The sequence below is a fragment of the Nakamurella leprariae genome (assembly GCF_016918035.1).
Classification (GTDB): Bacteria; Actinomycetota; Actinomycetes; order Mycobacteriales; family Nakamurellaceae; genus Nakamurella; species Nakamurella leprariae.
In genome coordinates, this window is record NZ_JAERWK010000006.1 from 57,489 (window position 1) to 115,159 (window position 57,671).

51 protein-coding genes, 1 tRNA gene and 2 pseudogenes (2 of these 54 cut by a window edge) are annotated in these 57,671 nt (G+C 72.8%); 22 read left to right on the top strand and 32 right to left on the bottom strand.

Annotated features, from left to right (window positions below):
• The 3 genes from JL106_RS04355 to JL106_RS04365 all read left to right on the top strand — a co-directional run.
• Nucleotides 1-78: the 3' end of a DUF4032 domain-containing protein gene (locus JL106_RS04355; RefSeq protein WP_205259574.1), read on the top strand. The gene continues 1,218 nt to the left of window position 1, outside the view; the window shows 78 of its 1,296 coding nt (coding positions 1,219-1,296); its start codon lies beyond the left edge, outside the window; its stop codon occupies nt 76-78.
• Between the two features lie 97 nt (nt 79-175).
• Entirely contained in the window at nt 176-796 is a 621-nt protein-coding gene (locus JL106_RS04360) for an HdeD family acid-resistance protein (RefSeq protein ID WP_205259479.1), read from the top strand.
• Nucleotides 797-862: 66 nt separating this feature from the next.
• Nucleotides 863-935, top strand: a tRNA-Thr gene (locus JL106_RS04365).
• A 15-nt stretch (nt 936-950) separates the two neighbouring features.
• On the opposite strand, the gene JL106_RS04370 is transcribed toward JL106_RS04365, so the two are convergent.
• The 14 genes from JL106_RS04370 to JL106_RS04435 form a co-directional block, all read right to left on the bottom strand.
• Nucleotides 951-2,861, bottom strand: a complete 1,911-nt coding sequence (locus tag JL106_RS04370; protein WP_205259480.1) for a VanW family protein — start codon at nt 2,859-2,861, stop codon at nt 951-953.
• Between the two features lie 183 nt (nt 2,862-3,044).
• Nucleotides 3,045-3,614 (bottom strand): helix-turn-helix domain-containing protein, encoded by a 570-nt coding sequence (locus JL106_RS04375; RefSeq protein WP_205259481.1) that lies wholly within the window; start codon nt 3,612-3,614, stop codon nt 3,045-3,047.
• 346 nt (nt 3,615-3,960) lie between these two features.
• Nucleotides 3,961-6,291 carry a bifunctional alpha,alpha-trehalose-phosphate synthase (UDP-forming)/trehalose-phosphatase gene (locus JL106_RS04380; protein ID WP_205259482.1) on the bottom strand — a complete coding sequence of 777 codons (2,331 nt, stop codon included), beginning with the start codon at nt 6,289-6,291 and terminating at the stop codon, nt 3,961-3,963.
• A 74-nt stretch (nt 6,292-6,365) separates the two neighbouring features.
• Nucleotides 6,366-6,935, bottom strand: coding sequence for a peptide deformylase (locus JL106_RS04385; RefSeq protein ID WP_205259483.1), 570 nt, complete (start codon nt 6,933-6,935; stop codon nt 6,366-6,368).
• A 55-nt stretch (nt 6,936-6,990) separates the two neighbouring features.
• A complete protein-coding gene (locus JL106_RS04390) occupies nt 6,991-8,067 on the bottom strand; it encodes a LacI family DNA-binding transcriptional regulator (RefSeq protein WP_205259484.1) in 1,077 nt (358 codons plus the stop codon).
• Between the two features lie 17 nt (nt 8,068-8,084).
• On the bottom strand, nt 8,085-8,993 hold the full coding sequence (locus tag JL106_RS04395; RefSeq protein ID WP_205259485.1) for a metal ABC transporter permease: 909 nt from the start codon (nt 8,991-8,993) through the stop codon (nt 8,085-8,087).
• Between the two features lie 2 nt (nt 8,994-8,995).
• Nucleotides 8,996-9,925 carry a metal ABC transporter ATP-binding protein gene (locus JL106_RS04400; protein WP_205259575.1) on the bottom strand — a complete coding sequence of 310 codons (930 nt, stop codon included), beginning with the start codon at nt 9,923-9,925 and terminating at the stop codon, nt 8,996-8,998.
• Nucleotides 9,926-9,973: 48 nt separating this feature from the next.
• Nucleotides 9,974-10,951 carry a metal ABC transporter solute-binding protein, Zn/Mn family gene (locus JL106_RS04405; protein ID WP_205259486.1) on the bottom strand — a complete coding sequence of 326 codons (978 nt, stop codon included), beginning with the start codon at nt 10,949-10,951 and terminating at the stop codon, nt 9,974-9,976.
• A gap of 77 nt (nt 10,952-11,028) precedes the next feature.
• A complete protein-coding gene (gene rlmB / locus JL106_RS04410) occupies nt 11,029-12,030 on the bottom strand; it encodes a 23S rRNA (guanosine(2251)-2'-O)-methyltransferase RlmB (RefSeq protein WP_205259487.1) in 1,002 nt (333 codons plus the stop codon).
• Nucleotides 12,031-12,051: 21 nt separating this feature from the next.
• Nucleotides 12,052-12,924 (bottom strand): sugar phosphate isomerase/epimerase family protein, encoded by an 873-nt coding sequence (locus JL106_RS04415; protein ID WP_205259488.1) that lies wholly within the window; start codon nt 12,922-12,924, stop codon nt 12,052-12,054.
• Nucleotides 12,921-13,601, bottom strand: coding sequence for a response regulator transcription factor (locus JL106_RS04420; protein WP_205259489.1), 681 nt, complete (start codon nt 13,599-13,601; stop codon nt 12,921-12,923). The genes JL106_RS04415 and JL106_RS04420 overlap by 4 nt, the downstream gene beginning before the upstream one ends.
• Nucleotides 13,598-14,833 carry a sensor histidine kinase gene (locus JL106_RS04425; RefSeq protein WP_205259490.1) on the bottom strand — a complete coding sequence of 412 codons (1,236 nt, stop codon included), beginning with the start codon at nt 14,831-14,833 and terminating at the stop codon, nt 13,598-13,600. The genes JL106_RS04420 and JL106_RS04425 overlap by 4 nt, the downstream gene beginning before the upstream one ends.
• Before the next feature lie 221 nt (nt 14,834-15,054).
• Entirely contained in the window at nt 15,055-15,798 is a 744-nt protein-coding gene (locus JL106_RS04430) for a phosphoglyceromutase (RefSeq protein ID WP_205259491.1), read from the bottom strand.
• Nucleotides 15,799-15,879: 81 nt separating this feature from the next.
• Nucleotides 15,880-16,158 carry a GlsB/YeaQ/YmgE family stress response membrane protein gene (locus tag JL106_RS04435; RefSeq protein ID WP_205259492.1) on the bottom strand — a complete coding sequence of 93 codons (279 nt, stop codon included), beginning with the start codon at nt 16,156-16,158 and terminating at the stop codon, nt 15,880-15,882.
• Between the two features lie 339 nt (nt 16,159-16,497).
• On the opposite strand from JL106_RS04435, the gene JL106_RS04440 reads away from it, so the two are divergent.
• Entirely contained in the window at nt 16,498-18,591 is a 2,094-nt protein-coding gene (locus JL106_RS04440; protein ID WP_205259576.1) for a PhoX family protein, read from the top strand.
• A gap of 96 nt (nt 18,592-18,687) precedes the next feature.
• On the opposite strand, the gene JL106_RS04445 is transcribed toward JL106_RS04440, so the two are convergent.
• The 5 genes from JL106_RS04445 to JL106_RS04465 all read right to left on the bottom strand — a co-directional run bounded on the left by JL106_RS04445 (nt 18,688) and on the right by JL106_RS04465 (nt 24,962).
• Nucleotides 18,688-19,143 carry a hypothetical protein gene (locus tag JL106_RS04445; protein ID WP_205259493.1) on the bottom strand — a complete coding sequence of 152 codons (456 nt, stop codon included), beginning with the start codon at nt 19,141-19,143 and terminating at the stop codon, nt 18,688-18,690.
• A 75-nt stretch (nt 19,144-19,218) separates the two neighbouring features.
• Nucleotides 19,219-22,191 carry a C40 family peptidase gene (locus JL106_RS21930; RefSeq protein WP_328841303.1) on the bottom strand — a complete coding sequence of 991 codons (2,973 nt, stop codon included), beginning with the start codon at nt 22,189-22,191 and terminating at the stop codon, nt 19,219-19,221.
• Between the two features lie 326 nt (nt 22,192-22,517).
• Complete coding sequence (locus JL106_RS04455; protein ID WP_205259494.1) at nt 22,518-22,994, bottom strand: type III secretion system chaperone family protein; 477 nt, start codon at nt 22,992-22,994, stop codon at nt 22,518-22,520.
• Complete coding sequence (gene mshA / locus JL106_RS04460; protein WP_328841305.1) at nt 22,991-24,376, bottom strand: D-inositol-3-phosphate glycosyltransferase; 1,386 nt, start codon at nt 24,374-24,376, stop codon at nt 22,991-22,993. The genes JL106_RS04455 and mshA overlap by 4 nt, the downstream gene beginning before the upstream one ends.
• 136 nt (nt 24,377-24,512) lie before the next feature.
• Nucleotides 24,513-24,962 (bottom strand): MerR family transcriptional regulator, encoded by a 450-nt coding sequence (locus JL106_RS04465; RefSeq protein ID WP_205259496.1) that lies wholly within the window; start codon nt 24,960-24,962, stop codon nt 24,513-24,515.
• A gap of 52 nt (nt 24,963-25,014) precedes the next feature.
• Between JL106_RS04465 and JL106_RS04470 the strand changes: the two genes are divergently transcribed.
• On the top strand, nt 25,015-25,725 hold the full coding sequence (locus JL106_RS04470; RefSeq protein WP_205259497.1) for an SDR family oxidoreductase: 711 nt from the start codon (nt 25,015-25,017) through the stop codon (nt 25,723-25,725).
• Nucleotides 25,726-25,744: 19 nt separating this feature from the next.
• On the opposite strand, the gene JL106_RS04475 is transcribed toward JL106_RS04470, so the two are convergent.
• Nucleotides 25,745-26,956, bottom strand: coding sequence for a L,D-transpeptidase (locus JL106_RS04475; RefSeq protein WP_205259498.1), 1,212 nt, complete (start codon nt 26,954-26,956; stop codon nt 25,745-25,747).
• Between the two features lie 208 nt (nt 26,957-27,164).
• On the opposite strand from JL106_RS04475, the gene JL106_RS04480 reads away from it, so the two are divergent.
• Nucleotides 27,165-28,160 (top strand): MDR family oxidoreductase, encoded by a 996-nt coding sequence (locus tag JL106_RS04480; RefSeq protein ID WP_205259499.1) that lies wholly within the window; start codon nt 27,165-27,167, stop codon nt 28,158-28,160.
• Between the two features lies 1 nt (nt 28,161).
• On the opposite strand, the gene JL106_RS04485 is transcribed toward JL106_RS04480, so the two are convergent.
• Nucleotides 28,162-29,271, bottom strand: coding sequence for a UDP-N-acetylmuramate dehydrogenase (locus JL106_RS04485; protein WP_205259500.1), 1,110 nt, complete (start codon nt 29,269-29,271; stop codon nt 28,162-28,164).
• Nucleotides 29,272-29,386: 115 nt separating this feature from the next.
• Between JL106_RS04485 and JL106_RS04490 the strand changes: the two genes are divergently transcribed.
• The 4 genes from JL106_RS04490 (at nt 29,387) to JL106_RS04505 (ending at nt 33,507) form a co-directional block, all read left to right on the top strand.
• Complete coding sequence (locus JL106_RS04490; protein ID WP_205259501.1) at nt 29,387-29,875, top strand: DUF2505 domain-containing protein; 489 nt, start codon at nt 29,387-29,389, stop codon at nt 29,873-29,875.
• 106 nt (nt 29,876-29,981) lie between these two features.
• Nucleotides 29,982-30,899, top strand: a complete 918-nt coding sequence (locus JL106_RS04495) for a PAC2 family protein (protein ID WP_205259502.1) — start codon at nt 29,982-29,984, stop codon at nt 30,897-30,899.
• Nucleotides 30,900-30,940: 41 nt separating this feature from the next.
• Entirely contained in the window at nt 30,941-32,113 is a 1,173-nt protein-coding gene (locus JL106_RS04500; protein ID WP_328841308.1) for a potassium channel family protein, read from the top strand.
• Nucleotides 32,114-32,187: 74 nt separating this feature from the next.
• Nucleotides 32,188-33,507 carry an alpha-hydroxy acid oxidase gene (locus JL106_RS04505; protein WP_205259503.1) on the top strand — a complete coding sequence of 440 codons (1,320 nt, stop codon included), beginning with the start codon at nt 32,188-32,190 and terminating at the stop codon, nt 33,505-33,507.
• 27 nt (nt 33,508-33,534) lie between these two features.
• On the opposite strand, the gene JL106_RS04510 is transcribed toward JL106_RS04505, so the two are convergent.
• From JL106_RS04510 to JL106_RS04530, 5 genes and pseudogenes are all read right to left on the bottom strand, one after another.
• Nucleotides 33,535-34,914 (bottom strand): FAD-binding oxidoreductase, encoded by a 1,380-nt coding sequence (locus JL106_RS04510; RefSeq protein ID WP_407940096.1) that lies wholly within the window; start codon nt 34,912-34,914, stop codon nt 33,535-33,537.
• Between the two features lie 154 nt (nt 34,915-35,068).
• Nucleotides 35,069-35,461, bottom strand: a pseudogene (locus tag JL106_RS04515) (cation:dicarboxylate symporter family transporter); the annotation flags it as partial.
• 262 nt (nt 35,462-35,723) lie between these two features.
• The gene (locus JL106_RS04520) at nt 35,724-36,701 is read right to left on the bottom strand and encodes a cation diffusion facilitator family transporter (RefSeq protein ID WP_205259505.1); all 978 of its coding nucleotides are present in this window, start codon (nt 36,699-36,701) and stop codon (nt 35,724-35,726) included.
• Nucleotides 36,698-37,066, bottom strand: a complete 369-nt coding sequence (locus tag JL106_RS04525; RefSeq protein ID WP_205259506.1) for an ArsR/SmtB family transcription factor — start codon at nt 37,064-37,066, stop codon at nt 36,698-36,700. Before JL106_RS04525 ends, JL106_RS04520 begins: the two co-directional genes overlap by 4 nt.
• A gap of 164 nt (nt 37,067-37,230) precedes the next feature.
• Nucleotides 37,231-38,004 (bottom strand): sigma-70 family RNA polymerase sigma factor, encoded by a 774-nt coding sequence (locus tag JL106_RS04530; RefSeq protein WP_205259507.1) that lies wholly within the window; start codon nt 38,002-38,004, stop codon nt 37,231-37,233.
• Between the two features lie 468 nt (nt 38,005-38,472).
• On the opposite strand from JL106_RS04530, the gene JL106_RS04535 reads away from it, so the two are divergent.
• Nucleotides 38,473-39,855, top strand: a complete 1,383-nt coding sequence (locus JL106_RS04535; RefSeq protein ID WP_205259508.1) for a glycoside hydrolase family 1 protein — start codon at nt 38,473-38,475, stop codon at nt 39,853-39,855.
• 242 nt (nt 39,856-40,097) lie between these two features.
• On the opposite strand, the gene JL106_RS04540 is transcribed toward JL106_RS04535, so the two are convergent.
• Entirely contained in the window at nt 40,098-40,922 is an 825-nt protein-coding gene (locus tag JL106_RS04540; protein WP_205259509.1) for an inositol monophosphatase family protein, read from the bottom strand.
• A 145-nt stretch (nt 40,923-41,067) separates the two neighbouring features.
• Between JL106_RS04540 and JL106_RS22395 the strand changes: the two are divergent.
• Nucleotides 41,068-41,573 (top strand): annotated as a pseudogene (locus JL106_RS22395) (metallophosphoesterase family protein).
• Here the strand turns inward: JL106_RS22395 and JL106_RS21935 are convergent.
• The 4 genes from JL106_RS21935 to JL106_RS04565 form a co-directional block, all read right to left on the bottom strand.
• Nucleotides 41,563-42,714, bottom strand: coding sequence for a polysaccharide deacetylase family protein (locus JL106_RS21935; RefSeq protein ID WP_205259510.1), 1,152 nt, complete (start codon nt 42,712-42,714; stop codon nt 41,563-41,565). The pseudogene JL106_RS22395 and the gene JL106_RS21935 overlap by 11 nt on opposite strands.
• 626 nt (nt 42,715-43,340) lie before the next feature.
• Nucleotides 43,341-44,216 carry an MBL fold metallo-hydrolase gene (locus tag JL106_RS04555; protein ID WP_205259511.1) on the bottom strand — a complete coding sequence of 292 codons (876 nt, stop codon included), beginning with the start codon at nt 44,214-44,216 and terminating at the stop codon, nt 43,341-43,343.
• Between the two features lie 34 nt (nt 44,217-44,250).
• Nucleotides 44,251-45,210 (bottom strand): fumarylacetoacetate hydrolase family protein, encoded by a 960-nt coding sequence (locus JL106_RS04560; RefSeq protein ID WP_205259512.1) that lies wholly within the window; start codon nt 45,208-45,210, stop codon nt 44,251-44,253.
• The gene (locus tag JL106_RS04565; protein ID WP_205259513.1) at nt 45,210-46,460 is read right to left on the bottom strand and encodes an LLM class flavin-dependent oxidoreductase; all 1,251 of its coding nucleotides are present in this window, start codon (nt 46,458-46,460) and stop codon (nt 45,210-45,212) included. Before JL106_RS04565 ends, JL106_RS04560 begins: the two co-directional genes overlap by 1 nt.
• Nucleotides 46,461-46,693: 233 nt before the next feature.
• Between JL106_RS04565 and JL106_RS04570 the strand changes: the two genes are divergently transcribed.
• Complete coding sequence (locus JL106_RS04570; protein WP_205259514.1) at nt 46,694-47,665, top strand: AraC family transcriptional regulator; 972 nt, start codon at nt 46,694-46,696, stop codon at nt 47,663-47,665.
• Nucleotides 47,666-47,711: 46 nt separating this feature from the next.
• On the opposite strand, the gene JL106_RS04575 is transcribed toward JL106_RS04570, so the two are convergent.
• Complete coding sequence (locus JL106_RS04575) at nt 47,712-48,500, bottom strand: IclR family transcriptional regulator (RefSeq protein WP_205259515.1); 789 nt, start codon at nt 48,498-48,500, stop codon at nt 47,712-47,714.
• Between the two features lie 192 nt (nt 48,501-48,692).
• Here JL106_RS04575 and JL106_RS04580 point away from each other — a divergent pair, with 192 nt between their 5' ends.
• The 9 genes from JL106_RS04580 to JL106_RS04620 form a co-directional block, all read left to right on the top strand.
• A complete protein-coding gene (locus JL106_RS04580) occupies nt 48,693-49,325 on the top strand; it encodes a hypothetical protein (RefSeq protein WP_205259516.1) in 633 nt (210 codons plus the stop codon).
• A complete protein-coding gene (locus JL106_RS04585) occupies nt 49,322-50,890 on the top strand; it encodes an FGGY-family carbohydrate kinase (protein WP_205259517.1) in 1,569 nt (522 codons plus the stop codon). The genes JL106_RS04580 and JL106_RS04585 overlap by 4 nt, the downstream gene beginning before the upstream one ends.
• The gene (locus tag JL106_RS04590) at nt 50,887-51,801 is read left to right on the top strand and encodes a phosphotriesterase family protein (protein WP_205259518.1); all 915 of its coding nucleotides are present in this window, start codon (nt 50,887-50,889) and stop codon (nt 51,799-51,801) included. Before JL106_RS04585 ends, JL106_RS04590 begins: the two co-directional genes overlap by 4 nt.
• The gene (locus tag JL106_RS04595) at nt 51,798-52,463 is read left to right on the top strand and encodes an HAD family hydrolase (RefSeq protein ID WP_205259519.1); all 666 of its coding nucleotides are present in this window, start codon (nt 51,798-51,800) and stop codon (nt 52,461-52,463) included. Before JL106_RS04590 ends, JL106_RS04595 begins: the two co-directional genes overlap by 4 nt.
• 75 nt (nt 52,464-52,538) lie before the next feature.
• Nucleotides 52,539-54,011 (top strand): MFS transporter, encoded by a 1,473-nt coding sequence (locus JL106_RS04600; protein WP_205259520.1) that lies wholly within the window; start codon nt 52,539-52,541, stop codon nt 54,009-54,011.
• On the top strand, nt 54,008-54,826 hold the full coding sequence (locus JL106_RS04605; protein ID WP_205259521.1) for an SDR family NAD(P)-dependent oxidoreductase: 819 nt from the start codon (nt 54,008-54,010) through the stop codon (nt 54,824-54,826). Before JL106_RS04600 ends, JL106_RS04605 begins: the two co-directional genes overlap by 4 nt.
• Nucleotides 54,826-55,671 carry a transketolase gene (locus tag JL106_RS04610; protein WP_205259522.1) on the top strand — a complete coding sequence of 282 codons (846 nt, stop codon included), beginning with the start codon at nt 54,826-54,828 and terminating at the stop codon, nt 55,669-55,671. Before JL106_RS04605 ends, JL106_RS04610 begins: the two co-directional genes overlap by 1 nt.
• Entirely contained in the window at nt 55,664-56,653 is a 990-nt protein-coding gene (locus tag JL106_RS04615; protein ID WP_205259523.1) for a transketolase family protein, read from the top strand. Before JL106_RS04610 ends, JL106_RS04615 begins: the two co-directional genes overlap by 8 nt.
• Nucleotides 56,650-57,671: the 5' portion of an iron-containing alcohol dehydrogenase gene (locus JL106_RS04620; protein ID WP_205259524.1), read on the top strand. It continues 139 nt past the right edge of the window; 1,022 of the gene's 1,161 nt are visible here — the first part of the coding sequence; it begins with the start codon at nt 56,650-56,652; its stop codon lies off the right edge, out of view. Before JL106_RS04615 ends, JL106_RS04620 begins: the two co-directional genes overlap by 4 nt.

The following is a 57,671-nucleotide window of genomic DNA, read 5'->3' on the forward strand; positions in this document are numbered from 1 at the left end:
CTGGGGGGCGAGGTGAACGGGGAGGGCGGGGCCGACGACGCGGACCGGTCCTGGGGCGGCACCGACCCCACCCCCTGACCCGCCCGCCGGATGCTCTGTCGCGAATGATCACGCAGTGTCACAATGCCTGATCGAGCGCCGTTCGGCGCCGCCTCGTTCGTCCTGGGGGACCGCTATGACACGACCGTTCGACATCAGTTCGCAGGTGACGGCGACCGCCCGCCAGTTCTGGTGGCTGCTCCTGGTTCGCGGCATCTTCGCCGTCATCTTCGGCATCATGGCCGTCGCGTGGCCGGGCATCACCGCGCTCGCGCTGGCCTTCGTCTTCGGCATCTACGCGATCATGGACGGCGTCGCCTCGATCGTCCTGGGCTTCCAGGAGCGCAAGGCCGGCGAGAAGTGGGGCGCGACCATCGTGCTCGGCGTGCTGTCGATCGTCGCCGGCATCATCGCGCTGGTCTGGCCGGTCATCACCGCGCTGGCCCTGCTCTACGTGGTCGCGTTCTGGGCGATCATTGCCGGCGTCATGTCGATCGCCGGCGCGTTCGGACTGCGCAAGGCCGGTATCGGGCACTGGGGCTGGACGCTGGTCTTCGGCATCCTGTCGGTGGTCTTCGGCCTGGTCCTGCTGATCGGGAATCCCGTGTCGGGGATCCTGGGCCTGATCTGGGCGATCGGCATCTTCGTCATCGTCGAGGGCATCGCCCTGATCGCCGGCTCGTTCGCGGTCCGCAGCCTGGGCAAGTCCGGCAGCGGAGCGGCCGCCGACACCCGCACCACCCCCGCGGCGAGCTGAGCTCGCGGGTGGCCGGACGGTGCGGCGAGCCCCGTAGTCTGTCCGGGCCACCCGCGGGGGTGGCACGCCGCCGTGGCGCAACTGGTAGCGCACCCGACTTGTAATCGGGCGGTTGGGGGTTCAAGTCCCCCCGGCGGCTCTGCTCCGTCCTGCCTCAGCCCGTCGGCGTGGCCGCGTCGGCCGGCGCCGCCGGCTCCGTCGCCCCCGGTGTGGCCGGGGTGCCTTCCGGAGTGGGCGTGGGGGTCGGCGTCGGCGTGGGCGCCGGGGTGGGCGGCGGCGAGCAGACCACGTTCTGCTGGCCGTTGTACTGGGTGGTGAAGTCCTCGCGCCGCAGCTCGGTGCCGGCCAGGTCCCGGATGATCCGGGTGTTCACCACACTGAAGCCCTGGCTGCCGGACGACGGCGAGCAGGACTGGCCGTACGGGATCACGATCCGCGGCGCGGCCGTGTAGTCGAACCGGTCGCTGGAGATCGACTCGACCTCGACGTGCTTGGTGCCCCACAGCCGGACCGTGATGGAGCTGGACGTCCACTCCGTCTGGATCAGCACGCCCGTGTCGTAGTCGTTCGAGAAGGCCAGGTCGATCACCCCGTCGTACACGGTCGCCTCGCGGCCGGCCGGGTAGCGGGAGATGTAGAACGAGTGCGGGGTGTGCGTCACGTCGCCCATGCCGGCGAAGTACGCCGCGTTGTACAGCGTGGTGGCGAACTGGCTGATGCCGCCGCCGACCGCCCTCGACAGCGCGCCGTCCTGGATGACCGCTGCGGACACGTAGCCCTCCGCGGACGTCCGCGGGCCGGTGAACTCGTTCAGCGAGAACGTCGCCCCCGGCGCGACGAGCGCGCCGTTGACCCGCTCGGCCACCACCCGGATGTTGACGCCCGAGTCGCCGGCGAATCCGCCGGTGGTGAACTCGCCGATCGGCTCCTTGATCCCCCAGGCCTGCACCTGGGCGGTGGTCAGGGCGGGCGCGGTCACCTGGTAGGCGACCGCGGCGGTGTGGGTGGGCGCCGGCCCGGTCAGGGCGGCCTGGATGGCCTGGTCGGTGGTGGCCCAGTCGACGGTGCGGCCGTCCTGGGACGGCGTCACCTGCGGCGCCCCGTTCACCAGCGCCACCCCGGCGTTCTGCGGTGCCGCCTGGGTGGCCTCGATCGGCGCGGTCAGCGGCTGGCGCACCGCGAGGGCGTCCAGCGCAACCGTCCAGCCGTCGCCGGCGTCCGGGCCGACGGTGACGGCCGCGGCGATCTCCTCGGGTGACCGGGACCAGCTCGTGCCCTCGCCGGTGACGGTGAGCGGCGTCGAGAGCATCGCGGTGAGCGTGGCGGCGGCCTCCTGGGTCCGTGCCACAGAGGCCCGCACCGGCACCACCTGCATGGGCAGTTCGACCTGGTGGAACGCGTCCGAGCCGGCCAGCCACGCGGTCCGGACGGTGCCGACCGTGGCCGGGACGTCGAGCGTGACGCCGGTGCGCGGCTCGGTGACCTGCACCTGCGCGCCGGCCAGGGTGATCGCACCCTCGACCGGCGGGGTGTCCAGCGTGGCCTCCGTCCGGGTCGCCCAGTCGGTCAGTGCGGTCTCGTCGACGGCGGCCACCGGCGCGACTTCGTGGGACGAGAAGAAGGACGTCAACCGCGACCACGGACTCGCCGAACGTTCACCGGCGGCGGCGACGGTGGCCGCCACGTCGTAGCCGAGGCCGGCGTCGGTCGGGACCAGGGTGACCGGACCGTTCGGAGCGGTCACCGTCAGCGGTTCCACCCACGGACCCTGCGCGAGGACGGCGGACACCTGCTGCTCCGCCTCGGCCGGCGTCAGCCCACCGACCTCGACCCCCGCGATGGTGGTGTTGCGCTCGATCGTGCCGCCGGTGCGCAGCAGGTCGACCAGGTACACGGCACCGAGCACGACGAACACCGCTCCGACCACCACGGCGATCACCGCACCGGCCGGCCAGCGACGGCGGCGCGGCGTGGGGTCCTCCGGTCCCGTGGGGTCCTCCGGTCCCGAGGGGTCGACCGAGGGGTCGTCGACCTGGGACTGGTTGATCTCGGTGCCGTCGGTCACGCCGCTCCCTGGTGTCGTCCTCGACCGTCGGGCGGGCCGCCCGGCGGTGCGCCCGACGACGATCATCGCAAAGATGACCGACACGGCACCGCGCTAGGACGCGCGCGCAGGGGTCACGGTTGTGCCCGGATGCGGACGGACGGTGACGAGCGGACCGTGACGGGCGGACGGTGACCGGAACGGTCAGCCGGAGGCGACGCGGGCGCCATGACCGTGCACGGATCCATCGGCCGCCGGGGGCTCGGCGTCGTCGTCCTGCCCGGTGGTCCCGGCGGCGCCGGACAGGATCCGGCGGCACTCGTCGGCGGTGACGCCCATGAGCGCGGCCAGGGCGGTGATCGCCCCGTCGTCCAGCGTCATCGCGGAGGCGGCGCCGCCACCGGTGCGGAGTTCGAACCAGCGGCGGACCGGCGCGAGCCGGTCGTCGTCGCCGTCCATCACCTCGGCCACGTCCACGGTGATCGCACCCTGGTGGGTGACCGGGACCGGCCAGCGGCCGATGCCGCGCTCGGCCATGGTCAGCAGCCCGCCCAGGTCCTCGCCCAGTGCGCGGGCGATGACCCACAGCACGTCGATGCGCAGCGACCGGTGTCCGGTCTCGTAGTTGGCCAGGGCGGCCTTGCTGACCAGCCCGCCGGTGCGGTTGGCCACCTCCGCCTGGGTCAGCTTCTGCCGACGACGGGACTCACGGATGGCTCGGCACACCGCGGCAGCGAACTGCTGCTGGGCTCGCGCGTCGTACACCTGGGACACGCCTGGGTTCCCCTGTCGGATCGGTTCGGCGGACATGGTCGGTGCTGGCCCGGGAGGCAGCCAGGAACAGCTCCGGCCTGGCGCCGGGACGCGCGAGCCGGTGCCATGCTCCGAACGGGGGTAACCGACCCTCAGAACCGTGCACGGCGCAGTATTTGTACCACAGCGCAACCAGAATCCAACCCTATTGGCGCAACGCCGGACTCGTTCTCACAGCTGGGCGATGCGCTGCGTGACTGACGGTTGTCGTTCCGACACCAGGAGTCGATCTTGCCACCACCCGTCCGGCTGACCCGGTGCCGTCGCCGAGCCCACCCGACCGGCACCACCGCGGGCACCGACCGGATCAGTCCTCGCCGGTCTCGGAGCCCGACCGTCGGCCGGCCGCCCGTTCCCGGGCCCCGGCCAGCACCCGCAGCACGTCGGTGACCCGGTCCGGGTCGGCCACCCGCACGTCCGCCGCCGTGCGTCCGGGGCCGACCTTGATGCCCAGGTCGGGTGCGGTCAGCACGCCGAAGGCGTTCTCGTCGGTGACGTCGTCGCCGATGTAGACGGTGGCGGTGATGTGCTCGGCGGCCGACAGCCGGCGCACCGCCCGGCCCTTGTCCGTGGTCACCACGGTGAGCTCGAGGACCTTCTTGCCGCGGAGCAGGTGCACACCGGTCCAGGTGGCCGGGTTCTCCTCCACCGCGGTGGTGACCGCGGCCGTGTCCGCCTCGTCCAGCCCGCGCAGGTGCACGGCGACTCCGGTCGGCTTGCTCTCCAGCCGCACGGCCGGGTACTCGGCGGTGATCTGCTGGAGTTCCAGCCGCAGCCGGGTCAACCGGCGCGACTCCTCCTCGCTGAGCCGCTGGGCGCCGTGGTCGCCGTGCGTCTCGGCACCGTGGCTGCCGATCAGGTGCAGGTGCCCGAGCGTGTCGGTGCCGGCGGCGGCACCGGGATCTCCGTCGGTCGCCCCCTGCGCTCCGTCGGCGACCAGCAGCTCGCGCAGCACGTCCAGCGCGCGGCCGGAGACGACGGCGACCTCGGTGCCGGGGACGGTGGCCAGTTGCTCCAGCAGCTGCATCGACTCGGGCAGCGGCCGGGCCGCGGCCGGGTCGTCCACGATCGGGGCCAGACAGCCGTCGAAGTCGGTGGCGACCAGCAGCCGGTCGACCTCGCTGACCTGGTTGAGCGAGGCGACGACGTCCTCCGGGAGCCGGGCCGCGGCCTCGGCGACGAGGTCGCGGGTCCCCTCCAGCGCGGACAGGAACGCCGCGGCCCACCGATCGACGTCGTGGGTGAGCACCTGCCGGCGCATCGTCCGCATCCGGCGCCGGGCCTCCACGTTGGACATCGACAGCGCCCGCCGCAGGCCCTCTTTCACCCCGTCCGTGTCGTACGGGTTGACCAGCAGTGACGTCCGCAGCTCGCGAGCCGCGCCGGTGAACTCCGACAGCAGCAGCACCCCGCCGCCGTCGACCCGACAGGCCACGTACTCCTTGGCCACCAGGTTCATCCCGTCCCGCAGCGGCGTCACGGTCATGACGTCGGCGGCGACGTAGAACGCGGCCAGGTCCTCCCGCGGCAGCGACTGGTGCATGTAGTGGACGGCCGGGAAGCCGATCCGGCCGAAGTCGCCGTTGATGGCGCCGACCCGGCGCTCGATGTCCTCGCGCATCCGGATGTAGGACTCCAGCCGCTCCCGGCTGGGTGTGGCGATCTGCACCATGACGGCGTTCTCCACCGACGGGTCGCCCTCGGCCAGCAGCTCGCCGAACGCCTGCAGCCGGACGTCGATGCCCTTGGTGTAGTCGAGCCGGTCGACGCCCAGGATGATCTTGTCCGGGTTGCCCAGGTCGGACCGCAGCTGCCGGGCCTGCTCGTGCACCTCCGGCGTCGCAGCCAGCGCGGACTGCCCCGCCGAGTCGATCGAGATCGGGAAGGCCCCGGCCTTGATCGTCCGGCCCTGGTGGTGCAGCACGGACCCGGAGCTGGTCGCGCCGGTGAGCCGGGTGGCCAGCCGGACGAAGTTGCGGGCACCGCCGGGCAGGTGGAAGCCGACCAGGTCGGCGCCGAGCATGCCGGTGATGATCTGGCTGCGCCACGGCAGCCGGGAGAACAGCTCGACCGGCGGGAACGGGATGTGCAGGAAGAAGCCGATCCTCACGTCCTCGCGCATCGCCCGGAGCATGGCCGGCACCAGCTGCAACTGGTAGTCGTGCACCCAGACGGTGGCACCCGGCGCCGCGACCTCGGCCGCCCGCTCGGCGAACCGCCGGTTCACCTTCTGGTAGGCGTCCCACCACTCACGGCGGAACTGCGACTCGGCCACGGCGTCGTGGTAGAGCGGCCACAGGCTGTCGTTCGAGAAGCCCTCGTAGTAGTCGGCGACCTCGTCGGCGGACAGGGTCACCGGATGCAGGTCGATGCCGTCGTTCTGCGTGGGCTCCAGCTCCACGTCCGGCTGGCCCGGCCAGCCGATCCAGGCGCCCCGCCGACGGGACAGGATCGGAGCCAGCGCGGTGACCAGGCCACCCGGCGCCGGCCGGGCCCGGGTGCTGCCGTCCGGCAGCTGCTCCAGGTCGAACGGCAACCGGTTGGCCACCACCACCAGGCTGGAGCCACCACCCCCCGAGCGCTGCTCGTCCTGCTCGTCCGGTCTGCTTCCAGCGGGGGTGGGACTGGGGTTCGACACGCGACAACCCTATCGGGGGGATCGCGGCGCCTCCCGGTCGCGCCGGAGCGCGACGGGCCACGGTCCGGACACGATCAGGCGAACGGGTCGGGATCGGTCCCGGGCAGCCAGGACAGTCCCGGCACGCCCCAGCCGTTGCGGCGCAGCGTCTTCTTGGCGTCCCGGGCGTACCGGCCCACCAGCCGGTCGACGTACAGGAACCCGTCCAGGTGGTCGGTCTCGTGCTGCAGGCAGCGGGCGAAGAAGCCGGTCCCCTCCACCTCGATCGGCTCGCCGTGCACGTCCTGCCCGCTGACCTTGGCCCAGTCGGCGCGACCGGTCGGGAAGTTCTCCCCCGGCACCGACAGGCAGCCCTCCCAGTCCGCGTCCGGGTCCGGCATCGTCTCCGGGCGGCCCGAGGTCTCCAGCACCGGGTTCACCACGTACCCGCGCCGCCGCACCCCGGGCCCGTCCGGACAGTCGTAGACGAACACCCGCCGCTCGTCGCCGATCTGGTTGGCGGCCAGGCCGGCGCCGTTCGCGGCGGTGTTCGTCTCGAACAGGTCGTCGACCAGCGTCTGCAGGTCGGCGTCGAACTCGGTGACGGGACGGGTCGGGCGGTGCAGGACGGGCTCACCGCAGATCACGATGCGACGGATGGACACGGCAGGCAGCGTACGGCGTCGCCGGCGGCGACCCGGCCGCGTCCGGCGGGGGCGCTCAGTACCGGGGCGGGGCGGTGGTCGGCCCGGGCAGGAAGGTGGTGGGCAGCACCATCCGCCGGCCCTGCGAGCGGCGGGCGGGGTCGAGCAGCAGCTTGCCCGCGTGCCGGCCCTTGTCCAGGAACGGCTGCACCACGGTGGTCACCCCGGCGTCCACCGCCGCCCGGATGCCGTCGAAGCCGGTCACCGACACGTCCTCCGGGACCCGCTGCCGGCGACGGGTCAGCTCGGCGATCACGCCCAGGGCCAGCACGTCCGAAGTGGCGACCACCGCGGTGACGCCGGGATCGGCGGCCAGCACCTCCGCGGCGGCCGAGGCGCCCGCCTCCATGGTGTGGTCGAACCGCTCCACCACCGGGACGCGGTCCCAGGAGACCCCGGCGGCCACGAATCCCTCGCGGATGCCGGCCAGCCGGTGCCGCTGCACGTGGTGCCGGGCGGCCTCCTGCCGGGTCAGGTCGGCCGGCCCGTCGTTGCGGTCCCGACCCAGCCGCATGCACACCACGCCGATCCGCCGGTGGCTCAGCCCGGTGAGGTGGTCGGCCACCTCCCGGGCGGCGGCGTGGTCGTCCACCCCGACCACGTCGACCCCGGCGGTGAACGGCTGGTCGCAGACCACGGCCGGCACCGGGCGGGCCAGCGCGGTGGCCAGGTACGGGTCGTCGTCGGACATCGAGTACGCGACGAACCCGTCGACCGCCGCCGCGGCGACCGAGGTGGCGTCGTCCGAGTCGGTGTCGGCCGGGACGAGCAGCAGCCCGACCTTGGCCTGGTCGCACTCGAGCGTCAGGCCCTCGAGGAAGGCCACGGCCGCCGGGTCGCGGAAGGCGTACGAGACGTGCTCCCCCAGCAGCAGCCCGATCGCGCCGGCCTTGCGGGTGCGCAGCGACCGGGCCACCGGGTCCGGGCCGGGGTAGCCCAGCCGGCGGGCAGCCTCCATCACCCGGCTCCGCAGCTGCGGGGACAGCTGGTCCGGCCGGTTGTACGCGTTGGACACGGTGGTGCGGGAGACGCCGAGCTCGGCCGCCAGCGACGCCAACGTGGCCGGTGGTCGTGATCGTCGCGAACGATCCATGAACAGCACGGTAGCGGTCAGCCGATCGGTGCCGGACCCCCGGTCCGGGTGTGCGCGTCGCCCGACGGCCTGGACCGGGTGATCCGTCCGTGGCGGTCCCGACGCCGGCCGAGCAGCCGGCACACCACCCAGATCAGGAACGAGATGGTGGTGACGTACGGACTGATGGGCAGCGAGCCACCCAGCGCCAGCAGGATCCCGCCCACCACCGACACCAGGGCGAACACGGTGGACAGCACCGGCACCCACAGCACCGAGGCGGTCACCCGCAGCGCCGCAGCAGCGGGGGTGACCAGCAGCGAGAGCACCAACAGCGCCCCGACGATCTGCACCGACATGGCCACGGTGAGCCCCAGCACGACCATGAACACCGGCGACAGCAACCGCACCGGAACCCCGCGCGCCGCAGCCATCTCCGGATCCACGCTGGCGAACATCAACGGCCGCCACAGCACCAGCAGCGCGGCCAGCACGACCACCGCGATCCCGGCCAGCCAGGCCAGCTGTGGATCGTCGACGGCGACGATCTGCCCGGTGAGCAGGCCGAACTTGTTGGCCGAGCGCCCCGGGTAGAGCGACAGGAACAGCACGCCCAGGCCCAGACCGAACGGCATCAGCACACCGATGACGGACGAGCGGTCCCGCGCCCGAACCCCGAGCAACCCGAGCAGCAGCGCCGCGGCCAGCGATCCGACGATGGAGCCGAGCACCACGTCCAGCCCGATGAGCAGGAACAGCGCGGCCCCGGCGAACGACAGCTCACTGATGCCGTGCACCGCGAACGGCAGGTCCCGGGCCATCACGAAGACGCCGATGAGCCCACCGATCAGCCCGAGCAGCGCGCCGGCCAGCAGCGAGTTGTGCACCAGGCCGAGCAGCTCGCCGTACCGCTCGAAGCTGAAGACCTTGTCCCAGAGGTCGTCCACGCTCAGCCCACCCCGAAACGCTCGTCGAGAGCATCGGCGTCGTGGGCGCCATGGTGGGCGGCGTGGTGGGCGGCGTGGTCGTCGTGCGACTGGTGCCCGGTGATGCCCTCGGTGGCGGAGACGACGATGACGCGATCCTGCACCCGGACCACGTCGACGGGAGCGCCGTAGAGCTCGGTCAGCCCGGCGGAGGTGAGCACCTCGTCGGGCGGCCCGAGCCGCCAGCGGCCGCCGGCCAGGTACAGCACCTGGTCGACGTGCTCCAGCACGGCGTTCACGTCGTGGGTCACGAACAGCACGGCGGCGCCGGTGCGGCGCCGCTGAGCGTCGATCAGGTCCGCGATCTCCCGCTGCCGGCGCAGGTCCAGCGCCGCCAGCGGCTCGTCGCAGAGCAGCAGGTCGGGATCCGCGGCGAGCGCGGCCGCGACCCGGACCCGCTGCAGCTCACCGCCGGAGAGCCGGCCGACCGGCATGTCGGCGAATGCGGAGGCGCCGACGGAGGTCAGCAGTTCGTCGACCCGGTGCCGGGCGGCGCGACCGGTCCGGCCGACGCTGAGCGGCAGGCCCCACCGGTGCCCGTCCAGGCCCATCCGGACCAGGTCCCGGGCCTTGATCAGGTTGCCCGACTCGAGCGCGACGCGCTGCGGGACGTACCCGACCCGGGTGCTGCCCCGGCGGACCGGCCGCCCGGCCACCTCGGCGGAGCCGGCGGTGAGCGGGAGCAGTCCGAGCAGGACCCGCAACATGCTGGTCTTGCCCGAACCGTTGGCGCCCAGCACGGCCACGAACTGACCGGCCGGGATCTCCAACGACATGTCCGACCACAGGGTGCGGTCACCGAACGACAGGGTCGCCCCCTGCAGCCGGAGCGCCGGAGCCGGCGTCCGAGACGTCACCGGCACCTCCCCGCTCTCGACCTCGCCGGTCATCATGCCTGCCGCCGGGGCCGGCGCCGCCATCCCCGCCGTGCCCACGATGCGTCAGGCCCCCAGTGCGGATCGCAACGCGTCGATGTTGTCCTGCATCCAGCCGACGTAGTCGGTGCCCTCCGGCAGCGTCTCGGTCACCTCGAGCACGGGGACGCCGGCCGCCGCGGCCGCGGCGGTGACCTGCTCGGTCTGCGCGCTGGTGGTCTGCTCGTTGTTGACCAGCAGCTTGATCTGCCCACCCTCGATCAGGTCCAGGGTGTCCTGCAGGACCAGCACCGGGACGTCGGTCCCGCCCTCGATGGCCTCGGAGAACGCCTCCGGCGTGAGGTCGTGCAGGCCGGCCGCCTCAGTCAGGTAGAGCGCGACAGGCTCGGTGATGCCGATGTCGGTGCCGTCAGCGGTGGCCTTGATGCTGTCCAGCTGGGCGGTCAGCTCGTCCAGCCGCGCGTCGAACGCCTGCGCATTGGCCCGGAACGTCTCGGCCGCCTCCGGGCGCAGCTCGGCCAGGTGCTCGGCCACGTCGTCGGCCACCGCGGCGACCGCCGGGAAGCTGTACCAGACGTGCTCGTTGAAGGCGCCGTGGTCGTGGCCGGCGTGCTCGTCCTCGGCGTGCTCGTCGGCGTGGCCGTCGCCCTCGAGACCCGAGACCTCGACGGCGTCGATCACCGGGGCGCCGGTGCCGGACGCGTCGACCAGCCGGGTCATGAAGTCGTCGTAGCCGCCGCCGTTCATCACCACCAGCGCAGCGTCGGAGACGGCCAGCTGGTCCTGGGCGCTGGGCTCGAACGAGTGCGGGTCGGCGGACGGCTCGCTGATGATCGCGGTGACCTCGACCTGGTCGCCGCCGACCTGCCGGACGACGTCGCCCCACACGTTGGTGGAGGTGGCGACCAGGACCGGGCCGGTGCCGGGAGCCGGCGAGCTCGAGGGGCTGCTGCTGCCTGCATCACCGGAACCGCAGCCGGCGAGCAGTGCGACGGCACCTGCCGCGGCGATCCCCGTGACCAGTGCCCGTGCCCTGCCGACCATGTGCGCGCTCCAACCCTGCGTCGAGAATGAATCTCAGACACAGTAGCAATTGGACGGCCGCCCGACGACCAGTGCGCTCAGCCCTGGCCGTCGGCCCGACGCCGGCGGGCCACCTCGGCCAGCACCACCCCGGTGGCCACCGAGGCGTTCAACGACTCCACGCTGCGGGCCATCGGGATCGACACCGTGACGTCGCAGACCGTCCGGGTCAGTCGGGACAGGCCGCGACCCTCGGATCCGACCACCACCACCAGCGGCCCGGTCGCCAGCTCGAACGAGTCGGTGTCGACCGTGCCGTCGGCGTCCAGCCCGGCGATCATCAGGCCATGCGCGGCCAGGTCCTTGAGGGTGCGGACCAGGTTGGTGCACTGGGCGACCCGCAGCCGGGCAGCGGTGCCGGCGGAGGTCCGCCACGCCGACGCGGTCATCCCGGCACTGCGCCGCTCCGGCACGATCACGCCGTGCGCGCCGAAGGCCGCGGCCGACCGGACGATGGCGCCCAGGTTGCGCGGATCGGTCACGCCGTCCACCGCGACCAGCAGCGCGGGCCGGCCCGAGTCGGCGGCCCGGGCCAGCAGGTCGTCCGGGTGGGCGTAGTGGTACGGCGGCACCTGCAGGGCCAGGCCCTGGTGCAGCAGGCCACCGGTCAGCCGGTCCAGCTCGGGCCGGGACACCTCGAGCAGCGAGATGTTCCGCTCGGCGGCCATCGCCACCGCCTCGGCCACCCGCTCGTCGGACGACAGACCCTGGGCGACGTACAGCGCGGTGGCCGGAACGCCGGCCCGCAGCGCCTCGACCACCGGGTTGCGACCGATCACCGTCTCGGGCAGCACCCGGCCCTCGCGGCGGACCGGGGCCGGCCTCGCCCCGGGGCCCGGCCGGTCCGGAGTGGAGCGCGCTGCTGCCTTGGCCGCCGACGCGGCCCGCCGCTTGGCCGGATGCCCGGTGCGGTCCTCGGCCCGCGGGGTCGGGCCCTTGCCCTTCAGCGCCCGCCGGGCCTGTCCGCCGGACCCGACGGTGGCGCCCTTCTTGGTGCCGTCCCTGCGGACGGCGCCGCGCCGCTTCGAATTGCCGGCCATCTTGGTCCTCCCGAGGTGCAGTCAGTCAGTGGCCGGCCGCGGTGCGCTCACCCCGGGCTCCGCCCCAGGGAAGGGTACGGGCGTGCGGGACAGATGCAGCCGGGCGAACGACAACGCCTCGGCCAGGTCCAGCTCCCGCTCGGCGTGGCTGCGGCCCCGGGTGGAGACCTCGACGGCCACCGCGCCGGCGAAGCCGAGCCCGGCCAGAGCCTCCAGCAGCTCGCCGGCGGGCTGGTCACCGCGCCCGGGCACGAGGTGCTCGTCCCGTCCCGCACCGGTGCCGTCGGCCAGGTGCACGTGGGCGAGCCGGCCGGCCATCTGCCTCGCCAGGCCCATGACATCGGTGCGGGACACCGCGGTGTGCGAGACGTCCAGCGTGAACCAGCGGTGCGGTTCGGACACCGGGTTCCAGTGCGGCCGGTAGGAGTTCACCGGCTGCCCGCCCATCCAGAGCGGGAACATGTTCTCCACCGCGATCCGGACGTCGGTGCGCCGCTGCAGCTCGGCCACGGCGGCGGTGAAGGACCCGGCCGCGGCCCGCTGCCACAGGAACGGCGGATGGACCACGACCACGTCGGCGCCCACCCGCTCGGCCAGGTCGATCGACCGGGACAGCTTGACCAGCGGATCGGTCCCCCACACCCGCGCGGTGATCAGCAGGCACGGGGAGTGGACGGCGCCCACCGGCACCCCGTAGTGCTCGGACAGCGCGGCGATGCGATCGCCGTCCTGGCTGACCGGGTCGGTCTGCACCATGAGCTCGACGCCGTCGTACCCCAGATCGGCGGCCGCGGCGAAGGCCGCCGTGGTCGGCTCGGGGAACACCGACGCCGTGGAGAGCAGGACAGCCGGGAGCCCGGCAGGCGGGACAGCTGGGACCGGAGGATCCGTCACGGCTCCATCTTGTAGCCCAGACCCCGCACGGTGATCAGGTGCCGCGGTTCGGCCGGGTCGGGCTCGATCTTGGCGCGCAGCCGCTTGACGTGGACGTCCAGGGTCTTGGTGTCGCCGACGTAGTCGGCGCCCCAGACCCGGTCGATGAGCTGGCCGCGGGTGAGCACCCGACCGGCGTTGCGGATCAGGTACTCGAGCAGGTCGAACTCCTTGAGCGGCAGCGAGACGCTCTGACCGTCGACACTGACCACGTGCCGCTCCACGTCCATCCGGACCGGTCCGGCCTGCAGGATCGGCGAGCTGACCTCCTCCGGCTCGCTGCCGCGCCGCAGCACCGCGCGGATCCGGGCGATCAGTTCCCGGGCCGAGTAGGGCTTGGTGATGTAGTCGTCGGCACCCAGCTCCAGCCCCACGACCTTGTCGATCTCGCTGTCCCGCGCCGTCACCATGATCACCGGGACCGGGCCGCGGGTCCGCAGCCGCCGGCACACCTCGGTGCCGCTCATCCCGGGCAGCATCACGTCGAGCAGGACGATGTCGGCGCCGTGGCGGTCGTACTCCTCCAGGGCCGCCGGGCCGGTCGGCGCGATCGCCGTGGTGAACCCCTCCTTGCGGAGCAGGAACGCCAACGGGTCGGCCATCGACTCCTCGTCCTCGACGATCAGGACCTTGGTCACTGGGCTCCTCGTGATCGGGATCCGGCGAGATCGCCGGACGGTCGGTCGGACCCGCCGCGGGGCTGACGGGTGCCGGTGGAGGGCCGGTTCGCCTCGGCGGGCGTCCGGTCCAGGGCGGTGAGCTCGAGGGAGAACGTCGACCCGGTCCCGGGTCGGCTCCACAGGGTGACGCGGCCGCCGTGGGCGTTGGCGATGTGCTTGACGATGGACAACCCCAGGCCGGTGCCGCCGGTGATGCGGGAGCGGGCCGGGTCCACCCGGAAGAACCGCTCGAACACCCGCTCCTGCAGCTCGACCGGGATGCCCACGCCCCGGTCGGTGACCGAGATGGTGACGACGCCGGCCCGGCGGGACCGGCTCACCGACACCTGGGTGCCCGACGGCGAGTAGTGCACGGCGTTGTCCACCAGGTTGGTCAACGCCGTGACGAGCATCCCGCGGTCGCCGCGGACCAGCAGCCCGGACCGCGGATCGCTGGCCAGGTCGATGCCGCCCATGGACGCCGCGGTCCGCACCCGGTTGAGTGTCTCGTCGATCACGCCGTCGATCTCGACCGCAGCCAGCTCGGGGACCGTGTCCGCGCTCTCCAGCCGCGACAGCGTGATCAGCTCGTTGACCAGGGCCGACAACCGCGCCGACTCCTTGGCCAGCTGCACCGCGAAGCCACGCACGGCGTCCGGATCGTCCGCTCCGTCGGCGGCGGCCTCGGACAGCAGCGAGATGGCCCCGACCGGGGTCTTGAGCTCGTGCGAGACGTTGGCCAGGAAGTCCCGCCGGACCGACTCGACCTTGGTGGTCGTGGTGTCGTCGTGCGCGGTGACCAGCACCGACCCCTCCCGGAACGGACAGGCGGTGACCTGCACCGTGCGGGCCGGGCCGCGCGGATGCCCGAAAGCCTGGGCCGCCTCCAGGTCCTTGATTGTCAGGTGCACCGGCTCGTCGAGGATGGCGACCTGCTCGGCGGCGTCCACCACCTCGACGATCGGCACCCCGTGCCGGAGCACGCCGAGTTCCTCGGCCCGCCCGTTGCTGAGCAGTACCCGGCGGTTCTCGCCGATCACCACGTACCCCGCCTCGGCGGCGGCCAGCACGTGGTCGGTCACCGTGGGTTGCCGCCAGGCTTGCTCACGCTCCGCCTCGGCGCGCCGCATCACCATCGCGCACACGAGCCATCCGACGGCCACCCCGACGACGGCGACCAGGACGTACCCGAGCACGGACAGCAGCTGCACCTCTGCATGCTAGGTCCGCGCCGAGGCCGATCAGGTGCGCCGGAACGCCGATGCGCGGCGCGGTGGGCGTTTCCCGCCGAGAGTTCTCCGGCCGTTCACCGGGCGTTCCAGCACCTGGTCGGGACGCACCGGAGCGCCGCACCCGCCCGCCCGGGACCCACCGGCCGTTCACCGGCGTCCGGACGGACCGTCGCCCGCCGGATGTCCGCCGGGCGAACGGCTCAGCGACCCTGGTTGGCCACCGCCTGGATGGCCGCGGCGGCCGCCTCCGGGTCCAGGTACTCTCCACCGGCCGTGATCGGCTGCAGGTCGTCGTCCAGGTCGTACCGCAGCGGGATGCCGGTGGGGATGTTGACCTTGGCGATGGCCTCGTCGCTGATCCCGTCGAGGGTCTTGACCACGGCCCGCAGCGAGTTGCCGTGCGCCGCCACCAGGACGGTGCGGCCGGCCCGCAGGTCGTCGAAGATCTCGCCCTGCAGGTAGGGCACCAAGCGGGCGACGACGTCCTGCAGGCACTCGGTCTTCGGAGCCTGGTCGCCGAGATCGGCGTACCGCGGGTCGACGGCCTGGGAGTAGGTGTTGTCGTCGGCGATCGGCGGCGGCGGCACGTCGTAGGACCGGCGCCAGAGCATGAACTGGTCCTCGCCGTAGGTCTGCAGGGTCTCCTTCTTGTCCTTGCCCTGCAGGTCCCCGTAGTGCCGCTCGTTCAGCCGCCAGGACCGGCGGACCGGGATCCAGTGCCGGTCGGCCTCGTTCAGCGCGTAGTAGGCGGTCGAGATGGCGCGCCGCTGCAGGGACGTGTGCACCACGTCCGGCAGCACACCCTGCTCCTTGAGCAGTTCCCCGCCCCGCACCGCTTCGGCGACGCCCTTGTCGGACAGCGGCACGTCCACCCAGCCGGTGAACAGGTTCAGCGCGTTCCAGGTGCTCTCACCGTGACGCAACAGGATGAGGGTGGAGGTCATGCGCGACAGTCTGCCCCAGCGGCGACGTCGCAGAGGCCGCGGGGCGGGGCCGGCGAGCGGCCTCGCCCCGCGGCACCGCGCTCAGCGGCGGACGCTGCGCTTGGACCCGAACCGGGTCCACAGGAACAGCACGATCACGGCGCCGATGACGGAGCCGATGATGCCGGAGGGCTGGAAGAACCCGTCCGAGGCGTCCCGGTCGAACAGCAGATAGCCCAGGAACCCTCCGACGAACGACCCGACGATGCCCAGCACGATCGTCATCAGGATGGACATGTCCTGCTTGCCCGGAATGATCAGCCGGGCCAGGGCGCCGGCGATCAGACCGATGACGATCAGGCTGATGATCAGACCCAACATGTCGTGCTCCTTCTCCTCGCGGTGGAGTCCGTGTGCGGGCTCCGGTTGATCAGTACCCAACGGATGCGGGTTCGGACGGATCCACCCGGATGAGTTGGATCGCCGCCGGCGTCACCAGCCGTTCACCGGACCGGCCACCCCGCGTTCACCTGCTCGGGTCCCAGGCGCCACCTGGACGGGCGATGGTGGGCCCGCGCTGTGATCGGAAGATGCACCAGCTGTGACCGACCGCCGCTCGGTCACCATCTCCGCTCCCGATCGCCGGCGCGTCCTGACCGCCGCCGCCCCGTCGAGGAGAGCCCTTCCGTGACCCGTGCCGAGAACCGCCGTCTGCTGCCCATGTTCGGGCACACCCGCGGCAAGCGCAGCGCCGTGACCTGCCACCTCAAGTGCGACGACGCGTGCGCCAAGCATGCCCCGAACGAGACCGCCAACCCGACGTTCCACGAGATCGCGAACGCCGCGCTGAGCCGCCGGATGCTGCTGCGCGGCGCCGGTGCGGGCGCCCTGACCCTGGTCGTCGGCAGCCAGCTCGTCGGCGGAGCGCCGGAGGCGGCCGCCGCGGTCCGTCCGGCCGGCTCCCGAGGCGGCTGGGACGGCGCCTGGCGGGGCGGCAAGGGAGGCAGCGGGAACCTGCGGTTCGCGCCGATCGCGCCGGTCGACCAGCTCGTCGACGACTTCACCGTCCCGGAGGGCTACACCTGGGACACCATCATCCGCTGGGGCGACCCGCTGTTCGACGTGGCCGACGTCTTCGACGCCGCCCACCAGACGCCGGAGCTCCAGGCGCGACAGTTCGGCTACAACAACGACTACCTCGACATCATCGTCATCCCGTGGGCGACGGACGAGGCGCTGCTGGTCAGCAACCACGAGTACACCAACCACAACATCATGTTCCCGGAGACGGCCGACGCGGCCATGCTCGCCTGCTACCGCAAGGTCGAGATGGAGGCGCACGGCCTGTCCGTCGTGCACCTGACCCGCGAGCGGGACGGCGCGCCCTGGAGCTACACCGTCGGCAACCCGTACAACCGCCGGCACACGGTGACCACCGAGTTCACCCTGAGTGGCCCGGTCGCCGGTTCCGACCTGGTGAAGACGGTGGCGGACCCGTCGGGCCGCACCGTGTTCGGCACCCTGAACAACTGTGCCGGCGGGACCACGCCGTGGGGCACCGTGCTCTCGGGTGAGGAGAACTTCAACGGGTACTTCGTCGGCCGCGGCACCGATCAGGAGGCCCGGTACGGCATCTCGACCGCGGCGACCAGCTACGGCTTCGAGACGATCGATCCGCGCTTCGACGCGAACAACGCCGGCTACGAGCAGGAGGCCCACCGGTTCGGCTGGATCGTCGAGGTCGACCCGTTCGAGCCGCAGGACGCGCCGGTCAAGCACACCGCGCTGGGCCGGTTCAAGCACGAGGCCGGCAGCATCCAGGTCGGCGCCAGCGGTCACGTCGGGGTCTACATGGGCGACGACGAGCGCTTCGACTACCTGTACAAGTTCGTGTCCAAGGACACCATGGACCCGGACGTGCTGAACCCGGCGTCGCGGCCGCACAACAAGCAGCTGCTGACCGACGGCACCCTGTACGTGGCCCGGTTCACCGGCGACTCGCCGGCGGCCGAGATCGACGGCACCGGCACGGTCCCCAGCGACGGCGCCTTCGACGGCACCGGCGAGTGGATCCCGCTGGTGCGCGAGGGCGTCAGCCTCGTGCCCGGGTTCACCGCCGAGGAGGCGCTCGTCTTCACGCGTCTCGCCGCGGACGCGGTCGGCGCCACCAAGATGGACCGCCCTGAGGACGTGCAGCCGAACCCGAAGACCGGCAAGGTCTACGTCGCCTGCACCAACAACACCAACCGTGGCCTCGAGGGGCGGGCCCCGGCGGACGAGGTGAACCCTCGCACGGCGAACCGCGACGGGCACGTCATCGAGATCACCGAGGACGCGGACGTCACCGGCACCACGTTCAGCTGGAACATCCTGCTGCTCTGTGGTGACCCGTCCGACCCGGACACCACGACCTACTTCTCCGGGTTCCCGGCCGAGAAGGTCTCGCCGATCTCCTGCCCGGACAACCTGGCCTTCGACAGCCGGGGCAACCTGTGGATCTCCACCGACGGGCAGCCCGGCACCATCGGGTACAACGACGGCCTGTTCAAGGTGACGCTCGAGGGCCCGGAACGGGGACGTGTCGAGCAGTTCCTGGCCGTGCCGCGCGAGGCCGAGACCTGCGGTCCCGTCATCCACGACGAGGACGGCATGGTCTTCGTCAACGTCCAGCACCCGGGCGAGGACGGCACCTGGACCGAGCAGACCTCGTACTTCCCCGACTACGTCGCCGAGGGCGCCACTCCGGCGCCGGGCGACTGGCGGGGGCCGCGACCGTCGGTCGTGCAGGTGTACCGGAGCAAGCGCGGCCGGTGATCGAACCTCCTGCTCGCTGAGCGGGGTCCGGGAGACCGGGAAGCAGCGCCCGTGGTCGGAGTTCCGGCCACGGGCGTGCTGCGTCCCGGACCGAACTCACGGCGGTACGTCGAGCCGGGCCGCCAGCCGGTGCAGCGCAGCACTGATCATCCGGCCGTAGCCGTCGTCGCCGAGCGCGTGGGCCGCGACCAGGCCGAGCTCGGTGTGCTGGCGGGCGGCATGGGCGTTCCCGAGCCGGCGATGCACGTCGCCCAGGTTGAGGTGCAGGGACGGCAACAGACCGGCGACGCTGAGCCCGGCCCGTTCGGCCTCGTCCGGCGTGACCTGCTCGGCCGCAGCCAGTGCTCGCCGGTCCCAGACCAGTTCCCGCTCGGGGTCGTCCTGCACGTCGGCCATGGCATGGGCGACGGCACAGCGGTGCAGCGGCGGACCGGAGCCACCGAGGTCCTGCCACAGCCGTTCCAGCTCGCGCCGGGTGGCGGCCCGATGGCCCGCGCCCTCCTCGACTGCGCGCGCGAGACGGGCCAGCACGGGGTCTCCTCCGGCGTCCACGACCGGACCGTACGCACCGGACCAACTCAGGTCGAGCCGGTCGGGGCCGTCGCGGTGGTGCAGGACTGCCGTGGCTCAGGGACGCAGCACCGGTCGGCGGCGGGCCGCCCGCTGGGGCTGCGTGGTCGGCGACGGCACGGCCGGGGGCAGCGCCGGGAGCTGCAGGACGGTGCCCTCCGGCACCGTGCCAGCCGTCGGCACGACCGTCACGGCGCCGTCCGGGTCGATGACCACGGTGGTGCCGGCCCCGGTGAGCACGCCGGTGCCCGGGGTCGCCGGGGGTGCGGTGGTGCCGGTCGTCGGAGTGGTGCCGGTCGTCGGCGCGGTGGTGGTCGGCGCGGTGGTGGTCGGCGCGGTGGTACCGGGCGCCGTGGTGGACGGGGTGCTGGTGCTCCCGGTCGAGGGAGTGCCCGAGGTCGGCGCCGTGCCGGCGGTGGACGGAGCGGCCGCGGGCGTGGTGGTCGACGGCGCCGCGCTGGTGGGCGTCGAGGTGCCCGGGGTCGAGGTGCCCGGGGTCGACGTGGATGTCGTCGATCCGCCGGTGGACGTGCTCGTCGTCGGCGGGGCCGTCGTCGGCACCGTCTCCGTCGTGGGCACCGTCTCCGTCGTGGGCACCGTCTCCGTCGTGGGCGCCGGGTTCTCCGTGGTCGGCGGCGGAATGGTCGGCGGAATGGTCGGAGCAGGTTCCGGAGTCGGGCTCGGCGTCGGCGCGGCCGGCGTCTCCGGGGCCGGAACCGGTACCGGCGCCGCGGCCAGTGGGGCGGGGGCGGGCGGGGCCGGCTCCGGGGTCACTGTGCGCCGCGGCGGCGTCGGGGTCACCGGACGGTCGGCCACCGGATCACGGTCGGTCCAGGCGTTCGGGGCCTGGTAGCTGTACCGGGTGGCCAGGTCGGCCGACGACGGCCAGCTCGGGGTGCCCGGGGTGAAGGTGCCGGCGGCGCCCGACCAGTATCGGTACAGCTGCACGTCGGCGTCGGTGCGCCGCAGCGGCACCACGTGCACCGAGGTGCCCACCGAGGACGCCTCCAGGATGTAGCGCACCCCGTCGAAGGTGCCCAGGTACAGCGCGACATGGCCGGGGAAGCCGACGATGTCGCCGGGCAGCCCCTGGTCCCACGGCACCCGGACGCCACCCGTCCGCTGGGTGGCCGAGTTGCCGGGGATGGCGAAGCCGGCCTGGCCGAGCACGAAGGCGGTCAGGCCCGAGCAGTCGAACCCGATCTGCAGGCCGCAGCTGTTCAGCTCGCCGCCGCCGCGGGAGCAGCCGTTGGACGGTCCGGCCCCGGAGCCGCCACCACCCCAGACGTAGGGCAGGCCGAGCGACGAGAAGCCGGCGGCGAGACCCGCGGCCACGGCCGGGGTCGGCGCCGTGATGGTCTTCCCGGCCAGCGCGCGGTCCACGAACCGGTTGTCCGGGATCGTCACCGTGGTGCCGGCCGCGATGACCGAGCCCTCGGTGCCGCCCCCGGTGGAGCCGAAGTACTTGCGGAACATGAAGAAGAAGTTCCGGTTGCCGTACGAGGAACAGGCGTCGCCGGCGGACGGGTAGGCCGCGAGCGAGGCCGGGTTCGGCTGGTACGGCGTGTAGTTGTAGAGCGAGGCGGTGGCCGTGTTCTTGATGGTGACCGGCGCTCCGCCGCAGCCGGATCCGGCGACGTTCCAGAGGATCTCGGCGGTCTGCCCGGCCCGGTAGCGGTACTTGTCGGGGTCGACCCGGTAGCGCGCCCACTGCTTGGCCATGCCGTACGCCTGGTTGAACAGGCCGGCGTATCGGGGGTCGCAGTTGGCGGTGCCGCTGGGGCCGGTGTCCGGGCAGTGCCAGCCCCACGCCGCCGCGTACGACGCGGCCGAGACGTCGGTCCGGGTCAGCAGGGCCGACTCCTTCTGCAGGGTGGTCAACATGACCTGCGGGTTGATGCCGCAGGCGACGGAGATCTTGGCCAGGACCGCGGCGACGTCTTCGTTCACGCCGCCCCGGTAGGCCGCGCAATAGGCGTCGGCGGTCTGGTCGGGGGTGGTGACCCGGACGCTGCGCAGGCACCAGGGCCCGGAGCAGGCCGCGTTCTGCACCGTGATGAAGTCGCGGATCTGCTGCTCGGACATGGCGTCCGAGTCGGTGAAGACCGCGTCCGAGATGATGTTGCCCGCGTCGAAGACGGTGCCGGTGCTGGTCAGCGTGGGGGCGCCGGTGCCACCGTCGGTCGCCGGCGCGCAGGTCACCGTGGTGGCCATGGTGGAAGCGCCGGCGGGACCCTCGGACCCCAGAGCCTGGACCAGCGCCTCGGCCAGCGGCCGCCACCCGTCGAAGTCCTGACCGCGCTGGGTCTGCTGGATCTGCTCGCCGATCTCCCAGTCGGCGCGGGGGTCGGTGTCGTACCCCGGCACCCGGGTCACCAGCTGCTGGAAGAACATCCAGGACGCACCGGCCGGGTCGGTCCGGTCGTATTCGGTGTAGAGCCCGCTGGCCCGGTCGGGCGCCTGCTGGAACAGCCCGAGCCAGGACCGGTTCAGCGCGTCCGCCCGCAGGCTGGACTGGGCCATGGCCACCGCCAGCGCGATGCGCTGACCGCGGGCGGTGACGTCCAGCTGCTCACCGACGGCGACGACCGTGGCGGCCATCCGTACCTGCTCGGCGTCCAGTGTCGTGCCGTCGAACTCGGTGCCCACCAGCGGGTTCCACTCGATCCCGGTCAGCGCGCGCAGCGGCTGCAGCGGAGTGGCACCGGTCATCGGCGGGGCCGGATCGGCGGTCGGCGCAGAAGCTTCGGCGGGCGCATCGGCAGCGAGCGGCGTGGCGGCGAACATCGACGCCGGGTCGGTCGGGACGGCGGCCGGGTCGACGGGCACGCACGGGTCGATCGCGGTCAGCGCGCCCGACGGTGAAGTGGCCGAGCCGACCGACTCCGCCGGTTCCGCCGACGCACCGCCCGCGCCCACCACGGCGACGGTCGCCGAGACCGCCAGAACCACCACCACACGCTGCGCCGACCGCAGGACCGCGCCACGGGGCAGCACCGCTCCGGCGCGGCGCCACAGCACCCGCTTCACCGGCGGTCCCCGAGCAGCACCACCGCGGACTCCAGATCCACTGACAACCCCGTCCCCAGCACTGATCCAGCAGCGTCACGCCCGCACGCGGACCCGACGACCTGCGACCCACCCCCGACTGCCAGGACGCGCCCACCGGTCCATCCCGGCGCCCCCGCCGGGACACCCACCCGGGCCGGGATCAGTGAGCACGTCCGAGCGCTGAGCCTACTGAGGCGGCCGGGACCCGTCATTGCCCGAACGGGTACACCCGGGTGAACTCCTGGCGCGACGCCGGTGACGGAGTGAACGGGACCCCCGGTCGGAACGGGTCGATCCGGGGACGGTCAGCCCGGGTCGATGAGGTGCCGGAACGCCTGCAGGTTCTGCAGCGACTGCCCGGTGGAGGAACGCCAGTCCCACTCGCGCCGGATCGCCTCAGTGAAGCCGCGCTCCAGGATGGGGTTGAAGTCGGTGTCGGACGCGTCCAGCACCACACCCAGCACGGTGTCGATCTCGGCCGCGGTCAGGGTGTCCCGCCCGAGCCGGCCGACCAGGTGGATGTCGCCGGCCGCGTCCAGCGTGTACGCCACCGATCGCAGACGGGCGTTGCGCTGCAACAGGTACCGGTACACCTCGGCGTGGTGCTCGTCGGGAGCCCGGCAGACGAACGACTCGACGAGCAGCTCGTACCGGCCCAGCGCCAGCCACACCAGCGTGCGGTGCCGGCGTTCCCCGGGCAGCGTGACCAGGAAGGCGTCACCGTGCCGTTGCGTCGGGACGTCGAGATCGGTCAGCACCGCGGCCAGCCCGTCCGGATTCACCGCCGACCCGCCGACGACCGCACCCGGGACCGGCGGTCCGGGGCGTCCAGTGCGGGCATGCCCGCCAGGGGGGCGAGCGCGAGCGGCGCGCGCAGCGGGACGGCCAGGGCCCGCCGATAGACCTCCAGCAGACCGTCGACCGTTGCTTCCCAGGAGAACCGGGCGGCGTGCCGCACCGCCGCGCCGGCCAACCGCTCCCGGGTGGCCGGTTCCAGGCAGACCCGGCCCAGCGTGGTGGCCCAGTCCTGCGGGTCGTGCCCGGCCACCAGCAGCCCGCTCGTCCCGTCCTGCACCGCCACGGTCAGGCCGCCCACCGCGGTCGCGACCACCGGCGTCCCGGCCGCCTGCGCCTCCAACGCGACCAGCCCGAAGGACTCGTTGTGGCTGGGTACGCCGACCACGTCGGCCGCCCGGTAGTACTGGAGCAGTTCGGCCGGCGGCACCGGCGGGCGCAGGTCGACCAGCGCGGTCACGCCCAGGTCGGCGGCCAGCCGGGCCAGGCCGTCGGGCGCGGCGCGGCCGGTCCCGGAGACGCCGCCGACCACCAGCAGCCGCCAACGGCGGTCCGGATGCCGGCGGCCCAGCTCGGCGATCGCCCGGACCAGCACGTCCGGCGCCTTGAGCGGCTGGATCCGGCCGGCGAAGACGACCACCAGCTCGTCGTCGGCCACCCCGACGCGCCGTCGGGCCGCGGCCCGGTCGGCCGCGGTGCCCGGGGTGAAGACGTCGGTGTCCACACCCGGCGCGACGACGTCGACCCGGTCCGGGTCGGCGCCGTACAGCGTCCGCAGCTCGTCGGCCTCGGTGACGGTGTTGGCGACCAGCCGGTCCGCCTCGGCCACCACCTGCTCCTCGCCGATCACCCGGCCGAACGGCTCCGGGGCGTCCCCGTCGGCCAGGGCCGCGTTCTTGACCTTGGCCAGGGTGTGCGCCGAGTGCACCAGCGGCACCGCCCAGCGGTCCTTGGCCAGGTAGCCGACCTGTCCGGACAGCCAGTAGTGGGAGTGGACCAGGTCGTAGTGCCCGGGGTCGCGCGCCGCCTCGACGCGCATGACCCCGGCCGCGAACGAGCACAGCTGCCCGGGCAGGTCGTCCTTGTCCAGGCCCTCGAACGGGCCGGCGACCACGTGCCGGACCAGCACGCCCGGATCCCACCGGACGACGGGTGGCTGGTCGGACGACGTGGCCCGGGTGAAGATCTCCACCTCGACGCCGCGGGCGGCCAGTCGGCGCGCGGTCTGGGCGACGTAGACGTTCATGCCGCCGGCGTCGCCGGTGCCGGGCTGGGCCAGGGGTGAGGTGTGCAGGCTGATCAGCGCGATGCGCCGCAGCGGCACCGGGATCGCCGACAGCGCTGGCTCCCGGCCGGCTCCTCGATGCACCGCAGCTCCGTCCTGCCCTTCGGCACCCGCCGGGGCGTGCCTGGCGCGCATGATCCCCGCACGCACGGTACGCGCCCGTCGGGGAACCCGACGTCACGGCTGACGCGCCGGGGTCGCATCCGCGATCAGCGCGCGGTCACGATGCGGACACGGGCGTCTCGCTCGTGCGGCGGTCCGCCGACCTCCGTGAGCAGGTGACGGCTGCCTCCGCTGCGAGTCGGCACTCCTGGGCCGAGCGACCCCCGGCCGAGTCCGCCGCGATGGTCCGCAGCTCGGCCAGCCGGTCGCGCGCGAGCGTGAGCTCGTCGATCTGCCGCTGGATCCGGTCGTGCTCGTCGTCCAGCCGCTGCCGCATCGCCGCAGTCGCGATCCCGGTGTCCAGGAACGGCAGGATCTGCACGATCGCCCGGCTGGGCAGGCCGGCCGAGAACAGCAGCTGCACGAAGCGCACCCGGCCGACGTCGGACTCGTCGTACTCACGGTGTCCGCCGGCCGTCCGGAAGGCCGGCACCAGCCCCTGCTCCTCGTAGTAGCGCAACGACCGGGTGCTGACCCCGGACCGCTCCGCGAGATCGCCGATGCGCACGCGTGCTCCCGAGTTGAAATTGACATCAATGTGAAGTTCTAGCGTACGAGACATGGACATCACCGCAGCCACTGCACTTGTCACCGGCGCCAACCGCGGCATCGGCCGCCACCTCGCCGCTCAGCTCGTCGCACGGGGCGCCAAGGTCTACGCGACTGCCCGCCGCCCGGCGGCGATCGACCTTCCTGGCGTCGAGACGCTCGCCCTGGACATCACCGACCCGGCCGCCGTCGCCGCCGCCGCACAGGTCGCCAACGACGTCGACCTGCTGATCAACAACGCCGGCATCGCCCTGGGGGCGACGCTGCTGGGCGACCTCGACCAGGTGCACGCCGAGATGGACACCAACCTCTGGGGCACCCTGTCGATGGTGCGCGCGTTCGCGCCCGTCCTCGCCCGCAACGGCGGTGGCGCGGTCGTCAACATCGCCTCCGGCGCCTCGTGGATGGCGCTGCCCGGCGCGACCGCCTACGCCGTCACCAAAGCCGCGGTGTGGAACATGGGCAACGCGCTCCGTCATGAGCTCGCCGGCCAGGGCACGTCCGTGATCTCGGTGCACCTCGGGGTGGCGGACACGGACATGGGCGCCGACTACCCGATCGACAAGATCGATCCCGCGGACGTCGCTCGCGCCACCCTCGACGGCATCGAGCGCGACGACTGGGAAGTCGTCGTGGACGACCAGACGGCGTTGATCAAGGAGTGGCTGGCGAAGGACCCCAAGGGCTTCTACGCGCTGGTGGCGGAACTCCTCGCGAGCTGACCCCGGGGCCGAGCGGCATTCAGAGCGCGGACAGGGCCCGCCACTCCTCGTAGGTGTAGGCCCAGTCGTAGATGTAGTCCTTCTCGGACATCTCCACGCCGGTCCCGCTCACCTCGACCGGATCCCCGTACAGCGCCGAGTCGTAGTACCGCTGGGCGTCCCCCGGCCCCATGTTGATGCAGCCGTGCGAGACGTTCTGCTTGCCCAGGTACGGGATCGAGTTCGGGTTCTCGTGGATGAACTCACCGTTGTTGTTGATGCGCACGGCCCACTTCTCCTTGAGCCCGCAGTAGTCGTACTGCTGGTTGCACATCTCGAACTCGGGGTGCTTCTCGGTGACCACGTGGATGCCGCTGACGGTGTTGCGGCCCGGCACCGACTCCTTGCCGTAGGAGACCGGGTAGTTCTCGGTGACCACGCCGTCCACCGTGACCACCATGCGGAAGGTGGAGACGTCGGCGGTGACCACCTGGGCCCGCCCGATGGTGAAGTCGGACGACAGGTCCTCCAGCCCCCAGGTGTCGCCCAGGTCGACCCCGGCCAGATCCGCCTCGAAATGCACCTGCGTGTACGCCGGCCAGTACTGCGCGGGCCGGAAGTGCACGATCGACTGGCGGGTCCCGGTGCCCTGGATGTCCTCGTCCTGCAGCCAGCCCCACGATCCCTCGATGGCGCCCTTGTCGGTCTCGACCGTGAACGCGGCCTGCGCGGCCGCCTTGTCCTGCACCGGCTCGTCGAACACGACGATCAGCGGCGCGGCCACCCCGACCGTGGTCCCGGAGGGGATGTTGAACACCGCGCGGTTGTACCGCTCCGGGTCGACCGTGCTGAACGTGCCGGAGATCGGTGTGGTGACACCGCCGACGCCGGTGGCCGTGCCGGTGACGGTGTACTCGGTGTCGTAGGCGAGCCGATCGGTGCTGGTCCAGCTGGCGTCGTCCGCGGACAGCTCCCCGGCGACCGGCACCCCGTCGTCGGCCACCATGTCCAGTTCGGTGATGGTGCCGGCGAAGACGGTGACGGTGATCGGGTCGTTCGGCGCCAGATCGGTGCTGCCGAACCGCGGCGTGGCCGCCACCCGGGGCCCGGCGGCCGTCGAGCTCGTCGTCGCGGACGCCCCGTCGTCGCCCGACGCGGCCGGCACGGTGTTGGTCACGGTCACGACCTCGTCGCCGAGGCCGCCCGCACACCCGGCGACCACCAGGAGCAGGGCCGAGATCAGGGCCGTCATCGCCGCGGGGCCGCGTCGCGGACGCCTCGCCCGTGCCGCCGAGATCACCATCGCCCGTCCCTTCCGCTCCGGTGGGTACCGCCGGATGCCGATCGGCGGATGCCGGTCGACAGCCACCCAGTGTGCCGGGCGGGTCCGGTCCGGGACACCGGCTGCGGCGATCGGCGGCTCTGATCACCCGGACGGGGTGGCGGGTAGCGTCGCTGCGGTGACCGACTTCCCCGCCGTGGTGGCCACCGGCACCGGACCGGCCCAGCTGCGCACGCTCACGGACGCCGATCTGCCGGATCCCGGCGAGTCCGCCGTCACCGTCGCGGTGACCCACTCGTCGCTCAACTACAAGGACGGCCTGGCCGTCACCGGCACGGCGCCGATCGCCCGCTCGTTCCCGATGATCTGCGGCATCGACCTGGCCGGCACCGTCGAGACCTCGACCGATCCCGCGTTCGCGCCCGGTGACGAGGTCGTCGCCACCGGCTGGGGACTCGGCGAGCACCTGCCCGGCGGTTACACCCGGCGCACCCGTGTGCCGGGTCGGGTGCTGACCCGGCTGCCCGACGGCATCGACCCGCAGCGGGCGATGGCCATCGGCACCGCCGGCCTCACCGCGATGCTGTGCGTGCTGGCCCTCGAGGACCACGGGCTCACCCCGGACGCCGAGGGCAGCGTGCTGGTCACCGGCGCGGCCGGCGGAGTGGGCAACGTGGCGATCGCCGTGCTCTCCCGGCTCGGGTACGCGGTCACCGCCTCCAGCGGCCGGCCGGAGACGCACGACCAGCTGCGCGCACTCGGGGCGACCGACGTGATCGACCGGGCCGAGCTGTCCGAGCCGTCGGACAAGCCGCTGCAGGGGCAGCGCTGGGCCGCGGCGATCGACACCGTGGGCAGCACCACGCTCGCCAACGCACTGGCCCAGACCCGGTACCGGGGGGCCGTCGCCGCCTGTGGATTGGCCGGCGGGGCCGACCTGCCCGCCTCGGTGCTGCCGTTCATCCTGCGCAACGTGGCCCTGCTCGGCATCGACTCGGTGCAGTGCCCGACGCCGGTGCGGGAGCGGGCCTGGTCACGGCTGGCCGCCGACCTGCCGATGGACGCGCTCGACTCGCTGAGCACGGTCGAGCCGATGAGCCGGGTGCCGGATCTGGCCGAACAGATCCTGGCCGGACAGGTGGCCGGGCGCGTGGTCATCGACACCGGCGCCTGAGCTACCAGCGCACCCCGACGAACACCGGCTCCGGGGCCAGGTCCACCCGGAACCGTTCGCGCACTCCGCCGGCGATCTCCCGGGCCAGCTCGAGCAGGTCGGCGGTGGTGCCGGCGCCGCGGTTGGTCAGGGCCAGAGTGTGCTTGCCGGACACCGCGACCCGTCCGCCGGGACCCGGGTGGCCCTTGGCGAAGCCGGCCCGGTCGATGAGCCAGGCCGCAGACAGCTTGGTCCCGGGACCGCCCGCGGCGGTGGTCGCCGGGTACGCCGGGTAGGTGACGTCCGCGCCGAGCCGGGCACGGATGGCCTCGTCGGCGTCCCGTGCGCGGTCGGCGTCCAGGATCGGATTGGTGAAGAAGGACCCGGCGCTGCAGGTGTCCGGGTCCCCCGGCTCCAGCACCATCCCCTTGGCCCGCCGCAGCTCCAGCACGGCGGCCCGGACCGCCGCGGCCGGAGCGCTCCCGCCCAGGGGCACGCCCAGCGTGCGAGCCAGCTCGGCGTACCGCACCGGTACCGGGCCGCGGCGCAGCGCGAAGGTCACGTCCAGCACCACCGCCCGGTCGGTCCCGCGCAGCACCGAGTGCCGGTAGCCCAGCTGCAGCTCGGCCGCGGTCAGCGGGCGCACCTGACCGGACCGGCGGTCCAGCACGGTGACCTCGCGCAGCACGTCGGAGACCTCGGTGCCGTACGCCCCGACGTTCTGCACCGGGGTGGCCCCGGTCGAACCAGGGATGCCGGACAGCGGGGTCAGCCCGCCGAACCCGGCCTCGAGGGTGCGGGCCACCGCCTCGTCCCAGTCGACGCCGGCGCCGATGGTGACCAGCGCCCCGTCGGAGTCGGCGGGATCGGGCCGCACCGTGAACCCGGGCACCGCCACCCTGACCACCGGCGTCGAGACCCCGGCGTCGGCCACCACCAGGTTGCTGCCGCCGCCGACCACCAGCACCCCGGTCCCGGCCCGGTCGGCCGTCCCGACCGCGTCGACCACGTCCTGCGCGGTCGTCGCGGTGCGCAGCGATGGCGCGGGTCCGCCGAGGCGCAGGGTGGTCAGGTCGGCGAGCCGGACACCGCCGGGCGCCGAGCCGGGGGTCGATGAGAGGTCGCTCGGCACCGGTCGAGCCTACGGAGCGGCCCCCGTCGGACGGTCGGGACGCGGCCGTAGAGTCGGGAGCGCATCACCTCGAGCGCTCGCCACCGACCGACCCAGCCACCCCGGGAGTTCCGACGTGCCCACGCCGCTGTCCCTGACCGCCTCGCTGCCCGTCGCACCCGGCACGCTGTTCGCCAAGCTGGGCGACCGGGAGTTCGTCACCGGACGACTGCTGGCCTCCGGCGGCGACCATCCCGAGGTGGTCACCGTCGATCCGGGGCCGGACTCGGTGAAGATCGTCACCAGGCAGCGCGTGCCCGAGGACATGCTGCCCAGCATGATCCGTTCGTTCCTGCCCAGTGCGCCGGTCATCGAGCGCACCGAGCAGTGGCGCGCCGACGGTGACGGGTACCTGGCCGACCTGGACGTCTCCGTGTCCGGCGCCCCGGCCGGGATGACCGGCACGATGGAGCTGCGCCCGGACGGCAGCGGCAGCACCTACACGGTGACCGCGCAGGCCACCGTCTCGGTGCCGCTGTTCGGCAGCAAGGTCGAGCAGATGATCGTGGAGCAGGTCCAGGGAATCCTGCGCCGCGAGGAGGAGTTCTTCCGTTCGGCGGTCTGACGGCACGGTCTGACGGCACGGGCTGACGGCACGGTCGGCCGAACCACGATCGGGGTGTTCCGGGTCCGGCCCGGACAGCAGCACAGGAACACAGGAGGCGAGCGACATGGCCGGTGAGCCTGGCGAGCTGTACGAACTGCACCTGGAGAACCCGGACCTCGACGACCTGGGGACTCCCGTCCTGGTCGTCGCCCTGGACGGCTACATCGACGCCGGGGCCGGCGTCCGGCTGGCCATCGACGCGCTGCGCACGCTGCCGTCGTCGGTGGTGGCGAGCTTCGACGTCGACGAGCTGGTCGACTACCGCGCCCGCCGGCCGCCGCTGACGTTCGAACGGGGCGGCTTCCACGAGTACCAGGCGCCCAAGTTGCAGATCCACCGCGTGGCCGACGAGGCCGGCACCCCGTTCCTGCTGCTCACCGGCCCGGAGCCGGACGTGCAGTGGGAGCGGTTCGTCGCCGCCATCGGTCAGCTGGTGGACCGGTTCGCGGTCCGGCTCACCGTCTCCCTGCTGGCCATCCCGATGGGGGTGCCGCACACCCGCCCCACCGGCATGACCAGCCACGCCAACCGCAGCGGACTGCTGCCGGCCCAGCCCGACCTGTTCGGCTCCATGCAGGTGCCCGGCTACGCGACCGCGCTCATGGAGTACCGGTTCGGCCAGCAGGGCCGGGACTGCGTCGGGTTCGCCGCGCACGTCCCGCACTACCTGACCCGCACCGAGTACCCGGAGTCGGCGCGCGCCCTCATCCAGGCCACCGCGGACGCAGCCGGGCTGCTGCTGCCCACCTCCCCGCTGGACGAGCCCGCCGCCGTGGTCGCCGCCCAACTGGCCTCGCAGATCGCCGAGAACGGCGAGGTGGCCGACGTGGTGCGGGCCCTCGAGCAGCAGTACGACTCGTTCGTCAAGAGCGCGGAGTCCGGCAGCCTGCTGGCCCAGTCCGCGCCGCTGCCGACGGCCGACGAGCTGGGCGCCGAGTTCGAGGCGTTCCTGGCCCGGCAGGACCCGCCCCGCGAGCCCTGAGCCGCCCCTGACCTGCACGGTCCGGCGTACCCTCGCTGATCGTGGCCAGACCCCTGCGCAAGCGGCTGACGACCGACGCCGAGCGCATCGTCCAGTTGCCGGCCCGTCGTGAGCGCGGGCCGCTGATCGCGATCGTCTGGCGGGTCCTGGTCGCCCTGGCCTGCATCGTGGTCACCGCGCTCGTCGTGTATTTCGAGCGGGACGGGTACCGGGACGTCGAGGGCCGGGTCGACAGCCTGCTCGACAGCTTCTACTACGCGACCGTCACCCTGTCGACGACCGGGTACGGCGACGTCACGCCGCTGTCGGACTCGGCCCGGCTGACCAACATCGTGTTGATCACCCCGTTGCGGTTCCTCTTCCTGATCGTGCTCATCGGCACGACCATCGAGGTGCTCACCGAACGCAGCCGCCAGCAGTTCCGCTTCGCGCGGTGGAGGAGACGAGTGAAGAAGCACACCGTGGTCATCGGCTACGGGACGAAGGGTCGCTCGGCCGTCGCCGCCCTGATCGACCAGGGGCACCCGGCCGACCACATCGTGGTCGTCGACTCGGACACCCGGAACGTCAAGGAGGCCACCGCCGACGGTTGCGTCGGCGTCTTCGGGGACGCCCGCCGCGAGGAGGTGCTGCGCCAGGCGGCCATGCCGAGCGCGCAGCGGGTCATCGTGGCCACCGATCGGGACGACACCAGCGTGCTGGTCACGCTGACCGCCCGGCGGCTGTCGCCGGACGCCACCATCGTGGCCGCGGCGCGGGAGGAGCAGAACATCGCGGTGCTCCGCCAGGGCGGCGCCGACGTGGTCATCCCCACCGCGGAATCGGCGGGCCGGTTGCTCGGGCTGTCGATCATCGCGCCGAACGCCGGCGAGCTGATGGAGGACCTGCTCGAGCCGGTGGCCGGGCTGCAGATCGCCGAGCGTGAGATCAAGCCGGAGGACGTGGGCCTGTCCCCCGCCCGGCTCACCGCCCGCGGCGAGATCGTGCTCACCGTGATCCGCAACGGCATCTCGCACCGGTTCGATTCCGGACGGATCAAGGTGTTCCAGCCGGGCGACCGCATCGTGGTCATCCGCGGCACCGACGTCGCGCACGACGGCGGGCCTGACGGCCGGGCCGGGAACGCGATGGCCGTGAACGACACCAGGCAGACCATCAAGGCCGCCACGCCGGAGCGGGACGCCGAGCTCCCGCGGGAGCACCGCAGCCGCTGAGCCGCCCGGCCGGGGCCGTCGGATCCACGCGATACCGTGGGCGCTCCCCGGCCACCGACGTTCGCGGAGAGTTGATGACGCACACCGACGCCCACCGGCCCGTCACCCCGGACGTGGCCCCGCCCGCGCCGGCCGGTCCGCCGGCCGGGGGACGCCCGCACGGCCCGCGCCGCCAGGTGCCCCGCTGGTCGGAGCTGCGCCCGTTGCTGCGCACCGACTTCTCGGTGCCGACCCGGGCCGCCCGGGTCCGCCGCGCCGCCACCGTCGACGACCTGCGCACCATCGCCCGCCGGCACACGCCCCGGTCGGTGTTCGACTACGTCGACGGCTCCGCCGAGACCGAGCGAAGCACCGCCCGGGCGCTGGCCGCGTTCGAGCGGGTCGAGTTCCGCCCCAAGGTGCTGCGGGACGTCTCGCAGATCGATCTGACCACCACCGTGCTGGGCCGGCCGGCCGCGATGCCGCTGATCCTCGCCCCCACCGGCTTCACCCGGATGATGCAGCACCAGGGGGAGTTCGCGGTCGGTGCCGCGGCCGCCGCGGCCGGGTTGCCGTACACGCTGAGCACCATGGGCACCGTGTCGCCGGAGCGGCTGGCCGTGGCCCGCGCCCAGGATCCGCAGGACACCAGCGATCTGTGGATGCAGCTGTACCTGTGGCAGGACCGGGAGGCCAGCCGCGACCTGATCGCCCGGGCTGCCGAGCACGGCTACCGCGCGCTGATGCTGACCGTGGACACTCCCGTCGGCGGCGCCCGGCTGCGGGACGTGCGCAACGGCCTGACCATCCCGCCCAGCCTGACCCTGCGCACGCTGGGTGACATGAGCCGGCACCCGTCGTGGTGGGCCAACCTGCTCACCACCGAGCCCCTGACCTTCGCCTCGCTGAGCAGCACCGGCGGCACCGTCTCGGAGATGGTCGACCGGGTGTTCGATCCGCGGGCCGGGCTGGACGACCTGGCCTGGCTGCGGTCCATCTGGTCCGGGCCGTTGATCATCAAGGGGGTGCAGACGGCGGCCGACGCCCGCATGGTGGTGGACGCCGGCGCCGACGCCGTCGTCATCTCCAACCACGGTGGCCGGCAGCTGGACCGGGCCACCACCCCGCTCGAGGAACTGCCCGCGGTGCTCGACGCGGTCGGCGACGACACCGAGGTGTACCTGGACGGCGGAGTGCGCAGCGGCGCGGACGTGGCCGCGGCGGTCGCGCTGGGTGCCCGGGCCGTGCTGGTCGGCCGCGCCTACCTGTACGGACTGATGGCCGGCGGGCAGGACGGCGTGGCCCGGGCCCTGGAGATCCTGCGCACCGACCTGCGCCGCACCATGGCGTTGCTCGGGGTCACCCGGATCGAGGACCTCACCCGCGAGGTGGCGCGGCTGCGCGAGCACGGCTGACCGATCACGGCGAGGCGCCGGCCGGGATCACCCGGCCAGCCGGACGACCTTGCCCGGGTTCAGGATCCGGTGCGGATCGAGCGCATCCTTGATCGCCCCGTGCATGGCGAGCACGGCCGGGGACAGCTCGTCGGCCAGTCCGTCGCGCTTCAACAGCCCGACCCCGTGTTCCCCGGTCACCGTCCCGCCCAGCTCCAGGGCGTGCTCGATGATCCGGTCGAAGGCCAGCTGGGCCCGAGCCCGGGCCGGCTCGTCCCCGGCCGGGGTGATGAGCAGCGGGTGCAGGTTGCCGTCGCCGGCGTGCGCGACGTTGGCGATGAGGGTGTCGAACTCGACCGCGGTCCGCTCGATCCGCTCCAGCATCTCGGGGAGCGCGGCCTTGGGCACGCACACGTCCTCGGTCAGCACCGGACCGAGCCGCTCCAGCGCCGGGTAGGCGAGGCGACGGGCCTCGAAGAGCGCCTCGGCCTCGACCTCGTCGGTGGACCGCGCGGCCCAGGTGGCGCCGGCCTCCTCGAAACAGGCCAGCAGGGTGTCGGCCTCGGCGTCGGCGATGCTCCCGGGCGCGTCGGTGCGGGCCAGCAGCACCACGTTCGCGTCGGCGGACAGGCCCATGTGCTTCCAGGCGTCCACCGCGACCAGGCAGTGCCGGTCGATGAGCTCCAGCGCGCTGGGCACCACGTCGGTGGCGCCGACCAACGCCACGGCCCGCCCGGCGTCGACGACGGAGTCGAAGTAGCCGGCCACGGTGTGCTGCGGCGCCCGTTGCGGCCGCAGCCGCACGGTGATCTCGGTGATCACCCCGAGGGTGCCCTCGGACCCGACCATCAGGCCGACCAGGTCGTACCCGGCCACACCCTTGGCGGTGCGACGGCCCAGCCGGACCAGCTCGCCGGTGCCGGTGACGACCTCCAGGGCCAGCACGTAGTCCCGGGTCACGCCGTACTTCACGCAGCAGAGCCCGCCGGCGTTGGTGGCCGCGTTGCCGCCGATGGTCGACCAGGGCGAGCTGGCCGGGTCCGGCGGGTACCAGAGACCGTGTTCGGCCACCGCGGCGCGCAGGTCGTCGTTCACCACGCCGGGTTCGACCACGGCCAGGCGTTCCACCGCGTCGATCTGCCTGACCGCGGTCATCCGCTCGGTGGTGAGCACGACGCAGCCGTCCAGCGCGTTGGCGCCGCCGGACAGCCCGGTGCCGGCCCCGCGTGGCACCAGCGGGGTCCCCGTGACGATGCACGCCCGAACGGTGGCCTGCACGTCGGCGGCGGTCCGGGCCCGGACGACCGCGGCGGGCGTGCCGTGCTCGGCCCACTCCGCCTCGTCCTGCCGGTAGGTCGCGACCACGTCCGGGTCGGTCAGCACCACCTCGGGCGGCAGGTCCCGCCGCAGTCGGTCGACGACGTCCACGGTGGTGGTGGCGCTGGTCGTGGCGCCGGCGGCGGCGCTGCTGCTCCCTTGCACCCCGGAACGGTAACCGCGCAGGCCCCGGCGCTGCCGTCGGGACCCGCGCGTCGGGTGCTGTGGGGGGTGCTGCGGGGGGCTTCGGGGGTGGTGCTGTGGGTCAGCCGCGGGCGCCGACCGGTTCGGCATCGGCGGCCGGGCGCCGGGTGGAGCGCTGCGGCTGGGCGTCGGCCGGAGCCTTGGCCGGCGCCTCCTCGGGCAGGCCGTCGCCGTTCGGCCCGTGGTACTGCGCGACGTCCAGGATCCCCTGCCGCCTGGCCACGATGACCGGGACGAGGGCCTGACCGGCGACGTTGGTCGCGGTCCGCATCATGTCCAGGATCGGGTCGATGGCCAGCAGCAGCCCGACGCCGGCGAGCGGCAGACCCAGCGTCGACAGGGTCAGGGTCAGCATGACGACGGCGCCGGTGAGACCGGCGGTGGCGGCGGAACCGACGACCGAGACGAACGCGATGAGCAGGTAGTCGGTGATCGACAGGTCGATGCCGATGATGACCAGCTGCAGCAGGTTGAACGAGATGCCCGTGCTGGCCGAGAAGGACGACTCGCCAGCCGGGTCGATGGTCTCGGTGACGGTGGTGCTGGCCCCCAGGCCGAGGAAGTTGCCCGGGCAGGAAGTCGGTCCAGCCCCCGGTGCGGCCGTCGTAGCTGTCCGGCAGGGCCAGACCGGTGCCTCGGCCGGGGCTGGTGATCAGGCCGATGGCCATGCCGATGACGACCGAGACCAGGGCGGTCTCACCCCGAGCCTCGGCGCGCTACCAGCCGAGTTCACCGCACGCGGTGTGGTCGCTGGGTTCCACCTGCAGCGTGGCGTGGGCGATGCCGTACCGGTCGGCCAGCACGTCCCGGGCCGCGTCCAGCACCACGTGCGCGTCCACGCCCGGCGCGGTGACCAGGTGCGCGGTCGCCACGGTCATCCCGGAGGTCAGCTCCCACAGGTGCAGGTCGTGCACCTGCTGCACACCGCGGACCGCGTGCAGGTCGCCGGCCACCTGCTCCGGCTTGAGACCCTCGGGCGTCTGCTGCCCCAGCACCCGGAGCACCGACCGGCCCAGGCCGATGGCCCGGTAGAGCACGAAGACACCGATGACGATCGCCGCGACCAGGTCCCACACCGACGACCCGGTGATGGCGATGAGCGCGGCGGCCAGCAGCACGCCGACCGAGCCGGCCGCGTCGCCCAGCACCTCGAGGTAGGCGCCGCGCAGGTTCAGTGACTCCTTCGCGCCGGCGCGCAGCATGATCAGGCCGACCGCGTTCACAGCCAGACCGATCAAGCCGACGACGACCATGGGCAGCGGCGTCACGTGCACTCCGCCATCACCCGAGCCCCCGCCGGAGGTCCGGTCGATGGCCTCCCAGACGACGATGACCCCGACGCCGAGCATGAGCAGCACGGTGAGCCCGGCCGCGAACACCTCGGCCCGGTACCGGCCGTAGGTCCAGCGTCCGGAACCGTCCGGCCGGGCCGCGACCCGGGTGGCGACCAGGGACGCCCCGAGTGCGACGACGTCGGTGGCCATGTGGCCGGCGTCGGCGATCAGCGCGAGCGACCCGGAGGCCAGCCCGACGACCAGCTCGACGACGAAGAAGGCGGCGGTGAGGCCGAAGGTGATGGCCAGCGGCACGGTGAAGCGCCCGGAGGCCGAGACCGAGCCGTGCGAGTGGCCGTGACCGTCGCCCCGACCCGGCGAGCCCGCGACCGGGCCGTGCGCGTGGTCGTGCCCGCTCATCCGGCCCGCTCCGCACTGGTCAGGGAGGCAGAGACCGACGACACCAGATCGTCACCGGCGGCCGGCAGGTGCCGGACGTGCTCGAGCGAGAGTTCCAGCACCAGCCGGACGTGAGCGTCGGCGATGCGGTAGTGCACCAGCCGGCCGTCCCGGCGACGCGACACCATCCGGGCCGCGCGCAGCAGGCGCAGCGCGGCGGACACGGTCGTCTGCGGCGTCCCGGTCGCCTCGGCCAGCTCGTGGACGGCGCACTCGTCGTGGTCGAGCAGGTGCGCCAGCAACGCGACCCGGGTCGGGTCACCCAGCAGCCGGAACACCTCAGCCACCGTGCGGATCTCCTCCGCAGTGGCAGGCGGCTCGGACATGCGCCCTCGTTCCCGTCGCGCTCGGTACGGACGACGGCAACGCTACAACACATGCACAGATCTGCACATGTCGATGCGTGCTCCTCGACCGCGATCGGGCGCGAACCTGCCGGCGGGGCAGCTGCGACCGAGGTGCTGGGGTCGCCGCAGCCCCCCGCCGTGCGTCAGTTCCAGGTGGCGCGCAGCTTTCGGGCGATGGCCCGCAGCCACCGGGAGATCTGCATCTGTGAGACGCCGACCTCCTCGGCGATCTTGCTCTGCGACCAACCGCACTCGAACCGCAGGTGCACCACGCGACGCTCGGTCTCGGTCAACGTCTCGAGCAGACGCTCCACCGCGAGCCGGTTCTCGACCTGCTCGAGCTCGCTGTCGACCTCGCCGCTGGTCTGGGCCAGCACCCAGCCGGGGCCGGAGTCGGCGTCCAGGGACGGCGGCCGGCAGACGGCCACCGACGAGCGCGACTCGGAGACCTCCTCGTGCGACAGCTCGGTGAGCCGGGCCACCTCGGTGTCGGTGGGCTGCCGGCCGTGCTGCTGCCAGAACTGGTGCTCGACATCCTTGATCGCCACCCGGTGCTCCTGGATCCGCCTCGGCGGGCGGACCAGCCAGGAGTGGTCGCGGAAGTACCGCTTGATCTCACCGGAGATCGTCGGTACGGCGAACTGCAGGAAATCGTCCGCGTGCCCGGGGATCCAGCGGCTGACCGCCTTGACCAGGCCCAGCGCGGCCAGTTGTTCGAGATCTCCACGCTCGACCCCGCGGCCCCGGTAGCGGGCCGCGATCGAGCGGGCGACGGGCAGGTACTCGTTGACGACGACACTGCGCCGACGCCGCCGCTCGGCGGGATCGTCGCAGTCGACGAGACCCTCGAGCAGCGCGGTCATCTCCTTGGCGCGTTCCGGAGACGGCGCGCTGGCGATGCGAGCCGGACGGGACACCGTCCGACCGTTGAGAGCTGCGTGCTGCGTGTCCCTCTCGGCGCCATGCTGCTGCAGCTCGTCGTCCGCGCCGGTGCGGCGGGTCGGACGCTGCGCCGGCAGCGGCAATGTCGCGTGGCGCGCAGGGGCCGACAACGAGGGTGTCGACGCCGGGAGCGCAGGGATGGATGTTGCGGTCGCGGAGTTGAGCGGTGGCATGGTTCGTGTACCCCGGTGTGCTCGGAGTTCCTGGCACGATGCTGGACCAGTCGAGATGCACTGCTGATGTCCGGTACCGGCACCGCCTCACGGCGGCATCGGCGACGGAACGATCGAGCCGTCAGCCGTTCGACCCAGTGATGGTAGACCCCCGAGGGAGTGTTCCGTACCACGGCCACCCGGACCGATCGTCCGGGTGATGACGCTCATGGACTACTCGCTGCCGGCGGTGATCGGATGCACCCGGCCCCCATCCGCCAGGATCGGACGGTGACCCCCGACCACGACGCCGTCGATCTGACCCGTGCGCTGCCCCCGGCGTTCCGCTTCGGCGTGACCGGCTCGGCCGCCCAGCTGGAGGGCGGCACCGACGCCGGGGCCCGGACGCCGTCGGTGTGGGACCTGGTCGCCGCGGTGCCCGGCCGGACGGCCGACGGCAGCACGCCGGCCGTCGCCGCCGACCACCTCACCCGGCTCGCCGAGGACGTCGACCTGCTGCGGGAGCTGCACCCCGACGTGTGGCGGACGTCCGTCTCCTGGTCCCGGGTGCAGCCCGGCGGCCGCGGCCCGGCGGATCCGGCCGGGCTGGCCGTGTACGACCGGATGGTGGACGCGGTGCTGGCGGCGGGCGTGTCGCCGTGGTTGACGCTGTCCCACTGGGACCTGCCGGTCGAGCTGATGGAGCAGGGCGGCTGGCTGGTCCGTGCCACCGCCGAGGCCTTCGCCGACTACGCCGAGCTGGTCACCGCCCGGCTGGGCGACCGGGTGGCGGGCTGGTTCACCTTCGAGGCGCCGGTCCTGCACGCGCTGTACGGCTACGGCGTCGGCATCGACGCCCCCGGACTGACCCTCTTCGGCGGCGCCTTCGCCGCGGTGCACCACCAGTTGCTCGCCCACGGCTGGGCCGCCCATCGGATCCGGGCGGTCGGCGGTCGGGTCGGCGTGAGCAACCAGCACACCAGCGTCGACCCCGCCTCGGACGCCCCGCTGGACCGGGCCGCGGCGCGGTGGTTCGCCGCGTTCGCCGACCGACAGGCCACCGACGCGCTGTTCTGCGGCCGCTACCCCGCCGCAGTGCTGCGCACCCCCGGCGTCGAGCACGACGTGGTGGCCGACGGCGATCTGGCCGCGATCGCCGTTCCGCTCGACCACTACGGGGTGGACTGGGCGGGACCGACCGTGGTGGCCGCGGCGCCCGACAACCCGTCGGTGCCGCTCACCCTGGTCCCCCACCCCGCACCGCACACCACCGACAGCGGTCTGGCCGTGCACCCGGCCTCGCTGACCCGGGTGCTGGTCGACCTGCACCGGCGCTACCCGGTCCTGCCGCCGGTCGTGGTCAGCGCCGGCGGGGCGTTCTCCGACCGTCCGGCCGCGGCGGGGGCGCCGACGGACGCGGCCGGCTGGGTCCCCGATGACGACCGCACCGCCCACCTGCGCGATCACGTGCGGGCGGTGGCCGACGCGGTCGCTCAGGGCGTCGACGTGGCCGGGTACCACCACCGCTCCCTGCTCGACGGCTGGGAGTTCGCGGACGGCTTCACCCAGCACTACGGGCTGGTGCGGGTGGACCACCGGACGCAGGAGCGGACCCGACGGGCGTCGTTCGCCGCCTACCGGGACCTCATCGCCGGGCACCGGTCGCGGCGCTGATCAGCGCCCCGATCGGGGCGCCGATCGGGGCGCTGATCGGGGTTCGGGATCCACCCCAGATGGGGCGCCAGTCGATCGCCAGTCGGCGTCAAGTGGTGCCGGACAGGCTCGGGATCACCGCAGCGGACGACCGGTCGCTGCCTCACGACCTGGAGTTCCCCATGCCGATCATGGGCGCCTCGACGACGCCCGCCCGGGTCACCGGAGCGCACCCCCATGGCCCCGGATCCGCGGTGACGCCGTCAGCCGGCGACCTCCGCGATGACCCGGTCCAGCGTCGCGGTCAGCGCGGGGTGCAGGGTCGGCCCGGCGGCCAGGTACCGCACCGGGCTGGAGCCGTCGCTCGGGTCCCGCTCGGGCCGGGTGGCCACCACCCCGCCGGCCTCGGTCACCACCAGCATCCCGGCGGCGCCGTCCCACGGTTGCAGCCCGATCTCGAAGTAGCCGTCCAGGGTGCCGTCGGCGACGTGGCACAGGTCCAGCGCCGCGGAGCCGATGCGGCGGATGTCCCGGGCGACGGGCAGCATCGCGCCGGTGATGGCCCCCTGCCAGGCCCGTCGGCCCGACGAGTAGCCGAAGCCGGTGCCGAGCAGCGCCCGGTCCAGCGGCACCGGATCGTTCACCTGCAACCGGTCCCCGTTGAGCGTGGCGCCGCCGCCGCGGACCGCGGCGTACAGCCGGTCGGCCACCGGATCGAACACTGCCCCGGCCACCGGGCCGGAGGAGTCCTCCACCGCGACGCTGACGCAGAAGTTGTCCAGCCGGTACAGGTAGTTGACCGTGCCGTCGAGCGGGTCGATGACCCACCGCAACCCGGAGGACGACGGGCGGTCGGTGCCCTCCTCGCCGAGCAGCCCGTCCTGCGGCCGTTCGGTGGTGATCAGCTCGACGAGGACCGCCTCGCTGGCCAGGTCGGCCTCGGAGACCGGGTCGTTCACCGTGCTCTTGGTCCGCAACGCGCCGACCCGGCCGTACCGGGACACCAACTCGGTGGCGGCCAGCCGGGCGCCCCGCACGGCCAGGTCGAGCAGGGCGGCCGGGTCAACGGTCGGATCGGTGCCAGTCATGCGGCGATCCTCCCGCACCGGCGCCGGGCGGTCCCGACGGGTGCACACTGATCGTCGCCCCAGGCGGCCGACCGGGAGGAGCGTCATGGTGGAGCGGGACGAGACCGTGCACTCCGAGCAGGATCTCGCCGACACCGGGGCTTCGGTGGCGGTGACCGTGCTGTCCGACACGCACCTGCCCACCCGGGCCAAGGACCTGCCCGCCGCACTGTGGGCCGACATCGACCGGGCCGACCTGGTCGTGCACGCCGGTGACTGGGTGGGCGCCGACCTGCTGGACCTGCTGCAGTCGCGTTCCCGCCGGCTGCTCGGGTCGCCGGCAACAACGACGGTCCGGAGCTGCACCGGCGACTGCCAGAGGTGGCCCGCGCGACGGTCGGCGGGGTGCGGGTGGCGGTGATCCACGAGACCGGCCAGAAGGCGGGGCGGGAGCGGCGGGCCGACGCCGACTTCCCGGACACCGACCTGCTGGTCTTCGGCCACAGTCACATCCCCTGGGACACCGTCAGTCCCGCCGGCATGCGGCTGCTCAATCCGGGGTCGCCGACCGATCGGCGCCGGCAACCCACCGGGACCTGGCTGACCCTGGCGCTGGCCGGTGGCGTGGTACAGGACCTGCAGTGGCACCACGTGCCGCCGGTCAGTCGCTGACCGGGAATCCCAGCGCCTCGCGCAGCGTCAGCACTGGCACGTCCAGCTCGACGATGCGGTCGAGCAACGCCCGGAACGCGTCGGCCGGAGTGTCCAACGGGGTGAGCGCGGCGCCGCCCGCGGCGACCAACCCGTGGAACGTGAGCACCGTCCACGCCCGGTGGGCCATCGCCCGATCGATCTCGGCGGCCAGCGCGGCCCCGTCCGGATGGGTGGACGGCATGACCAACACGGTGCGGATCCGGTCGGGTTCGGTCGGCGGCCAGGTCTCGGTGAGCGCTGCGTAGGCGCTGCGCACCCCGGTGAAGTGCCGCAGCGCGTGCGCGCCTGCCTCGGCCGACCACCAGCCGCCCGGATAGGCGAAGGTGTCGGCCGTCCACCCCATCTCGGCGTGCTGCCGGCGCAGCTCGGTGAACTCGTGCTCACGCTGCTGCTCGGTCATCCGCGCCGAGCCCAGCTGGTGCGTCTCGTCGGTCAGCGCGTGGGCGGTGACTTCCCACCCCTGCGCGATCATCTCGTCGACGTCCCGGCGGGACAGGTGCTCCGGACCGGTGTCCAGCCGGCCGAGGATGGGTACCACCGAGCCGCGCAGTGACCGCTCGGCCAGCTCGGGCAGGGCGACGGTGGCCTGGCTGGCGAAGCTGTCGTCGAAGGTCAGGGTGAGCAGGCCGCGTGGGAAGCGCGACGGCTCGGGCATCGAGCCCATGCCGGAGATCTCGGCGGTCGACGGCCCCTTGGCGGTCAGTCCGACCGTCACGCCGGTGACGGCGGTCCGGTCGGGTCGGCCGTCGAGCGTGACGTCGGCGAAGGACAGCGTGAGCACGGCCTCCTGACCGTCGCACAGCAGCGGCGGCCGGTCCGGGCCACCGAGCGCATCCGGGAGCACCCGCCACACGAAGGCGCCGTCGCCGGCGGTCAGCCGCACCGTCAGGTCGACCAACTCGTCGGCCCCGGTCAGCCGGACCCGCACGGCCGGGGACCGGCCGGTGAGATCCGTCGCGGCGTGCGACCAGGACGTCGAGGCCGGGACCCGCGCATCCGCGGTCAGCCGGATCGCCCGCGCCCGGCTGGGCGCGCCGGGGCCGGCGGTCCAGGTCAGCTCGGGACGGGGCGGAGCCGGCGGCGGCGCGAGGTCGGTCACCCGGTCAGTGGCGCACGCCGGCGTTGCCGGGTGCGGTCGGACGCGGGTCGGGGACATTGCGCCGGTCAGCGCGCGTTCGCCCTTCCACTCCGTGTGCCGGCCATGCCGTTCCGCCCGTGGTCGACCGGTGCGACGATGATCCGGCGCGGCCGCGAGGCGCGATCGGATCGGACGGCCGGGAGGTGCACTGCGGGCGCAGATCATGCGCAACAACGTGGACGCGGTCATGGGCGTCATCCGCTTCCGGTACAGCCGCACCGGTCACGGCGAGGTGGTGGCCGACAGCCGCAGCGGCACCCCCACGCTCGATGAGCTGATCGGCGACGATCCATCAGCCCTCGCCGCGCTGGCGACGCTGCGAGCGGACGGCGTCCCGGTCACGGTGACGCACCGCCCCGCACCGACCATCCGCCGGATCTGCGAGATCCGGGCCGCCCTGACCCTGCGCCGCGCGGACGGCAGTGGCGTGAGCCTGTTGTCGGTCCCCGACCTGGACGCCGGCGTCATCAGGCTGTCGACCGCCTCAGCCGACATCGAGCTCGTCCGTGCCGCGATGGCACGGTTCGGTCGTGACGTCCTGGTCGAGGACGACGACCTGCCGATCACTCTGCTGGAGCCCGCGCCGGTCAGGAGCGCGCCGGCTCCGGCTGCGCCGCCGTGTACCGGTCCCAGAGCGACCCGGCGTTGGCGGTGCGGATGTACGGCTCCATCGACTCCAGCCCGACGTCGACCGGCGAGCGGTCGAGATCCGCGAGTCGGTCGATCGTCTCCTGCCGGGACCAGCCCCGGGCGACCGCGTCGGCGGCGGCGTGCATCCAGGCCAGCAGCACTGCGCGCTGCGCCGCGACGGCGCCCAGGGTGGTCACCGGGCCGTGCCCGGGCACCACGACATCGACGTCCAGCGCGGCGATCCGGTCCAGCGCGACCAGCCACCCGTCGAGATCCGACGTCATCAGCCAGGTCCGGCACTCGCTGAAGATGGTGTCACCGGTGAACACCACCCGCTCCTGCGGCACCACCACGGCCAGCTGCCCGGGGGTGTGGCCGGGGGTGTGCAGCAGCTCGAAGGTGTGGTCACCGACGTGCAGGGTGGCGTCGCCGGTGAGCACGATCGAGCCCTTGTTCGGATCGGCGAAATAGGTTTCCCGATCGGGGAAGTGGGCCAACGCCGCCGGATCGTGGGTGTGCACCGACTCCAGCGCGAACTCGTACGAGTCCAGCCCGGGCCGGACCTCCATGAAGTTGTCGTACACGCCCTGGTGCAGCACCACCTCCCCGGCACCGCGGAACCACCAGTTGCCGAAGATGTGGTCGACGTGGTGCTCGGTGTTCACGATGAACCGGATGGGACCGAGCGCCTCGGCCCGCCGGCGCAGCTCGACGGCATGGGTCGGCAGCTGCGGCGTGTCGACGACGACCACGCCCCCGGCGGTGCGGACCAGGCTGGGATTGCAGCCCTTGAGCGTGGTGTCGGTCCAGACATTGTCGGTCAGCTGCTGCACGTGCCGTCTCCTTCCGGCTGCCGCACGATCCTCGTCACCGCCCGGACGCCCGCCCGGACGCGGCCCGGGCGGGCAGCGGGATGACGTCGGCACCGGCGCGGATCGTCGCGTCGATCGAGCCGATGCTCTCGACGGCGAGGTGGACCTCGTCCCCGGGTCGCAGCCACGGGTAGGCCGCGGCCCCGTGCACCCTGGCCAGCTCCAGGATGCAGCCGGTACCGACCGTGCCGCTGCCGATCACGTCGCCGGGCAGCAGCGTCGTCCCACGCGACGCATAGGCCAGCATCTCCCCGAACGACCAGTACAGCTCGGCGAGACTGCCCCTGCTGTAGGGCATTCCGTTCACCGACGCGGTCATGGCCAGGTCGAAGCCGTTGTCGCGGCGGAACGGTTCCAGCTCGTCCGGGGTGACCAGGTACCCGCTGAAGCTGGTGGCGGTGTCCTTGCCCTTGGCCGGGCCGAGCGACTGCAGCATCTCGTGTTCCTGCAGGTCCCGGGCGCTCCAGTCGCACAGCACGACGTACCCGGCGATGTGCTGCTCGGCCCGGTCCGGGTGCAGATCGGATCCGGCCCGGCCGATCACCGCCGCCACCTCGAGTTCGTAGTCGAAGGCGGCGGATCCCGGGGCGATCGGCACCGGCTCGTACGGTCCCCGGGTCGCGGCCGGGTTGGTGAAGTAGAAGACGGGCGCCTCGTACCACCCGGGGTCGACCTCCCGGCCCAGCGCTCGCATCGAGGTGACCACGTGGTTCTCGAAGGCCATGAAGTCACGGATGGATGGTGGCCGCGGGATCGGCGCGAGCAGCCGCACCTCGTCCGGCGACACGACCTCGGCCGGATCGGCCAGCGCCGAGCTGGCCGCGCCCTCCAGGCCGACCCCGGCCAGCAGCTCGGCCAGGGATGCGTTGCCGCGCACGCCGCGCAGCTCGCCCTCGTGCAGCAACCCGATCCGCGGACCGACGGACCTCGCCGAGCGGTAGGTGGCCCAGCGCATCAGGCGGTCGGTTCCAGGCTGGCGGCGGTCAACCCGAACTCCGGCATGATCTCGGTGGCGAACAGCTCCAGGGTGCGCAGGCCCTCGTCCCGTGGGATGAGGCCCCAGTGGAACAGCCACACCAGGTAGTCCAGGGGGATGTGCTCCAGCAGCCGTTCCAGTTGCCGCTTCACGTCGTCGACGGTGCCACCCAGCAACAGGCCGCTGTCCAGCAGCCGGTCGGCCAGGTGCTCACCGGGCTTGGGCACGGGTCCCTCCTCGCCGGGCAGCCGTGCGCCCTCCATGAAGCCGAACTGCTCGTACCAGCCGTGCCAGACCGGGCGCTCGTACCTGTCCACCGCGGCGTACAGCTCGGCCTTGGAGTCCGCGAAGTGGATGGTGCGGCAGAGCCCGATGCCCTGCCCCCAGGGCACGTCCCGCCCGCGCGACGCCGCCCCCTCCTGGTACATCCGGGCCAGCAGGTCCACCGTCTCGAGCGGGCCGGCCAGGATCGTCGGCGTCACGTCCTCCTCCCCGCACCAGCGCAGCGTCCCCGGGCTGGCCCCGAACGCCTGGAACAGCTGCGGGTGCGGCGACGTGTACGGCTTGGGGCACACCGAGACGGCGCGCACCGTGCCGTCCTCGTCGACCTCGCCGGGGGCGCCGTACGGCAGCGTCGTGGTCCGGGTCGGCGGCCAGTCCGGGATGCCCGACCGCGGGTACGGCACCTGGTACGTCGGACCGTCGTAGGTCAGCAGCTCGTCGGTCCACGCCTGCTTCATGATCGCGTAGTGCTCGTTGAACAGCACCCGGTTGCGCTGGTCGGCCTCGGACTGGTCGGACGCGGTGGACTGGACCTGGAAGGTCTGGCCGATGATGTTCTGCCAGCGCGCCTGGTAGCCGCGGGCCATGCCGACGAACAGTCGGCCCTTGAGCATGTGGTCGACGATCGCGATCTCCTCGGCCAGCCGGATCGGATCGTGCGTGGGCAGCACCAGGCCGAGCTGGCCGTGCATCAGCCGCCGGGTGAACTGCCCGAGGTACAGGTTGAGCATGAGCGGCGCGGGCGACAGTTCGAGGCCCTCGGAGTGCAGGTGGTGCTCGACGTGCGTGATGCCCCAGTAGCCGAGCTCGTCGGCCGCCTGCACGAGCTCGACCAGTCCTTCGAGCATCTGGGTGTAGGCGGCGACGTCACGGCCGATGGGCCGCAGCCTGGCCATCGCATCGGTGTCGCCGACGGTCGGGTACACCTGCAGGATCACATCGGTCATGGCTCGTCCCTCGTCGTCGAGTGGTCTGCCGCCAGACGCTAGGACCGCGGCCACCGGCCCACCACCCGGTGTGCGCGGCGTCCTGACCGTTTCGCGCTGACCGTTCCGCCCTTCCGCGCAGTGGCCGGGGTCGCGGGGCGGCGCTAGCCTGCCCGGCGTCGGGGGTCCGTGTGCCGCCGGAGAGCGGAGGTGGCGACATCCCAGCCGGAGCCGCAGCGCTGATCGCTGCCCCGATGACCCCGTCGATCCCGCGGCGGACCGCCGACCCGGACGAGGCGCAGGACATCGTCCGCCAGGTCTACGTCCCGCACCGACTGGCCTCTCCGCGGACCGGTCGGCTGGCCTTCGAACTGGAGTCGCACGCGTCGGGCTCGGTCACGCTGGGCCGTCTCCGGTACGGCGCCGACGTGGAACTGACCGTCCCGCCCATGGCCTCGGCGTACCACGTGAACCTGCCGGTGCGGGGGCGGTTCACCGCACGGCAGCCCGCTGAGGAGGTGGCCGGCGGCGTCCGCGCGCGGGCGGTGGTCTTCGACCCGGACCTGCCGCACGTCGCCGCCTGGGCCGCCGACGCCGTCGTGTTCGCGCTCAAGGTCGACCGGCGCGCGCTGCTCACCCACGCCGGCGGCCTGCTGGGCGCCGATCCGCCGGCGGCGATCCGGTTCCCGCTCGGCTTCGAGCTGACCAGCCCGGCCGGGCAGAGCCTGCTGGCCGCGGTGCGCTTCCTGTGGCAGGAACTGCGGCGGGACGGCGGGGTGGCCAGCAGCCCGATCCTGCGCGCCCAGCTCGAGGGCTTCCTGCTGACCCAGCTGCTCACCGGCATCCCGAACGACGTGCGCGAGGTCCTGGTGCGGCCGGCGCGGCGGCCCGGCCGGGACCACGTGGCCCGGGTCGTCGACCACGTGCAGGCCCACCCCGAACAGGCCCTCTCGCTGGCCGACCTGGCCCGCATCGGTGCGGTCGGGGCCCGGGCGCTGCAGGAGGGGTTCCGGGCGGAGTTCGGGATGTCGCCGACCGCCTACCTGCGGTCGGTCCGGCTCGAGCGGGTGCACGCCGACCTGCTGGCCGCTCCAGCCGGGGCGACGGTCACCGCGGTCGCGACCCGCTGGGGCTTCGCCCATCTGAGCCGGTTCGCCGAGCAGTACCGGCGCCGGTTCGGGCAGGCGCCGTCGGCGACGCTGCACCGGGCGGTCACCACGCAGTGACGAACGAGGTCAGGCCGCGGAAGCGGATCCCTGACCCCGCTGCCATTCACGTGTTCCGGTGACCGAGTCGACGGGAGACCACAGCTGCTCCTTCGATCAGGGCGGCCGCCAGCTCGTCGCGGCGTGGTGGCTGGAAGGCACTGAGGAACCCACCGAAGCTGAGCGCCGCGACCGCGCGGCCGGATCGGTCGTGGATGCAGGCCCCGAGTGCGGCGACGCCCGGGGTGACGTCCTCCAGGCTCAGCGCGTAGCCCCGCTCCCGGGTCCGGGCCAGCAACTCGCGGAGTTCGGCCGGGTCCATGGTGTGTCCCAGCGACGTCGTGATCGGGCCGGCCTCCAGCACTCGGGGCAGCAGCGTGTCTTCGAGCTCGGCCAGCAGGGCCAGCGGCGCCCCGCCCACGTGGAGCGGCAGCGACCGGCCCACCGACAGCGTCATCACCCGGACCGGCCGGCTGCTCTCGATGAGGTCCAGGCACACCCCTCGGGTCCCGTCGGGCACCACCAGGTAGACGTTCTCGTCGAAGCGCGCGGCCAGGTCCGACATCACGTGACTCGCCTCGGTGCGCAGGTCGTAACTGCCCAGGACCACCGATGCCAGTTCGAAGACTCGCAGCGTCATCCGGTAGCTGCCCGACGAGGTCCGCTCGATCCAGCCGGTCAGCTCGAGGGTGTCCAGGATGCGGAAGGTCGTCGTGCGTGTGTAGCCGCAGCGCTCGACGACCTCCTGGAGCGTCAGCTGCGGCTGCTCCCGGTCGAACGCCTCCAGCACCCTGGTGGCCTTGACGACCGAGGCGATGTGGTTCTTCGGGTCGATCGTCGGTTCCGGTCGAAGCATCCGCGCCATGGCAACCGTCCGTCCAGGAAGGGCGCGCCGTCGCGCCGGGGTGATTCCGGATTCCGGACGACTGTTCCAGATCGAACCGAGTTCCGCATGTGAGCGTTGACACGCGAGCGATCCATGTGGAACCGTCTCGACGTTCCGGACGGTGGTTCCGGATTCCGGAATCTGCAGCACCGAGGAGCGCCCATGACGGTCGGGACCGTACGCAGCGACCCTTCTCCGGACGGTCTGGACGACCCGGCGTCGGCGGCGTCGGCCCGTGGCCCGGAGGTCACCGGTGCCTGGACGATCACGCTGGACGATCGGGCCACGTTCCGGCGGCCCGGCGGTCCGGCGTCCGGCGACGGGAGCGACGTCTCGGTCGACGGGCTGGCCTCGTTCGACGTCATGGTGGCCAGGTTCGTTGCCGCACCGCAGGTTCCGACGGTCCTGGCCGAGCTGGCCGGTCGCTCGGCCGCGGTGCCGTCCGTCCTGCACCGGCCGCCCCGCCCGGGCAGCGCGGAACCCGGTGTCCTGGTGGGCATGTCCTATCGGACCACGCTCGTGGAGATCCTCGGCGCCGTCCTGGACGGCCTGGCCGCCGACCTGGCCGCCGCGGCCCACGCGCTCGGCGTCGACGGGCCGGTGACGTTGCGGTGCGAGCACCCGGTGGCGCCGGTCGTCGCCGCGGTCCTGGCCGCCATGAGCGGCTCGACGGTCCGGTTGGACCCGGCACGGACGGGGCCCCGCGCCACCGGATCAGGCAGCGAGCACGCCGGCCTGCTGCGCGACATGCGGGTCCCACTCGCGGAACTGGCCCGGGTCGGGGGATCGTCGTGACCGCCCTCGATGTCCTGATCGGCGTCGACAAGGGCACCAGCTCGATCAAGACGATCGCGGTGGACGCCGCCACCGGTCGGACGGTGGCCCAGGCCGGATGCGTCACCCCCAGCTCTCGGCCCGCCGCCGATCGGCACGAGGAGGACTGCGAGGCGACGTGGCTGGCCACGGCCGGGACCATCGCCCGGGTCACCGCGGCGCTGCCCGCCGGTACCACGGTCCTGTCCGTCGGGGTCACCGGGCACATGGGCGGGGTCTGGGCGCTGGACGACCGGGCGCAGCCGGTCGGCCCGGCCATCTGCTGGCCGGACGCGCGCGCCGCCGGGATCCTGGAACGGGTCCGGGCCCAGGACGGCGACCATGCTCGGTCGCTGTACGACATCGGTGGCAACGCCATGATCTCCGGGATGCCGTACCCGTTGCTGGCGTGGCTCAAGGAGCATGATCCGGCGCGGTACGCGCGCATCCGCCACGTGGTCATGGCCAAGGACTTCATCAACCTGCGGCTCACCGGCGTCCTGGCCACCGACGAGTCGGACCTCTCGTTCTGGCCGTGCGACCTGCGGAACCGGACGGTCAGCCCGGAACTCTTCGCGCGCTTCGGGATCCCTGAGGCTCAGGCGTTCGTCCCGCCCGTCAGGGACGGCCGTACGCGGTTGGGCGGAGTGACCGCTGCGGCGGCGGCCCTGACCGGGCTGCCCGTCGGCACTCCCGTCGCCGGCGGCTGCGGAGATGCCGCCGCCAACATGCTCGGCGTCGGAGCCCTCGGGGACGGGCAGGCGACCACCACCCTGGGCACCAGCCTGATGAACGGGACCTCCAGCGCCACCGCGGTCCTGGATCCCGCGGACGTCGGTTTCAGCTTCCTGATGCCGGAGGGCCGCTGGCAGCGGCAGATCACCAACTCGGGCGGCGGCACCCTCTGCCTGGACTGGGTGATGTCCACCTTCTGCGCCGCGACGGGTGACCAGATCGCCCGCGGTGGGACGACACTCGGGGCGGTGGTCGACGCCGCGATGGACGCCACCGTCCCGGGCAACGACGGCCTGCTCTTCCACCCGTACCTGAACACGGCCGGCGCGACGGCGCCGTTCGTCGACGGCAACGCCCGCGGCAGTTTCGTCGGCTTCGGCCCGGACACCACCGCCGACCAGCTGATCCGGGCGGTGCTGGAGGGCACCGCCCTGGCCGTCCGTGACTGCTACGAGGCCATGCCGGTGGCGATCGACGAGATCCGGCTGACCGGCGGCGGTGCCCGCAGTGCACCGTGGTGCCAGACCATCGCTGACGTCCTGCAGAAGCCCATGACGGTGCCGGATGTCGAGGAATCGGGCGCGCTCGGTGCCGCGATGCTCGGCGGCCTGGCGGTGGGCGCCTTCCACGACCTCGACCACGCCGGCAAGGCCCTCGTGCGCCCGGGGTCGGTGTTCCACCCACGGCCGGAGCACGCCGCGGTGCACGACCACGCCTTCGCCACCTACCGGGCCCTCCTGGGCCCGCTCGCCGCCGTCTGGGCGGCATCCGCCGACCACGCCGCTCAGGGCGGCACCGAGGAGCCTTCGTGATCGTCAGGACCGTGCGCGGCGACATCGCCCCATCCGCACTGGGCGTGACCCTGTGCCATGAGCACCTGTTCACCCGCCCCCCGAGCTGGGCCGTCGACCTGGACGACGACATGGTGCTCGACGACGTCGACCGCGCGGTCACCGAGCTCCAGCACTTCGCCGGCGTCGGTGGTGGGGCCCTGATCGAGATGACGACGGCTGACTACGGCCGCGACCCGGTCGGTCTGGCCGCCGCCGCGGCACGGTCCACCGTGCACGTGGTCTCGGCGTCCGGGTACCAGAAGGGCATCTACTACCCGGAGTCGCTGCAGGAGGAGACGGTCGAGTCGCTGACCGCCCGCTTCGTCACCGACATCACCGTCGGCATCGACGGATCCGGGCCACGGTGCGGAGTGCTCAAGTACGGCACCTGCCGCACCGACTTCATCCGCGACGACGAGCAGAAGGTGCAGCGGGCCACGGCGGCGGCGCACCTGGCCACCGGCGTGCCCATCTCGACGCACTGCCAGGCCGGCACGCTCGGCGATGTGCAGGTCGCCGGCTTCCGGTCGGCGGGCGTCGAACCCGGCCGCCTGCTCATCGGGCACGTCGACCGGAACCTGGACTACGACTACATCCGGGGCATCGCGGCGACCGGCGCCTGGCTGGGTTTCGACCACTGGACCAAGCCCAAGTACCCGTCGGACGACCGGCGGATCGAGTTCGTGCATCGCCTGTTCGACGAGGGCTTCACCCGGATCATGGCCTCCGGCGACCTGGGTCGACCCAGCTACCAGCCCAGTTGGGGTGGTACGCCGGGATTCTCAGGCATCCTCGAACAGGTCCGAGCCCGGATGGACGACGCGACGGCGCAGCGTGTCTTCGTCGACAACCCGCGGGAGTTCTTCGCCTTCGAGCCGGTGGCCGCATGACCGCGTCCCGCACCCGCGGCGTCCTGTTCGATCTCGACGGCACGCTGATCGACTCCGGCCGGGCCATCGTGGCGGCGTACCGGCACGCCTTCGAGCACGGACGGGGCGTGCCGTTGCCGGCGCCGCTGGAGGATCCGCACGTACTCATGGCCCCTCGGCCGCACGAGATCTTCACGACCTGGTCCGACGGCGACGCCGACGAACTCGTCGCCCTGTACAGCGAGCACTACCTCGATACCGCCCACCGCCAGGTGGTCGCCTACCCGGCCGCGGTACGGACTCTGGAGGAACTGGACCGCCGTGGGGTGGTGACCGGCATCGTGACCAACAAGTCACGGAGCCGGATGCTGCTGGATCTCGAGTGGGTCGGCATCGACACCTCGCTGCTGCGCTGCATCATCACCGCGGACGACTCCGTCGAACGCAAGCCCGACCCCACCCCGGTGCTGCTCGGCCTGTCCCGAGCCGGCCTGGTTCCGGAGTCCAGCTGGTACGTCGGGGACGGACCCCAGGACGTGCTGGCCGGCCGGGCCGCCGGCGTGCGCACCGCCGGTGCCGGCTACGGCTACTACGGCGCCGCGGCGCTCGAGCCCCATCGACCCGACCTGATGCTCGACGGACCCGAGGACGTGCTCTCGGTCCTGTCCCCGTCCCGGGACTGATCCCGGATCCGGCCGCACGGCCGACCCTCCCTCCGACGCCGGAGCCGACACGGCTCTGCACAGAACGGACGCACGATGAGATCACTGCCGATCGCGTCAGTACGCGACATCAACACCCTCGTCGACACCGAGGACATCCGTACCCGCCGTCACAAGATCCTGCTGCTCCTCGCTCTGGGCGGAATCGCCTTCGAGGCTGCCTTCCTCGCCGTCCTGAGCGCCGGAACCAGCCCGATGACCGAACAACTCGGCCTGTCCGCGAACCAGGTCGGCTCGGTCAGCGCCTACGGCTACGTGGCCACCCTGATCGCCGCTCTCACCTGCGGGTTCCTGGCCGACCGCCTCGGCCGGGTCCGCCTCATGGTGCTGGCCAAGCTGGTCGCGGTGGTCGGCCTGGTCCTGATGGCCACCGCACCCGACTTCCTCATGCTCGTCGTCGGCCGCTGCCTGGCCGGCGCCGCGTACGGCATCGACCTGGGCGTGGCCATGGCCTACCTGGCCGAGTTCCTGCCCAAGGTCCGCCGGCACCTGCTCAACTTCTGGCAGGCCCAGTGGTACATCTCGTCGGTCGTGGCCCTGGTCATCGTGCTCGGGCTGTACCAGGTGGACGTCGGCCTCGACGTCTGGCGTTGGTCGCTGGCCGTCGCCGGTGGCTTCGCCCTGCTCATCACCATCGCACAGATCGCGCTGATGCCGGAGAGTCCGCGCTGGCTGGCCCAGCGCGGCGACCTGCCCCGGCTGCGGCGGTCGCTCAACCAGGTGTACGAGATCGACCCGGTCTTCCCGACCTCGGGCCGCCTGACCGCCGAGCCCACCCGGCCGGACGCCTCCCGGTGGAGCGAGCTGTTCCAGCAGAAGTACCGACGGCGCACGCTGCTGGCCAACGGTGTCACCATGATGCAGGCCCTGCAGTACTACGCGGTCGCCTACTACCTGCCGGTCATCGCGCTCACGTTGTTCGGCGAGGGTTTCGGCGAGGCGATCGTGGGCTCGATCGTCTTCAACGTCTTCGGCATCATCGGCGGCGTCGCCTCGATCTGGGTCGCCCGCCGGCTCGGTGCCCACCACTCCGCGCTGTACGGCTTCGCCGCGGTGGCGGCGACCATCCTGGTGCTGGGTGTCTTCTTCGACAGCATGCCGGTGGCGCTGATGTTCCTGGTGCCGGCGCTGTTCATCTGCTTCCACTCGGCCGGCCCGGGCGTCTCCGGGCTGACCATGGCCGCGATGGCCTACCCCAGCGACCTGCGTGGCCGGGGCGGCCAGGTGGCCACCGTCTCGCAGAGCATCGGTGGCATCGTCGGTCTGTACCTGTTCCCGGTCCTGGTCGACGAGTGGGGCCTGGCCACCACGATCACCGTCTTCACGGTCGTGCCGCTGCTCGGCGTCGCGATCTGCCTGGCCATCCGCTGGGAGCCGTTCACCGAGGGCGAGGGCGACCCCGAGGACGCGGTGGCACTGGAGGCGGCCGCCGAGCTGCATGACCGGCTGGACGACCAGGGCCCGGCCGGCGGCACCCCCGTCCGCCGGGTGGAGGAGCCCACCGCATGAGCACCCCGGACACCTCACGCGTCGCGCTGATCACCGGCGCGGCCCAGGGACTCGGTCTGGCCACGGCGGTCCGTCTCGCCGCGGACGGCTTCCACGTCGTCATGGCCGACATCGACGCCGCAGCCGCGCAGCTCGCCGCCCGCGAGCTGGCCGCGGTCGGCCACACCGCGACGCCGATCTGCGTCGATGTGACCGATGACGGTTCGGTGGCAGCGTGTCTCGAGACAGTACGGGCCACCACAGGACGGCTCGACGTCCTGGTCAACAACGCGGGGATCATCTCGCGCTCGCCCGCCGAATCGTTCGAGTCCGCCCAGTGGGACCGGGAGCTGTCGGTCAACCTGGGCGGGACCATGCGGTGCAGTCGCGCCGCGTACCCGCTGCTCGTCGCGGCTCCGGCCGCCGCCGTCGTCAACCTGGCGTCCGTCGGGTCGACGTTCGGGCTTCCGCACCGCCTGGCCTACAGCACGGCCAAGACCGGCATCGTCGGACTGACCCGGACCCTGGCGGCCGAATGGGGCCGGGTCGGCATCCGGGTCAACGCCGTCGCCCCCGGCTACATGGACACCGCGATGATGCAGTCCGGCTTGGCCGGCGGCACGCTCGACCGCGAGCGGCTGCTGATGCGGACGCCACTCATGCGGTTCGGCCGCGCCCACGAGATCGCCGCTGCCATCTCGTTCCTGGTGTCCCAGGACGCCTCGTTCGTCACCGGTGTGCTGCTGCCGGTGGACGGCGGGATCACCATCGACGGCACCTTCCATGACGACCGACGGCACCGCGAGCCGTCCCCGCCGACCGAACAGGAGATCTGATGACCATCACGGATGTCGGGGACCGCACCGCGGTCACCGGCCACGAGCTGCGCGACCGCGCCTTCCGGCTGCGGCAGCGAATGATGGCGATGGCCGCCGACAAGGGTGAGGGGTACATCGCCCAGGGCTTGGGCATCGCCGACCTGCTGGCGGTCGCCTACTTCCGCCAGTTGCGGTTCGATCCGGCCTGGCCGGACTGGCCCGAGCGTGACCGCTTCGTGCTGTCCACCGGGCACTACTCCATCGCCATGTACGCGGTGCTCGCCGAACTGGGCGTGCTGTCAGAGGAGGACATCGCCACCTACGGCCTCAACGGCAGCGACCTGCCGATGAGCACCTTCGACGAGACGCCCGGTGTCGAGATCACCGGCGGCTCACTGGGTCACGGCCTGGGCCAGGGCGTCGGGATGGCCCTGGGCCTGCGGCTCGACGGTTCCCCCGCCCGTGTGATGGTGGAGCTGTCCGACGGCGAGCTGCAGGAGGGCTCCACCTGGGAGGCCGCCATGTCCGCCGGCAGCTTCGCCCTGGCCAACCTGACTGCGGTGGTCGACTGCAACGGCATCCAGGCCGACGGCCCGATGGTGCTCGCCATGGAGCCGGTGGCCGACAAGTGGCGGGCTTTCGGCTGGGCCGTCGAAGAGGTCGACGGCAACGACATCGACCAACTCTGCCGCGCGTTCGACGCACTGGACGCCCACCCCGACCGGCCCAAGGTGCTCATCGCCCGCACCACCCCGGGCTGCGGGATCCCCACCCTGATGGCCCGGGAACGGGCTCATTTCGTCCGCGTCGCCGAGGGCGAGTGGGCGTCGCTGATCGAGGAACTGGAGGCCGCTCGTGGCTGACGTGCTCAACCGCGCCGGAGGGATGGGCGAGGTCGCCGAAGTCGCCGGCCCGTACGAGATCGCACCGTTCGGCAACGAACTGGTCGCGCTGGGCCGGGAGAACCCGGACATCGTCGGCCTGAGCGCCGACATGTCCAAGTACTCCGACATCGTGCCGTTCATGAAGGAGTTCCCCGAGCGGTACTTCAACGCCGGCGTCGCCGAGCAGAACGCGGTGATGATGGCGGCCGGCCTGGCCAAGGTCGGCAAGATCGCGTTCTGCGCGACGTACGCGGCCTTCCTGTCCCGCCGGGCCCTGGACTTCATCGCCATCGCCTGTGCGCACAGCAAGGCGAACGTCAAGATCGTTGCCGGCTCCCCCGGGCTGGTGAATCCCTACGGCGCCACCCACCAGTCGCTCGAGGATCTGGTCGTCATGCGCAGCGTGCCGGACCTGACCGTCATCGACCCGTGTGACGCCGTCGAGCTGCGGCACGTGGTCCGGGCCGCCGCGGCGACGCCGGGCACGTTCTACATCCGCAACCTGCGTGGCAAGGTTCCCGTCGTCTTCGACGAGCAGGACTTCACCTTCGAGATCGGCAAGGCCCGACTGCTGCGGGACGGCACCGACGTCGCCGTGCTGAGCACCGGGTTCATGACCGAGCGCGCGCTCAAGGCGGCGGACGCCGCGCGGGCCGCGGACGTGTCGGCCGCCGTGCTGCACATCCCGACCATCAAGCCGCTCGACGAGGCGGCCGTGCTGGACGTCGCCGCCCGGGTCGGCCGCGTCATCGTGATCGAGAATGGTCTGCGCTCGGGTGGTCTCGGGTCGGCGGTGACTGAGCTGGTGCACGACACCGGGCTGGACACGCCGATCACCCGCATCGGGCTGCACGACCGGTTCCACCCCTGCGCAGCCCAGTGGTACAACGAGCGCGAGTTCGGGTTGGACCAGGACGCCATCACCGGCGCCGTGATCACCGGCGTCTGGTCGGGCCGGTGAGCCCTCCGGGGGACACGGACGCACCGCCGGCGAGGAGCCCTGGGTACCGGCAGTTCGCCGGGCCCCGGCGGTACGTGCAAGGTCCCGGCCTGCTGGACCGTCTCGGGGAGCTGGTGGCCGAGGTGGGCCGGCGTCCGGTGGTACTGGTCGACGGCTTCGTCCACGAGCGACTGGGGGCCCGGCTGGCGACGGCCATGGCACCTCCGGACGGGGCCCGGTCCGGTCCGGACGCCGCCCCGATCGTGGCGTGCTCGGGTGAGGTGACCCGGGCCAACATCGCCGCGCTGGTCGCCGAGTTCGGCGACCGGCAATCCGGCGAGCCGTTCGACGTCGTGGTCGGTGTCGGTGGCGGCAAGACGCTGGACCTGGCCAAGGGCGTGGCGATCGCCCTCGGCGCGGAGATGGTCACCTGCCCGACCATCGCGTCCAACGACGGCCCGACGGCCCGGGTGGTCGCCGTCTACGACGAGTCGCACGTGCTGCGGGAGCTCGATGCGCTGCCGTGGAACCCGGCGTGCGTGGTGGTGGACACGGCGGTCATCGCTCAGGCGCCCGTCGACTTCCTGCGCTCGGGCATCGGCGACGCCCTGGCCAAGCGCTTCGAGGCGAGGGGGACGCTGGCCGGGACGGGGCTCACCACCCAGGGCACACGCCCGTTGCTCATCGGCAGGGTCATCGCCGACGGGTGCTACCAGGTGCTGGCCGACCACGCCGCGGACGCGGTGGCGGCGGTCGCCGAAGGCCGACTCACCCCGGCGGTGGAAGCCGTCGTGGAGGCCGTGGTGCTGATGTCGGGCATCGGCTACGAGAACGGAGGCCTGTCCGTCGCGCACTGCATGACGCGGGGGCTGATGGCCGGACGAGGCACCGCCGACCACCTGCACGGGTACCACGTCGCGTACGGCCTCCTGGTTCAGCTCGCCCTGGAACGGCAGCCCGATCAGGTGGTGGGCGAGGTCACCCGGCTGCTGCGCGTCGTCGGGCTGCCCACCTCGCTGGGCGAACTCGGCATGGGCGA

Coding starts and splice junctions, on each gene's coding strand:
- JL106_RS04435 (WP_205259492.1), bottom strand. CDS start 16,158: ATGTTGGGTCTGATCATCAGCCTGATCGTCATCGGTCTGATCGCCGGC.
- JL106_RS04570 (WP_205259514.1), top strand. CDS start 46,694: ATGACCCCGTCGATCCCGCGGCGGACCGCCGACCCGGACGAGGCGCAG.
- JL106_RS04430 (WP_205259491.1), bottom strand. CDS start 15,798: ATGACCTCCACCCTCATCCTGTTGCGTCACGGTGAGAGCACCTGGAAC.
- JL106_RS04360 (WP_205259479.1), top strand. CDS start 176: ATGACACGACCGTTCGACATCAGTTCGCAGGTGACGGCGACCGCCCGC.
- JL106_RS04580 (WP_205259516.1), top strand. CDS start 48,693: ATGACGGTCGGGACCGTACGCAGCGACCCTTCTCCGGACGGTCTGGAC.
- JL106_RS04400 (WP_205259575.1), bottom strand. CDS start 9,925: ATGATGACCGGCGAGGTCGAGAGCGGGGAGGTGCCGGTGACGTCTCGG.
- rlmB (WP_205259487.1), bottom strand. CDS start 12,030: ATGGCCGGCAATTCGAAGCGGCGCGGCGCCGTCCGCAGGGACGGCACC.
- JL106_RS04470 (WP_205259497.1), top strand. CDS start 25,015: ATGGACATCACCGCAGCCACTGCACTTGTCACCGGCGCCAACCGCGGC.
- JL106_RS04540 (WP_205259509.1), bottom strand. CDS start 40,922: ATGACTGGCACCGATCCGACCGTTGACCCGGCCGCCCTGCTCGACCTG.
- JL106_RS04525 (WP_205259506.1), bottom strand. CDS start 37,066: ATGTCCGAGCCGCCTGCCACTGCGGAGGAGATCCGCACGGTGGCTGAG.
- JL106_RS04600 (WP_205259520.1), top strand. CDS start 52,539: ATGAGATCACTGCCGATCGCGTCAGTACGCGACATCAACACCCTCGTC.
- JL106_RS04475 (WP_205259498.1), bottom strand. CDS start 26,956: ATGACGGCCCTGATCTCGGCCCTGCTCCTGGTGGTCGCCGGGTGTGCG.
- JL106_RS04390 (WP_205259484.1), bottom strand. CDS start 8,067: ATGGATCGTTCGCGACGATCACGACCACCGGCCACGTTGGCGTCGCTG.
- JL106_RS04520 (WP_205259505.1), bottom strand. CDS start 36,701: ATGAGCGGGCACGACCACGCGCACGGCCCGGTCGCGGGCTCGCCGGGT.
- JL106_RS04505 (WP_205259503.1), top strand. CDS start 32,188: ATGACGCACACCGACGCCCACCGGCCCGTCACCCCGGACGTGGCCCCG.
- JL106_RS04495 (WP_205259502.1), top strand. CDS start 29,982: ATGGCCGGTGAGCCTGGCGAGCTGTACGAACTGCACCTGGAGAACCCG.
- JL106_RS04560 (WP_205259512.1), bottom strand. CDS start 45,210: ATGCGCTGGGCCACCTACCGCTCGGCGAGGTCCGTCGGTCCGCGGATC.
- JL106_RS04405 (WP_205259486.1), bottom strand. CDS start 10,951: ATGGTCGGCAGGGCACGGGCACTGGTCACGGGGATCGCCGCGGCAGGT.
- JL106_RS04595 (WP_205259519.1), top strand. CDS start 51,798: ATGACCGCGTCCCGCACCCGCGGCGTCCTGTTCGATCTCGACGGCACG.
- JL106_RS04610 (WP_205259522.1), top strand. CDS start 54,826: ATGACCATCACGGATGTCGGGGACCGCACCGCGGTCACCGGCCACGAG.
- JL106_RS04605 (WP_205259521.1), top strand. CDS start 54,008: ATGAGCACCCCGGACACCTCACGCGTCGCGCTGATCACCGGCGCGGCC.
- JL106_RS04565 (WP_205259513.1), bottom strand. CDS start 46,460: ATGACCGATGTGATCCTGCAGGTGTACCCGACCGTCGGCGACACCGAT.
- JL106_RS04440 (WP_205259576.1), top strand. CDS start 16,498: ATGTTCGGGCACACCCGCGGCAAGCGCAGCGCCGTGACCTGCCACCTC.
- JL106_RS04575 (WP_205259515.1), bottom strand. CDS start 48,500: ATGCTTCGACCGGAACCGACGATCGACCCGAAGAACCACATCGCCTCG.